This window comes from Robinsoniella peoriensis (genome assembly GCF_000797495.1).
Lineage (GTDB): Bacteria > Bacillota > Clostridia > Lachnospirales > Lachnospiraceae > Robinsoniella > Robinsoniella peoriensis.
The window spans coordinates 1-57,671 of record NZ_JTGN01000014.1 but is presented as its reverse complement, the minus strand read 5'-3'; the positions used below and the strand labels follow the sequence as shown (position 1 = coordinate 57,671).

At 40.6% G+C, this 57,671-nt stretch carries 52 protein-coding genes, 1 tRNA gene and 1 other annotated feature (1 of these 54 running past the window's edge); of the genes, 50 read left to right on the top strand and 3 right to left on the bottom strand.

Annotation, left to right across the window (positions count from 1 at the left end):
- The 15 genes from QR40_RS23675 to xerD all read left to right on the top strand — a co-directional run.
- Nucleotides 1-288, top strand: partial view of an ABC transporter permease gene (locus QR40_RS23675; protein ID WP_044297051.1) — the final stretch only. Its footprint begins 438 nt before the window's first position; the window shows 288 of its 726 coding nt (coding positions 439-726); the start codon falls outside the window, past its left edge; the stop codon is at nt 286-288.
- Between the two features lie 20 nt (nt 289-308).
- The gene (locus QR40_RS23670; protein ID WP_044289457.1) at nt 309-2,324 is read left to right on the top strand and encodes a DNA topoisomerase; all 2,016 of its coding nucleotides are present in this window, start codon (nt 309-311) and stop codon (nt 2,322-2,324) included.
- Nucleotides 2,324-2,989, top strand: coding sequence for an LbetaH domain-containing protein (locus QR40_RS23665; protein WP_044297050.1), 666 nt, complete (start codon nt 2,324-2,326; stop codon nt 2,987-2,989). Before QR40_RS23670 ends, QR40_RS23665 begins: the two co-directional genes overlap by 1 nt.
- Nucleotides 2,990-3,195: 206 nt before the next feature.
- Nucleotides 3,196-3,894: a VanR-ABDEGLN family response regulator transcription factor gene (gene vanR, locus QR40_RS23660; protein ID WP_027294708.1), complete on the top strand. Its 699-nt coding sequence runs from the start codon at nt 3,196-3,198 to the stop codon at nt 3,892-3,894.
- Nucleotides 3,872-5,014 carry a sensor histidine kinase gene (locus QR40_RS23655; RefSeq protein ID WP_063837591.1) on the top strand — a complete coding sequence of 381 codons (1,143 nt, stop codon included), beginning with the start codon at nt 3,872-3,874 and terminating at the stop codon, nt 5,012-5,014. The genes vanR and QR40_RS23655 overlap by 23 nt, the downstream gene beginning before the upstream one ends.
- 272 nt (nt 5,015-5,286) lie before the next feature.
- Entirely contained in the window at nt 5,287-6,267 is a 981-nt protein-coding gene (locus tag QR40_RS23650; RefSeq protein ID WP_044297048.1) for a D-alanyl-D-alanine carboxypeptidase family protein, read from the top strand.
- 316 nt (nt 6,268-6,583) lie between these two features.
- Nucleotides 6,584-7,630, top strand: coding sequence for a recombinase RecA (gene recA / locus QR40_RS23645; protein WP_044297046.1), 1,047 nt, complete (start codon nt 6,584-6,586; stop codon nt 7,628-7,630).
- A gap of 2 nt (nt 7,631-7,632) precedes the next feature.
- Entirely contained in the window at nt 7,633-8,241 is a 609-nt protein-coding gene (locus QR40_RS23640) for a regulatory protein RecX (RefSeq protein WP_044297044.1), read from the top strand.
- 109 nt (nt 8,242-8,350) lie between these two features.
- Nucleotides 8,351-8,421: transfer RNA gene (locus tag QR40_RS23635), tRNA-Gly, on the top strand.
- 232 nt (nt 8,422-8,653) lie between these two features.
- A complete protein-coding gene (gene rny, locus QR40_RS23630) occupies nt 8,654-10,195 on the top strand; it encodes a ribonuclease Y (RefSeq protein ID WP_027294704.1) in 1,542 nt (513 codons plus the stop codon).
- Between the two features lie 271 nt (nt 10,196-10,466).
- Nucleotides 10,467-12,203 (top strand): sensor histidine kinase, encoded by a 1,737-nt coding sequence (locus tag QR40_RS30270; protein ID WP_160295864.1) that lies wholly within the window; start codon nt 10,467-10,469, stop codon nt 12,201-12,203.
- Nucleotides 12,204-12,283: 80 nt separating this feature from the next.
- Complete coding sequence (locus QR40_RS23620; RefSeq protein ID WP_027294703.1) at nt 12,284-12,517, top strand: hypothetical protein; 234 nt, start codon at nt 12,284-12,286, stop codon at nt 12,515-12,517.
- 937 nt (nt 12,518-13,454) lie between these two features.
- Complete coding sequence (locus QR40_RS23615; RefSeq protein WP_027294702.1) at nt 13,455-13,931, top strand: hypothetical protein; 477 nt, start codon at nt 13,455-13,457, stop codon at nt 13,929-13,931.
- Nucleotides 13,932-14,002: 71 nt separating this feature from the next.
- Entirely contained in the window at nt 14,003-14,596 is a 594-nt protein-coding gene (locus QR40_RS23610) for a stage II sporulation protein M (protein ID WP_027294701.1), read from the top strand.
- A gap of 246 nt (nt 14,597-14,842) precedes the next feature.
- Complete coding sequence (gene xerD / locus QR40_RS23605; RefSeq protein ID WP_044297042.1) at nt 14,843-15,727, top strand: site-specific tyrosine recombinase XerD; 885 nt, start codon at nt 14,843-14,845, stop codon at nt 15,725-15,727.
- Between the two features lie 123 nt (nt 15,728-15,850).
- On the opposite strand, the gene QR40_RS23600 is transcribed toward xerD, so the two are convergent.
- The gene (locus QR40_RS23600; protein WP_044297040.1) at nt 15,851-16,885 is read right to left on the bottom strand and encodes a 3-deoxy-7-phosphoheptulonate synthase; all 1,035 of its coding nucleotides are present in this window, start codon (nt 16,883-16,885) and stop codon (nt 15,851-15,853) included.
- Between the two features lie 221 nt (nt 16,886-17,106).
- Here QR40_RS23600 and QR40_RS23595 point away from each other — a divergent pair, with 221 nt between their 5' ends.
- The 27 genes from QR40_RS23595 to rpsA all read left to right on the top strand — a co-directional run bounded on the left by QR40_RS23595 (nt 17,107) and on the right by rpsA (nt 48,160).
- Nucleotides 17,107-17,565, top strand: a complete 459-nt coding sequence (locus tag QR40_RS23595) for a precorrin-2 dehydrogenase/sirohydrochlorin ferrochelatase family protein (protein ID WP_027294698.1) — start codon at nt 17,107-17,109, stop codon at nt 17,563-17,565.
- A gap of 15 nt (nt 17,566-17,580) precedes the next feature.
- Nucleotides 17,581-19,272, top strand: a complete 1,692-nt coding sequence (locus QR40_RS23590) for a MutS-related protein (protein ID WP_044297038.1) — start codon at nt 17,581-17,583, stop codon at nt 19,270-19,272.
- Between the two features lie 35 nt (nt 19,273-19,307).
- Nucleotides 19,308-19,787: a ribonuclease HI gene (rnhA, locus tag QR40_RS23585; protein WP_027294696.1), complete on the top strand. Its 480-nt coding sequence runs from the start codon at nt 19,308-19,310 to the stop codon at nt 19,785-19,787.
- A gap of 28 nt (nt 19,788-19,815) precedes the next feature.
- Nucleotides 19,816-22,158 carry a DUF5722 domain-containing protein gene (locus QR40_RS23580; RefSeq protein WP_044297037.1) on the top strand — a complete coding sequence of 781 codons (2,343 nt, stop codon included), beginning with the start codon at nt 19,816-19,818 and terminating at the stop codon, nt 22,156-22,158.
- A gap of 48 nt (nt 22,159-22,206) precedes the next feature.
- Nucleotides 22,207-22,470 (top strand) — a binding site (T-box leader).
- A 107-nt stretch (nt 22,471-22,577) separates the two neighbouring features.
- A complete protein-coding gene (gene tyrS, locus QR40_RS23575) occupies nt 22,578-23,810 on the top strand; it encodes a tyrosine--tRNA ligase (protein ID WP_027294694.1) in 1,233 nt (410 codons plus the stop codon).
- A gap of 110 nt (nt 23,811-23,920) precedes the next feature.
- Entirely contained in the window at nt 23,921-24,073 is a 153-nt protein-coding gene (locus QR40_RS32115; RefSeq protein ID WP_176731112.1) for a hypothetical protein, read from the top strand.
- Nucleotides 24,074-24,150: 77 nt separating this feature from the next.
- Complete coding sequence (alaS, locus tag QR40_RS23570; RefSeq protein ID WP_044297036.1) at nt 24,151-26,790, top strand: alanine--tRNA ligase; 2,640 nt, start codon at nt 24,151-24,153, stop codon at nt 26,788-26,790.
- A gap of 124 nt (nt 26,791-26,914) precedes the next feature.
- Nucleotides 26,915-27,091, top strand: a complete 177-nt coding sequence (gene rpsU, locus QR40_RS23565) for a 30S ribosomal protein S21 (protein ID WP_006864570.1) — start codon at nt 26,915-26,917, stop codon at nt 27,089-27,091.
- Nucleotides 27,092-27,229: 138 nt separating this feature from the next.
- On the top strand, nt 27,230-28,765 hold the full coding sequence (gene cls / locus QR40_RS23560) for a cardiolipin synthase (RefSeq protein ID WP_044297034.1): 1,536 nt from the start codon (nt 27,230-27,232) through the stop codon (nt 28,763-28,765).
- 145 nt (nt 28,766-28,910) lie between these two features.
- The gene (locus QR40_RS23555; RefSeq protein WP_027294687.1) at nt 28,911-29,501 is read left to right on the top strand and encodes a putative ABC transporter permease; all 591 of its coding nucleotides are present in this window, start codon (nt 28,911-28,913) and stop codon (nt 29,499-29,501) included.
- Nucleotides 29,502-29,587: 86 nt separating this feature from the next.
- Nucleotides 29,588-30,763 (top strand): D-alanyl-D-alanine carboxypeptidase family protein, encoded by a 1,176-nt coding sequence (locus QR40_RS23550; protein ID WP_044289447.1) that lies wholly within the window; start codon nt 29,588-29,590, stop codon nt 30,761-30,763.
- A gap of 111 nt (nt 30,764-30,874) precedes the next feature.
- Complete coding sequence (locus tag QR40_RS23545) at nt 30,875-31,678, top strand: metallophosphoesterase (RefSeq protein ID WP_044297033.1); 804 nt, start codon at nt 30,875-30,877, stop codon at nt 31,676-31,678.
- A gap of 102 nt (nt 31,679-31,780) precedes the next feature.
- Nucleotides 31,781-32,521, top strand: coding sequence for a segregation and condensation protein A (locus QR40_RS23540; protein ID WP_027294685.1), 741 nt, complete (start codon nt 31,781-31,783; stop codon nt 32,519-32,521).
- A gap of 108 nt (nt 32,522-32,629) precedes the next feature.
- Entirely contained in the window at nt 32,630-33,199 is a 570-nt protein-coding gene (gene scpB / locus QR40_RS23535) for an SMC-Scp complex subunit ScpB (protein ID WP_027294684.1), read from the top strand.
- A gap of 40 nt (nt 33,200-33,239) precedes the next feature.
- A complete protein-coding gene (locus QR40_RS23530) occupies nt 33,240-34,028 on the top strand; it encodes a zinc dependent phospholipase C family protein (RefSeq protein WP_044297031.1) in 789 nt (262 codons plus the stop codon).
- Between the two features lie 80 nt (nt 34,029-34,108).
- Nucleotides 34,109-35,347, top strand: a complete 1,239-nt coding sequence (locus QR40_RS23525) for a D-alanyl-D-alanine carboxypeptidase family protein (protein WP_027294682.1) — start codon at nt 34,109-34,111, stop codon at nt 35,345-35,347.
- A gap of 120 nt (nt 35,348-35,467) precedes the next feature.
- Nucleotides 35,468-37,660, top strand: coding sequence for a DNA topoisomerase III (locus tag QR40_RS23520; protein ID WP_044297029.1), 2,193 nt, complete (start codon nt 35,468-35,470; stop codon nt 37,658-37,660).
- Between the two features lie 156 nt (nt 37,661-37,816).
- Entirely contained in the window at nt 37,817-39,253 is a 1,437-nt protein-coding gene (locus tag QR40_RS23515) for an acyl-CoA carboxylase subunit beta (protein WP_027294680.1), read from the top strand.
- A gap of 14 nt (nt 39,254-39,267) precedes the next feature.
- Nucleotides 39,268-40,038 (top strand): OadG family transporter subunit, encoded by a 771-nt coding sequence (locus tag QR40_RS23510; protein WP_052431029.1) that lies wholly within the window; start codon nt 39,268-39,270, stop codon nt 40,036-40,038.
- Nucleotides 40,039-40,056: 18 nt separating this feature from the next.
- Nucleotides 40,057-40,428: a biotin/lipoyl-containing protein gene (locus QR40_RS23505; protein ID WP_027294678.1), complete on the top strand. Its 372-nt coding sequence runs from the start codon at nt 40,057-40,059 to the stop codon at nt 40,426-40,428.
- Between the two features lie 71 nt (nt 40,429-40,499).
- Nucleotides 40,500-41,648 (top strand): sodium ion-translocating decarboxylase subunit beta, encoded by a 1,149-nt coding sequence (locus QR40_RS23500; RefSeq protein ID WP_027294677.1) that lies wholly within the window; start codon nt 40,500-40,502, stop codon nt 41,646-41,648.
- Between the two features lie 103 nt (nt 41,649-41,751).
- The gene (locus QR40_RS23495) at nt 41,752-43,164 is read left to right on the top strand and encodes an oxaloacetate decarboxylase subunit alpha (protein ID WP_027294676.1); all 1,413 of its coding nucleotides are present in this window, start codon (nt 41,752-41,754) and stop codon (nt 43,162-43,164) included.
- 234 nt (nt 43,165-43,398) lie between these two features.
- Nucleotides 43,399-44,160 carry a MurR/RpiR family transcriptional regulator gene (locus QR40_RS23490; protein WP_052377847.1) on the top strand — a complete coding sequence of 254 codons (762 nt, stop codon included), beginning with the start codon at nt 43,399-43,401 and terminating at the stop codon, nt 44,158-44,160.
- 27 nt (nt 44,161-44,187) lie between these two features.
- The gene (locus tag QR40_RS23485) at nt 44,188-45,417 is read left to right on the top strand and encodes a BaiN/RdsA family NAD(P)/FAD-dependent oxidoreductase (RefSeq protein WP_027294675.1); all 1,230 of its coding nucleotides are present in this window, start codon (nt 44,188-44,190) and stop codon (nt 45,415-45,417) included.
- Nucleotides 45,418-45,516: 99 nt separating this feature from the next.
- Nucleotides 45,517-46,188, top strand: coding sequence for a (d)CMP kinase (gene cmk / locus QR40_RS23480; RefSeq protein ID WP_044297025.1), 672 nt, complete (start codon nt 45,517-45,519; stop codon nt 46,186-46,188).
- A 3-nt stretch (nt 46,189-46,191) separates the two neighbouring features.
- Complete coding sequence (gene ispH / locus QR40_RS23475; protein WP_027294673.1) at nt 46,192-47,043, top strand: 4-hydroxy-3-methylbut-2-enyl diphosphate reductase; 852 nt, start codon at nt 46,192-46,194, stop codon at nt 47,041-47,043.
- Complete coding sequence (rpsA, locus tag QR40_RS23470; RefSeq protein ID WP_027294672.1) at nt 47,024-48,160, top strand: 30S ribosomal protein S1; 1,137 nt, start codon at nt 47,024-47,026, stop codon at nt 48,158-48,160. The genes ispH and rpsA overlap by 20 nt, the downstream gene beginning before the upstream one ends.
- Nucleotides 48,161-48,353: 193 nt before the next feature.
- On the opposite strand, the gene QR40_RS23465 is transcribed toward rpsA, so the two are convergent.
- Complete coding sequence (locus tag QR40_RS23465; RefSeq protein WP_044297023.1) at nt 48,354-49,421, bottom strand: ribonuclease H-like domain-containing protein; 1,068 nt, start codon at nt 49,419-49,421, stop codon at nt 48,354-48,356.
- A 105-nt stretch (nt 49,422-49,526) separates the two neighbouring features.
- Here QR40_RS23465 and QR40_RS30265 point away from each other — a divergent pair, with 105 nt between their 5' ends.
- The 7 genes from QR40_RS30265 (at nt 49,527) to QR40_RS23430 (ending at nt 55,620) form a co-directional block, all read left to right on the top strand.
- Nucleotides 49,527-50,486, top strand: a complete 960-nt coding sequence (locus QR40_RS30265; protein ID WP_052431028.1) for a putative ABC transporter permease — start codon at nt 49,527-49,529, stop codon at nt 50,484-50,486.
- A gap of 179 nt (nt 50,487-50,665) precedes the next feature.
- Nucleotides 50,666-51,985 carry an electron transport complex subunit RsxC gene (gene rsxC, locus QR40_RS23455; RefSeq protein WP_044297022.1) on the top strand — a complete coding sequence of 440 codons (1,320 nt, stop codon included), beginning with the start codon at nt 50,666-50,668 and terminating at the stop codon, nt 51,983-51,985.
- 18 nt (nt 51,986-52,003) lie between these two features.
- Nucleotides 52,004-52,936: an RnfABCDGE type electron transport complex subunit D gene (locus QR40_RS23450; RefSeq protein ID WP_027294670.1), complete on the top strand. Its 933-nt coding sequence runs from the start codon at nt 52,004-52,006 to the stop codon at nt 52,934-52,936.
- A complete protein-coding gene (locus QR40_RS23445) occupies nt 52,933-53,556 on the top strand; it encodes an RnfABCDGE type electron transport complex subunit G (RefSeq protein ID WP_044297021.1) in 624 nt (207 codons plus the stop codon). Before QR40_RS23450 ends, QR40_RS23445 begins: the two co-directional genes overlap by 4 nt.
- On the top strand, nt 53,549-54,229 hold the full coding sequence (gene rsxE / locus QR40_RS23440; RefSeq protein WP_027294668.1) for an electron transport complex subunit RsxE: 681 nt from the start codon (nt 53,549-53,551) through the stop codon (nt 54,227-54,229). The genes QR40_RS23445 and rsxE overlap by 8 nt, the downstream gene beginning before the upstream one ends.
- On the top strand, nt 54,229-54,804 hold the full coding sequence (rsxA, locus tag QR40_RS23435; protein ID WP_044297020.1) for an electron transport complex subunit RsxA: 576 nt from the start codon (nt 54,229-54,231) through the stop codon (nt 54,802-54,804). Before rsxE ends, rsxA begins: the two co-directional genes overlap by 1 nt.
- 15 nt (nt 54,805-54,819) lie before the next feature.
- Nucleotides 54,820-55,620, top strand: coding sequence for an RnfABCDGE type electron transport complex subunit B (locus QR40_RS23430; RefSeq protein ID WP_044297019.1), 801 nt, complete (start codon nt 54,820-54,822; stop codon nt 55,618-55,620).
- A gap of 200 nt (nt 55,621-55,820) precedes the next feature.
- On the opposite strand, the gene QR40_RS23425 is transcribed toward QR40_RS23430, so the two are convergent.
- A complete protein-coding gene (locus QR40_RS23425) occupies nt 55,821-57,035 on the bottom strand; it encodes an IS110 family RNA-guided transposase (RefSeq protein ID WP_200889769.1) in 1,215 nt (404 codons plus the stop codon).
- 303 nt (nt 57,036-57,338) lie between these two features.
- On the opposite strand from QR40_RS23425, the gene QR40_RS23420 reads away from it, so the two are divergent.
- A partial coding sequence (locus tag QR40_RS23420; protein ID WP_160295863.1) for a hypothetical protein occupies nt 57,339-57,671 on the top strand: 333 nt, incomplete at its 3' end.

The window sequence follows — 57,671 nt, the reverse complement described above, 5'->3', positions numbered from 1 at the left end:
GTCAGTGGAATTTGTTTTTTAGTGTCCTGTACGTGTCGGTCAGCCGGGAGAGCATGGCTTTTTTCCGGTATTATCATAGCGTTTTTTTATATAGTTCATATCGTATCAGATATGGATGATCGTATGGAGGTTCTGAAATACGGTACCTTTTTTTCACTATTCCATACCGAATATATTCTGAGGATCAATGTCAATATCCTATGGATGCTTCCGGCCTTAATTGTTGGCGGCTGGGCTATGTATTTTATAGGAATAAAAATATTTGAAAAGAGAGATTTGCCCCTGTAATGGGGAATGAGGATTTATAGATGTCAAAAGCTTTATATATTGCAGAAAAACCCAGTGTAGCTCAGGAGTTTGCCAGGGCACTGAAGATAAAAACATCCAGGCATGATGGATATCTGGAGGCTGACACGGCGGTGGTGACCTGGTGTGTTGGCCATTTGGTGACTATGAGTTATCCGGAAGTATATGATGTAAAATTTAAAAGGTGGAGTCTGGACACTCTGCCATTTCTCCCGGATGAATTCCTGTACGAGGTCATTCCTTCTGTAACAAAACAATTTAAAATTGTAAGCGGTCTGTTAAACCGGGAAGATATCGATACCATTTATGTCTGTACTGACTCCGGGCGGGAAGGAGAATATATCTATCGTCTGGTAGAGCAGATGGCAAATGTAAAAGGGAAAGCCAGAAAAAGGGTCTGGATCGATTCCCAGACAGAAGAAGAAATACTGCGGGGTATTGAAACAGCAAAAGACTTATCTGCATATGATAATTTGTCAGAGGCTGCCTATCTGAGGGCAAAAGAAGACTATTTGATGGGAATTAATTTTTCCAGGCTGCTTTCCTTAAAATATGGGAATGCCATTTCAAATTATTTACATACAAAATATACGGTTGTATCGGTGGGCAGGGTAATGACCTGTGTACTTGGAATGATTGTAAGGCGGGAACGGGAAATCAGGGAATTTGTGAAAACGCCGTTCTACCGTGTTCTTAATACCATAAATTATAATGGAAAAGTATTTGACGGCGAATTCCGTGCAGTAGAAGGCTCTAAATATTATCTGTCCCCTAAATTATATAAAGAAAATGGATTTAAAGAAAAAAAAGAGGCCCAGGTATTAATTGACGAACTTAGTGTGGAACAGCCATTAACCGCAGTGGCAGATGCCGTTGAGAAGAAAAAGGAAAATAAAAATCCACCGCTGTTATTCAACCTGGCGGAACTACAGAATGAATGTTCGAAACTATTTAAAATAAGTCCGGATGAAACGCTGCGTGTTGTTCAGGAATTATATGAAAAAAAGCTGGTAACTTATCCGAGAACGGATGCCAGAGTATTGTCAACGGCAGTTGCCAAAGAAATTCATAAAAATATCGGAGGACTGCGTAACATACCTATGGTGAAAGAGTTTGCCGAAGAGATTCTAGGCGGTAGCAGTTATAAAAATATCGCAAAGACAAGATATGTAAATGATAAGCAGATTACAGACCATTATGCAATCGTTCCAACGGGGCAGGGGATCAGTGCACTTCGGTCCCTGAATAGTAATGCGGTAAATGTTTACGAGACAATCGTCAGAAGATTTTTAAGTATTTTTTATCCCCCTGCAGTCTATCAGAAAATCAATCTGACTACAAAGATGCAGGGAGAAAAGTTCTTTTCCAGTTTTAAAGTACTGATTTCAGAGGGATATCTGAAAGTAATTGAGAATTCCTTCAGCAAGAAAAAGCCCGAGGAGAACTCAGGAGGGCAGGAGGATGACACAAAATGTGATACAGCCATGCTGGAAGCATTAAAGGATCTGAAAAAAGGCGCCCAGTTAAATGTAGATAAGCTGCAGATTAAAGAAGGAGAAACCTCACCGCCAAAACGATACAACTCCGGTTCCATCATTCTGGCAATGGAAAATGCAGGGCAGCTGATCGAAGATGAAGAACTCCGCTCCCAGATCAAGGGCAGTGGAATCGGAACCAGTGCTACCAGGGCAGAGATACTGAAAAAACTCATAGGGAATAAATATATAGCATTAAATAAAAAAACGCAGATACTGACGCCCTCATTACTGGGTGAGATGATATTTGATGTAGTAAATGCGTCAATCCGTTCACTGCTGAATCCGGAATTAACCGCCAGTTGGGAAAAGGGTCTGAATTATGTGGCGGATGGGGAGATCACACCGGATGAATATATGACAAAACTGGATAACTTCATACGATCCAGAACAGAAGGGGTATTAAAAACCAACTATCAATATGCACTGCGTCAGTATTTTGATGCGGCAGCACAATATTATAAGAAAGGAAGTCAAAAATAATGGAAACATGTAAGATTAAAAACCTTTACAACCTAGAGGAAACAATTGCAAAAGAATTATTTAAGGGAGCAGAATATCCATGGGAAGTTCTTCCTAAGATCAGCAGCTTTATCCTGGAACTGGGAAATTCCCTGAGTGAAGAAGAGTATGATAAACGTGGAGAAAATGTCTGGATTGCAAAATCAGCAAAAGTTGCTCCTACAGCGTTCATTAACGGACCGGCAATCATCGGTAAAGATGCTGAAGTGCGCCACTGCGCATTTATCAGAGGCAATGCTATCGTTGGCGAAGGTGCCGTTGTAGGGAACTCTACCGAACTGAAAAATGTTGTATTATTCAACAAAGTTCAGGTGCCTCACTACAATTACGTGGGTGATTCCATCCTGGGTTACAAATCTCACATGGGCGCAGGTTCCATTACCTCAAATGTAAAATCAGATAAAACACTGGTTGTTGTAAAAGATGGAGAGCAAAAGATTTCCACCGGCCTGAAAAAATTCGGAGCAATGCTGGGTGATAATGTAGAGGTTGGATGCGGCTCTATTTTAAATCCTGGTACGGTAGTGGGAAGCAATACTAATATTTATCCCCTGTCTTCTGTGCGCGGGGTTGTGCATGGAGGAAGTATTTATAAGAAACGTGGGGAAGTTGCAGAGAAGTTTTAATGTATTTTAGCGGGATACTCAGAATGAGTCAGTAAAAATTGCCCGTTATGTGATGAACCTCGGATAAACCGGGGTTTTTCTTAATTTATTTTAAGAATTATCGTGTGGGAATATTAAGACATTCCAACGGATTCTTTGCTAAAATAATGATAGCCTAGACTTAATTGTCCAGGCTATTCGATTCTAAGCAGAAGGATGATGGGGATATGTCAGAGAATATTTTAGTTGTAGATGATGAAAAAGAAATAGCGGATCTGGTCGAGGTCTACTTAAAAAATGAAAATTTCAATGTTTACAAATTTTACTCAGCGAAAGAGGCACTTGAATGTATTGGATCAGGAGATATTGATCTGGCAATACTGGATGTGATGCTGCCTGATGGAGATGGTTTTGAAATTTGCAGAAAGATCAGGGAAAAGCATAACTATCCGGTAATCATGTTAACTGCAAAAGAAGATGAGATTGACAAAATTACGGGTCTGACTCTAGGGGCAGATGATTATATGACAAAACCCTTCCGGCCATTGGAACTGGTAGCCAGGGTAAAAGCCCAGCTGCGCAGGTTTACACGCTATAATCAGGGGAGCTATGAAAGTCAGGATAATGTGCTTATTGTTTCGGGTCTGGAGCTTAATAAGAGCACCAGGGAATGTATTTTGAATGAAAAACCAATATCACTGACCCCTACTGAATTTTCAATCCTCTGGATTCTATGCGAAAATAAGGGGAAGGTAGTCAGCGCAGATAAACTGTTCCAGGAGGTCTGGGGCGATAAATATTTTTCCAACAGTAACAATACAATAATGGTGCATATCAGGCATTTAAGGGAAAAGATGCAAGATTCCGCCGAAAATCCAAGATATATTAAAACGGTGTGGGGAGTTGGATATCGAATTGAAAAATGAGTTTGCAAGGCTGAAACGAAAGATTGTAAAGCAGGTTTTTATTGTTGCATTATTTGCAATCTTAATAGGTGCCTGCCTGCAGTATATGGTGATCGACGGCATCTTACAGGAACCTTTTGCGGAAGGCTTTGTTGCCTGGTGCCAGAATAAATTTGATCTGGATTATATGGAGGCTGTGAATGTCTATCAGAAAGTGTTTCGCAATATCAAAGATTATCTGATGATGGCTGGATTTATTATATTAATTCTGATTTTATTTTATATCGCACTGCTGAAGTTCACACGCTATTTTGATGAAATCCGCCAGGGCATGAAAAAACTGCTGCAGGAATCCGAAGAACCAATCCGGTTGTCACCCGAGTTGGATTTCATGGAAGCAGAAATGAATCAGGTCAAAGGAACTTTAAAAAAACGCGCAGCAGATGTATTTGAGGCAGAGCAGCGGAAAAACTCCCTTGTGGTATATTTGGCGCATGATATCAAAACGCCGCTTACTTCAGTAATTGGTTATATGAACCTGATGCTGGAATTACCGGATATGCCGCCGGAACAGCGCGCCAAGTATATGGAGATAACGCTGGAAAAGGCATACCGGCTGGAACAGCTGATTAATGAATTGTTTGATGTAACCCGCTTTAACATGCAGTCCATTGAACTGGAAAAAGAAGAGATCCATCTTGCCTATATGCTGATGCAGATGGCAGAGGAGTTTTATCCGGTCTTGATGGAACAGAATAAGCGTGCCCGGGTGGACGCAGATGAATCCCTGTTGATACAAGGGGATCCAAATAAACTGGCAAGGGTATTTAATAATATCCTTAAAAATGCAATTGCCTACAGTTATGAAAATACAATTATTGAAATTAAAGCAGAAAAAATAGAAAACCATGTACTGATCACGTTTCGCAACCGGGGTGACCAGATCCCTTATGACATGCTCATGAAAATATTTGAACAGTTTTACCGTATGGATTCGGCTAGATCCAGCAATACGGGAGGAGCCGGACTGGGGCTTGCCATTGCAAAAGAAATTGTATTGGCACACGGAGGTAAAATTTATGGACAGAGCGATGAAATTTTTACCACTTTTTCGGTAGAACTGCCATTAATGGTAATATAGTACGGGAATATTAAAAATGAGAACATTTAAACGAAGTAACCGGAGTAACCGGGAAACAGCTTTGGTGAAATGTTCTTGTTTTTATGTAAGCGGTCAGATGGAGAAGTAAACCCTTAATTTTTTATTATGATACTATTTAGGATTCCTGAAGTACTGATAAAGATGCAAAGGAAGTATCAGGAAAATGTTAATGGAGTCCTAAGTCTGGTTTTACACACTTTTCTATGCTTGCTGTTACTATAAAAGCAAGAAGAAAACGGAGGTGTGTATTCATGAGAAGACGAAAGAGAAGAAGGCATTATGGTCTGCAGATCATTTGTATAGCAATACTTTTAATGGTAAGTGCATTTGGAATTAAAAAATTGGCAGACAGCTATTTGGGGGAGGAGGCAGACAGCAGTAAAACAGTGGATTCAGATGAGACGATGCAGTTAATAAGCAACCAAGAAGATAGCGGATTAGATATTGACGGAGACAGGCTTTATAGTGCCTCAGCGCTTCTGATTGACTTGCAGAGCAGGAAAATATTATTTGAAAAAGAAAGTGATAAGAAAATCTATCCTGCGTCCCTGACAAAGATTATGACAGCAATTGCGGCAATAGAAACCATAGGAGATCTGCAGCAGACAGTTACACTTCAGCCAGACAAATTTGATTCATTATATGAAGAAGGGGCATCTATGGCAGGATTTTCACCGGGGGAAGAAGTTTCTGCCATAGACCTGATCTACGGGGCACTGCTGCCCTCCGGTGCAGAATGCTGTATCGGACTGGCTGACTACGCTGCAGGGAGTGAATCATCTTTTATTGAAATCATGAATCAGAAAGCATCTGATTACGGGATGACAGGAACCCATTTCAGCAATACAACCGGACTCCATGACGTCAATCACTATACCACTGTGAAAGATATGGCTATTTTACTGGAACACGCATTGCAAAATGAAAATTTTCGCACGATATTTACTTCTTTTATGCATTCTGTACCGGCAACGAATCTGCATCCGGAAGGAATTACCTTCTACAGCACATTGTCACCATATGTGGATTCCGGAGAAATCAGCGGAGGAGAGATAGAGGGAGGAAAGACGGGTTTTACAGATGAGGCAGGTCTATGCCTTGCAAGTCTGGCTAAAGTAAATGGGAGAGAATATGTTCTCGTTACCGCGGGAGCCGAAGGCAGCCATGAGACAGATCCCTTTCATGTGGAAGATGCCCGCTTTGTCTATAATCAGCTGGGACAGATAAACTGAGTAGAAAGCTTCCCAAAACCGATAACATTTAATTAAAATTGCAAAAAAAACAATTGACAATATGCGCAGATTAATATATGATATGAGAATATTCATTTCGTGATGCATATAGCTATCACAAATTCTTATTATCAATGGCACTTTCGCCGATTTTCACAATGCAGAAAAATAAAAGTAAATGGGGTGGCGCTTATGGTTTGAATTGTTTTGAAAATGGCTTAGATTGTTTCAAATAATGGTTGACATTTTGACCGAAATATAATAGTATGGGTATAGAAAACGAACATAAGTTTGCAAATTAAAGGAGATAAATGTTATGGGACAGCAGGAAGATAGATTAAAAGCCCTGGATGCGGCAATTGGTAAGATTGAGAAAGATTTTGGTAAAGGGGCTATTATGAAGCTGGGAGAGTCCGGCGTAAATATGAATGTAGAGACGATTCCAACCGGTTCTCTAAGCCTGGATATTGCTCTTGGCTTAGGCGGTATTCCCAAGGGAAGAATCGTAGAGGTATATGGACCTGAGTCCAGTGGTAAAACCACAGTTGCTTTACATATGGTTGCAGAAGTTCAGAAAATAGGCGGAATTGCAGGTTTTATTGATGCAGAACATGCGTTAGACCCTGCTTATGCTAAAAATATAGGTGTAGATATTGACAATTTATATATATCACAGCCGGATAATGGAGAACAGGCTTTGGAAATCACTGAGACCATGGTACGTTCCGGTGCAGTTGACATTATTATTGTGGATTCCGTAGCTGCATTAGTACCTAAGGCAGAAATTGATGGAGACATGGGAGACAGCCACGTAGGTCTGCAGGCTCGTCTGATGTCACAGGCGCTGCGAAAATTGACTGCGGTAATCAGCAAATCAAATTGTATTGTAATCTTCATCAATCAGCTCCGTGAAAAAGTCGGTGTTATGTTTGGAAGTCCTGAGACAACTACCGGTGGACGAGCATTAAAGTTTTATTCTTCCATTCGTTTAGATGTAAGAAGAATTGAAGCATTAAAGCAAAGCGGCGAAGTAGTGGGAAATAGAACACGTATTAAAGTTGTAAAGAATAAGATTGCACCTCCTTTCAAGGAAGCAGAGTTTGATATCATGTTTGGACAGGGTATTTCAAAAGAAGGAGATGTTCTTGATTTAGCAGCAAATCTGGGAATTGTCAATAAGAGCGGTGCATGGTATGCATATAATGATGCCAAAATTGGACAGGGCCGTGAGAATGCCAAGACATATTTGAAGGAAAATCAGGAGATTCTTGCAGAGATTGAAGAAAAAGTAAGAGTGAATTACGGATTGACAGAAGGCGCTGAGCCGGAAGCTCCTGTGAAGGAAGAAGTTACTGAGGATTAAGGATGATTATTACGAATATAGAAGCGGTTACGAAAGCGAAAAGCCGTGTATATATCGATGAACAGCTTGCATTTGTGTTATACAAAGGCGAGCTGTATCGTTATAAGATAAAAAAAGATGAAGAAATCAGCGATGAAACCTATCGTGAAATTATAGATGAAGTGCTGACAAAAAGAGCGAAGATCAGGTGTATTTATTTGCTGAAATCCATGGACCGGACTGAATATCAGCTTCGAACAAAATTAAAGCAGGGCGGTTATCCGGAAGAAGCAATTAATAGGGCAATCGATTATGTAAAGAATCTTCATTATATTGATGACAACCGTTACGCACAATATTATATTGATGGAAGAACAGGAAGCAAGAGTAAACAGCAAATCGTTCAGGACTTGCTGCGAAGAGGGATATCCAAAGAACAGATCCAGAGTATTTATGAACAAAAGGAACCGGAAGACGAGACAGAACAGATCCGTAAATGGGTGGCTAAGAAGAGAGTGGATTTAGAAACGGCAGACCCCAAAGAGATCAACAGGCTTTATGGATTCTTAATGAGAAAAGGATTTCAGGCCAGTGATATCAGCAAAGTTATCTGTGGAAGAGAATATGATTAGGGACCGCCAGCCAGCGGTCTCCAATTGAGACTTTATAGTCATTTTAATGGAGTGCTTTTTATTGAAATTTTTCTTGATTTTTAAATAATTCGTGCTATACTAATAATATGCAGATATGGTTCATCGGTAGAACGTTGGCTTCCCAAGCCGAAGAGGGGGGTTCGACTCCCCTTATCTGCTTGTAAAAGTGCCTGATTTACAGGCGCTTTTTTTGTTTTGTGCCGCACTTTACCGGAAAAAATTGCTAAGAATTCTTGTCAAAATGTTTGTTTTTAAATCAAAAAAGGAAATTTGGTCAATGTTATAAGGTTTCTATGTTTTATGTTGACTTCTTTGTGAAAATAGTATAAAATTAGTATGTTGTATTTGTACAATGAAAATTTAATAAGGAGGTGCTCCTGTGCCGAGTGCAATGTGGTTTGTCATTGCTGTTGTAATCATTGTGATTATAACTATTATTACTTGGTTTGCTGCTATTTCATATAGAAAGAAAATTGTCGAAGAAAAGATCGGCAGTGCAGAAGACAAAGCAAGAAGAATAATAGATGATGCATTAAAAGTTGCGGAGACGAAGAAACGGGAAGCTTTACTTGAGGCCAAAGAAGAGTCATTAAAGACGAAAAATGAACTCGACAAAGAAACAAAAGAGCGAAGAGCAGAGTTACAGCGTTATGAGAAAAGAGTACTGTCAAAGGAAGAATCCATTGACAAGAAAGCGGATGCAATTGAACGCAGAGAATCAGGATTAACAGCAAAAGAAGAAGAGTTAAAGAAAAAGAGTGTTGAAATTGAAAAGATTAGTGAAAAGAGAGTACAGGAACTGGAGAGAATTTCAGGCCTAACCTCCGAACAAGCAAAAGATTATCTTTTAAAAACTGTTGAAGATGAAGTAAAAAGCGATACAGCCCGTATGATTAAAGAAATGGAATGTAGAGCAAAAGAAGAAGCGAACAAAAAAGCAAAAGAGTACATTGTCACAGCCATTCAAAAATGCGCTGCAGACCACGTAGCAGAGACAACAATCTCTGTGGTACAGCTTCCGAATGATGAAATGAAAGGAAGAATCATTGGTAGAGAAGGTAGAAATATTCGTACCTTAGAAACTTTGACCGGTGTAGATTTGATTATCGATGATACACCAGAAGCAGTAATTTTATCAGGCTTTGATCCAATTAGAAGAGAAGTTGCAAGAATAGCACTTGAAAAGTTAATTGTAGACGGAAGAATTCATCCGGCTAGAATTGAAGAAATGGTAGAAAAAGCACAAAAAGAAGTAGAAGCGATGATTCGCGAAGAAGGTGAATCGGCAACTCTGGAAGTTGGTGTACATGGCATCCATCCTGAGTTAGTACGTTTACTTGGAAGAATGAAATTTAGAACCAGCTATGGCCAGAATGCTTTGAAGCACTCCATAGAAGTGGCACAATTGTCAGGTCTATTAGCAGGAGAAATCGGCGTAGATGTCAGAATGGCAAAACGCGCAGGTTTATTGCATGACATTGGTAAATCCATTGACCATGAAATTGAAGGCTCACACATTCAGATTGGTGCAGACTTATGTAAGAAATATAAAGAGTCCGCTACAGTCATCAATGCAGTAGAATCACATCATGGCGATGTAGAACCAGAATCCTTAATTGCATGTATTGTACAAGCAGCAGATACTATTTCTGCAGCGCGTCCGGGTGCAAGAAGAGAGACTCTGGAAACATATACAAACAGATTAAAACAGTTAGAGGATATTACAAATACCTTCAAAGGGGTAGACAAGTCTTTTGCAATTCAGGCGGGTAGAGAGATTCGCGTAATGGTAGTTCCGGATGTAATCAGTGATAACGACATGGTGCTGTTGGCAAGAGATATTTCAAAGCAGATAGAAGCTGAACTGGAATATCCTGGACAGATTAAAGTCAGCGTTATACGTGAAAGTCGTGTAGTTGATTATGCGAAATAGGAATCCTGTGCAGCTGCAATAGCAGCTTAAAATACAGCGTATTCCAGATATAAAAGAAGTACGATTACTTATTAATCTATGTAGTTATTATATAAAGTGTGTCACGATAATTTTATTATCGATGATGCACTTTTTTATCTTTAAAGATAAAAATGGTCGTTAAGAATGTTATGTTATATGAAATGCTTTCTGAACAGAGGGAGGGATATACTTGGAAACTCGGACAAAAAAGTCATTGGCAATCCTAATAGGTATTTTGCTGATTTGCGCAATGTGTTTTTTAACATATACCTTACATGAAGAAAAGCAATTTAAACATCTTGAGAATGACCTGAAACGGGTTTACTTTACCGGTACTTATCAAAGTAATTCTGATCTGACGCCGAAAGAATTCAGAGAAGGTACTGTTATAGATGCGAATCAGAGCAGTAAAGTTACATTGACAGGACGTTTTGACCAGGAGATTAAAGAAAGTCAAAGCCTGCTGTTTCGGATTCCTAATATCAAAGTGAAAATATTTAAAGATGAAAATCAAATCTATTCTTTTGGTGAACCGGGAACTTATCCTGGATTTTCGAAATCTCCTGGAAATACATGGGATATATTCAATTCTCCTGGTATCAAAACGAGTGATGAGATAAGAATTGTGCTTGAAAATATTTATCCAAACAATGTGAAGACTGTATATAACCTTTTCATAGAACAAATATTGTCCGGAGATTCCGGAGTTTTATTTCATGCGATTTTTCCCAGAGTAGGATTATCGGTATTCCTGGGTGGGGGCATTTTCCTTTTAGGGTGTCTTTTGCTGATTATCTTAATTTTCCTCCGGGTTATGAAAACGCCTTTTTCCAGAAGACCTTTTTATTTTGCATTTTTAGCTATCATAAGCGGCTTATGGTTTTTCTTCGACTTTAAAATTATATCGCTGATCATTCCTTACAATATTTTTAATAATATATTAAGTATGATTTGCCTGTCTATGGTCATGCCACTTTTTTGTATGTATATTCTGGAATTTTTGAGTGGTAAGACGAGAATTCCATTGATAATCAGTGTCTATATACAAATCGGTTTTGCGGTTTGTTATCTGATTTGTCAGGGATTGGGGATATATGATGGATATGATTTGCTTAGTCCACTGTTAGTAATAATGGGAATCAGCATTGTGATTGTTTTTGGATGCCTTGTATATGAAACCGTTTTTTATAAAAATTCAGAGGCTAAATTTTTGCTGCTGGTAAGCAGTGTATTACTATTATGTGGTTTTGATGTGGTAAATTACTTCACCAATTATACACCAACTTATTTTATGACAAAAATTTCGTATGGTTTGTTTATGCTGATTCAATTTTTTTATATGCTGCGCTGCATACAGATAAATATAAATGATATTAAAAATGCCAGAATACTGGAAGTGGAGCTTGCACAAAATCGTATTGCTATTGCTATCAGTCAGATCCAGCCTCATTTCCTCTATAATTCCTTAACGGCTATCAAACAACTGTGTGTGATTGATCCGGTCAGGGCAGAGCAGGCGGTGGGAGAGTTTGCCGGATTTCTAAGGGAGAATCTGGATTCGCTGACCAGTTCCTCTCTCATTTCATTTCGTAAGGAGCTGAATCACATTAAAAACTATCTGGCATTGGAACAGCTGCGGTTCGGCAGTCGTCTAAAGGTTCATTACAATATTCAAACATATGATTTTGAATTACCTTCTTTGACGATACAGCCGATAGTAGAAAATGCAGTTCGTTACGGTGTGACAAAAAAGGCAGAGGGTGGAACGATTACGATTTCAACAAAGAATGGGGAAGATACAATAATCATTACCGTGTCTGATGACGGGGCAGGATTCGATATGTATCATAGAAAAGAAGATGGACGTTCCCACATTGGAATTGAAAATGTGAAAAACAGGCTGCAGGCACAGTGTAACGGTGATCTTACCATTAAAAGTGAATTGGGTAAGGGGACTGTGGTTACGATTCTGATCCATAAAAGATGATGTCATCAGTTGGAATTTTACGCATAAAATGAATATGGCGGGCATATAATAATACCATAAATAACCATAGGAGGCGTAAAATGGCAAGAGGACCCAGAAGAAAGTTGGATGAACAGATCAGAAATGTAGACGAGCAGGTAGCAAAGGCCAGTAGAAAACTGGACGAGTTGTTGGCATTAAAAGAGACATTGGAACAGCAAAAGCGAGAAGAAGAAGTTGGCAGACTATATAATCTTATGGTAGAAAACGGGAAAACCCTGGAAGAGATAGAACAGATTATCTTAGCTTCAACAGAATCTCAGGAAATTGCATAAAGTATAGAAAATAAAAAGACAGCTAAATCAGCTGTCTTTGTTTCTCTTATGTAGATCATCTTGTGTATTTAATCAATCATTAGTAAGTCATCTGGTGTATCTTAACCAATCATTAGTAAGTCATCTGGTGTATCTTAACCAATCATTAGTAAGTCATCTGGTGTATCTCAATCAATCATTAGCAAGTTATCTTATGTATCTTAATCAATCATTAGTAAGTTGTCTGGTGTATCTCAATCAATCATTAGTAAGTTATCTTGTGTATTTAATCAATCATTAGTAAGTTATCTTGTGTATTTAATCAATCATTAGTAAGTTATCTTGTGTATCTTAATCAATCATTAGTAAGTTATCTGGTGTATTTAATCAATCATTAGCAAAGTTATCTTGTGTATGTTAATCAATCATTAGCAAGTTATCTTATGTATCTTAATCAATCATTAGTAAGTTGTCTTATGTATCTTAATCAATCATTAGTAAGTTGTCTGGTGTAATTCAATCAATCATTAGTAAGTTATCCGGTGTACCTCAATAAATCATCTGTAGGTTTTCCTATGTATTTCTCAATCTTTTGTAAGTTATCCTGTATAATTTATCAGATATTCTGATGTTATCTTCTGTAATTTTTTAAAATCTTTTGTATTTTACTGAATCTTTTCATCTTTTGTGTTTTTATCATTTGTACTTTGCATATCTATTAAGATAAGCGGTCTTTTGTGTTTTATAAATTTATCATTCGTGACATGTATGCCTCGTATGTTTTGTACATCTTTATAATAAAACAAAAAGAGAAAAGAATCAAGAGGAAATTACGGGAATTTTGCAGAAAATTGAAATTTATAGTGGGGAAAAGGAGATATGTTTGCCGAATTTTGTTCTTCACAGGTTATTTTCCACGGCATATAATAAATGAAAGCAGAAAGTGAGGTTGTTTTAGATGGAAAATTCTAATTACGTTGCTGTATACGGAGTAATCCAGGATATACGGATGTTTGGAAATGAATGCTGTCAGCAGATCGTGTCGATTTTGACAGACAACGGGGTGGTTAATTTTATAATTTCGCCAAATACCTATGTGGTGAATGAAAAGAGACTGCGCAGGGGCATGAATGTGGCTGCTTTTTATGATGCGAACCTTCCGGTTCCGTTAATTTACCCTCCACAGTATCAGGCTGTGATAATTACGGAGAAAAGACCCCAGGAAAATGTAATGGTAGATTATTTTAACAATCGCCTGGAAGCAGTGAACAATTCCTTAAAACTGAACGTTGGACGTGGAACAGATGTAGTGACTCCAAATGGACAGCGGTTTACATGTAATTTACGAAATCGTTTGCTTATTGTATTTTATGGCGCTACGACCAGGAGTATTCCGCCCCAGACAACACCGGATAAGATTATCGTAATGTGTTGATTTGGCTTTTCTTGTTATGATATGGACATTCCCGGCATAGAATAATAGTAAAGGGCCGGGAGTGTTTAAAGATGAAAAAAATAGATTGGATAGGGAAACATTTTTGGATATTTGCCGGAGTTTTCTTTCTGGGTTTTCTGGGGGGGATCCTCTGGACAAATTTTGCGGGGGATGTTTATATTAATCAGACAGGAATACTAAGCAATTATTTTATCAGACAGTATAAGTATATGGAGCTGGATTTGAACAGTTTCTTCTTCTTTGTGCTTGAAAGAAGGTTAAAGTGGATTCTTCTGCTATGGTTATTGGGGTATACTGTAGCCGGACTGCCATGTATATTTATTTTTCTGGTATGGCTAGGATATTCTGCAGGAGTAGTAATTACATTATCCGTATTGAAAATCGGCATGTTTGGGATTTTGTTTTTCATTGCGTCAATCCTGCCACACTGTTTGTTTTATATTCCTGCACTTTTAGTATTTTTGAAATCGGTTTATGAAAAAGCAATCAAAAGGTTTCAAAATAAGAACCATAATCGAAATGTAACCTTCGAATGGAACTATGTTCTGCTTTTAGTGGGAACATTAGGGGTTATGTTATTGGGCATATTCACGGAAAGTTATATCAATCCCTGGATCGTAAGACAGATTTTGAAGATTTATTGAAAATAAAAGGAAATATAATGGCGAATTTTTACCATATGTGGTACATAGCAATAGAGGCGAGGCGATATCTGGTATCTTCAGGTCTATTGCTGTAAATTTAGGTATTTTTGTGTAAAAAAACTATTTGATTTTATGCAGGAATATTATTATAATGTTAACATAATATTAGCTGCGGGGAGATCAAGGGACACGCGTAACCTTGATTTTTCTTATCTTTTTAGAATAATTCCGTTAGGAGCTGTTGACATGACACAAGATATACCACAATTTCTTACTTATTTAATACAAATTAAAAATGCATCGAACAGTACTGTAATGTCTTATCAAAGGGACTTAAAAAAGCTTTTTGCTTTTTTGGATGAAAAGGGAGTAAATGAACCGGAGCAGGTTACGTCTACCAATTTAAATTCTTACGTACTGCATTTGGAGAAGCAGGGACTATCCACTGCAACAGTGTCCAGGAATATTGCATCGATGAAAGCATTTTTTCATTACATGTTCGGATTACATAAGGTCGAAAAAGATCCTACGGATGTGATAAAGGCTCCCCATATAGACAAAAAAGCGCCGGAAGTACTTACCATGGAAGAGGTGGTTCTTCTTTTAGAACAGCCAGGCAGGACAACGCCAAAAGAAATCAGGGACAAGGCTATGCTGGAACTGCTGTATGCAACCGGTATGCGAGTATCCGAATTGATATCTCTGCGGGTTCAGGATATTAATCTGAATATGGACTATGTGCTTTGCAAAGAAGGAGATAAGGAGCGTTTTATTCCTTTTGGAAAGGCAGCTGAGACTGCACTTAAAAAATATTTGTCCGAAAGCAGGGCTGTATTATTAAAAGACAGTGAAAATGAATGTTTATTTGTGAATTGCTCCGGAAAACCCATGAGCAGACAGGGATTTTGGAAATTGATTAAGCAGTATACCACCAAAGCGAACATTACAAAGGACATTACTCCTCATACACTGCGCCATTCATTCGCACTTCATCTGGTACAAAATGGTGCAGATTTAAGGGCGGTACAGGAAATGCTTGGACACTCGGATATTTCTACAACACAGATGTATGTGAATATGAATGCAAACAGGGTGAAAGAAGTATATGCAAAAGCGCATCCGAGAGGATAAACAAAAATGATGTCACTATTTAAGATATAAACAATAATGAAATTACTATTTAAGATAAAAAAATCCGGATACTCAGAAAAATATCTCTGTGTATCCGGATTTATTATGTCAGAATTATTTCTTTTAACACATTTCATGAATCTGGTAAATCAGATCTTCTGATTCCGGCCAGCCAAGACAAGGATCAGTGATAGATTTTCCGTAAACATGATTAGCCGTACCGATCTTCTGGCATCCCGGTTCTATATAACTTTCTACCATTACACCTTTGATCATTTCGTTGATACGTGGATTTACACTGCGGCTGTGCAATACTTCTTTTACAATACGCACCTGCTCTGCATATTGTTTCCCTGAATTGGAATGGTTTGCATCAATGATTGCTGCCGGATTTTTTAAATCCCTTGCGTCATACATTTCTAACAGAAGATTCAAATCCTCATAGTGATAATTTGGCAGGTTGTTGCCATGCTTATTTACGGCACCGCGAAGAATGACGTGAGCCAGGTCATTGCCGGTAGTTTTTACTTCCCAGCCGCGATAGCTGAAGCTGTGTGAACACTGGGCAGCAACTACAGAATTTAGCATTACGGAAAAATCGCCGCTGGTAGGGTTTTTCATACCTGCAGGCACATCCATGCCGCTTACGGTCAGACGATGCTGCTGATCCTCTACGGAACGTGCACCAATAGCAACGTAGGAGAGTAAATCGGAGAGATACCGGTAGTTTTCCGGATACAGCATTTCATCAGCGGCTGTCAGTCCGGTTTCTTCAATAGCGCGGATATGTAATTTACGAATAGCGATTAGTCCTGCTAATAAATCCGGTTTTTTTTCAGGATCCGGCTGATGTACCATTCCTTTATAGCCTTCTCCCGTTGTTCTTGGCTTATTTGTATAGATACGGGGTATTAAAATAATCTTGTCGGATACTTTCTCCTGAACCTTTGCCAGGCGGTTAATATAGTCGCAGACAGCATCTTCATTATCAGCAGAACAGGGTCCGATGATTACGAGAAATTTGTCGGATGCACCTGTAAATACGTCTCGGATCATGGCGTCTCTTTTCTGTTTCACATTGGCAACATAATCAGATACTGGATATTCTGTACGGATTTCTTCCGGTGTCGGAAGTTTTTTGATAAAATCAAAGCTCATAATTTCCTCCTCTTTCCCAGGCTCCAAAACAGTCTGGATATGTAAAATTGGGCGGATTTGAATGCTCCGCCGGCCCAGAACGGTCTAAAACAGTTCCATTATAATACATCTATAATAAAAATTCTAGATATTTCTTGTAAAATCAGGTTTAACTTTATTTTCGCATGTGATATGATGGTAAGCGTAAGAAAATAGGAATACATGGCAAGGGAGTGAGGAAGATGGCAGAAAAGAAAAAACCCTATTTTCCAATGTTTGTGGATTTGTCCGAAAAAAAGGTGGTAGTTGTAGGTGCAGGTACCATAGCCAAAAGGAGAATCCGTTCCCTTATTGAATTCACAAACCATTTGGTAGTAATCGCACCGGAAGTAAATCCGGAACTGCAGGAGCTGGAAAGCAGCGGCGTGATTGGAATCCTCAGGAAAAATTATGAGCGTGAAGATATTTATGGGGCAGATATTGTGATCGCTGCCACAAATGATCACAAAACAAATGATGATATCTACAGTGTCTGTAAATGCATGGGGATTACAGTAAATGTATGCAGCGACAAAAATAAGTGCGATTTTTACTTTCCGGGTATAGCCAGGAAAGAGCAGATTGTAGTAGGAGTTACAGCAACAGGAACAGACCACAGGAAAGCAAAAGATGTGGTGGAAAAAGTGAGGCAGATCTTATAGCTGGAGAGGAGCAAGATGGAACAGGGACTAGTTGTGTTAGCCGTGGTAATACTCGTGCTGGTATGCTTTGGCGCATATTGCGTGTTTGATAATAACAGACGGAAGAAGAGCATATTGCGAAAGGCACGTCTGGCATGGGGGCAAAGGCCGGACAGGGAATATGAATATGCGGAATTTGAGGCTATCAGCCATTATTTTGAGTTAAACGGAAAAAAAGGATATGCAATTGATGATATTACCTGGAATGATTTGGACATGGATACAATTTTCATGCTTTTAAATAATACAGGTTCCAGTATTGGAGAAAGCTGTCTGTATGATGTGCTGCGCAGACCATCATTTTCGAAAGAGGAGTTAGAAGAGAGGAACCGTTTAGTTGAGTATTTTATGACTCATAAGGAGGAACGGGAAAAGCTGCAGGTGAGTTTTGGGGAAATGGGAAAATCAGGACGCCGTTCCATGTTTGATTATGTCTATAATCTGGCAGATCTGGAACCCCAGACCAATGCGAAGCATTACATTACGATTCTGATAACAATAGCTATGGCAGCGTTGATTTTTGTCAACCCGCCGTCGGGTGTCGTGGGAATGATCTGCGTACTTGCTTATAGCTGGACATCCTATTTTACAGAGGCAAGGAAGGTATCTCCCTATACGCTTTCCTGTAAAGTAATGGTGCAGCTGATAAAAATGGCCGATCACATAACAAGCACTGACAGTGTGGAAGTGAAAAAATATGTGGAGCAGGCAATTGAGGCAAGGAAGAAGTTCAATAAGTTTAAACGTAATACATTCTTTTTACTGGCGGGAAGTGCCAGCAGTGACCGTGGCGGCGGTGTAGGGAATATTATAGTGGATTATGTAAATTACACATTTCATATCGATATGATTCAGTTTCGTACCGTAATTAAAGAACTAAAAGATAACCTGGAAAGCTTTAAAGTCATGGTGGACAATATGGGAATGCTGGAAGTTGCAATTGCCATCGCATCTTTTCGAACCATGATGGAGGATTATGCCATTCCCGAACTTTCAGATTCAAAGGATGCATTTCTGGAAGCACATGACCTTTATCACCCTATGATTGATAACCCTGTGAAAAATTCCATCACTGCGAATAAAGGTGTACTATTGACCGGATCCAATGCTTCGGGTAAATCTACATTTTTGAAAACCGTAGCCATTAATGGAATTCTGGCACAGACCATTTATACCTGTATGGCTACAACTTTTAAATCAAATTTTTACGAAGTGTATTCTTCCATGGCATTAAGAGATGACCTGATGAGCCAGGAGAGTTATTACATTGTAGAGATTAAATCCTTAAAACGTATTCTGGATAAGATGGAAGAGGGAAAACCGATTATGTGCTTTGTGGATGAGGTACTCAGGGGAACGAATACTGTAGAACGTATTGCGGCTTCTTCCCAGATACTGAAAAGTATGGCACAAAGTTATATTTTAAGCTTTGCGGCAACCCATGATATCGAGTTGACACATATTCTGGAACAGGATTATGACAATTACCATTTCCAGGAAGAAGTCTATAAAAATGATATTTTATTTGATTATAAGCTGTATTCAGGAAGGGCAACATCCAGAAATGCGATCAAGCTGCTGAGCATTATCGGATATGAAAAAGAGATTATTAATAATGCCGAAAATACAGCGAAGAGGTTTATTGAGACCGGAGAATGGTCTCTGTAATTGAAAAGATTCAAAGGATTTAAAGGAGGAGTAAAATGCTGGTAAAAATTTATACCGACGGTGCGGCAAGAGGAAATCCCGACGGACCAGGGGGCTATGGAACGATTCTGATCTGTGTGGATGCTCAGGGGCAGGAACATAAAAGGGAATACAGCCAGGGATATGTGAAGACTACCAATAACCGTATGGAGCTGATGGCTGCAATTGTGGGGCTGGAAGCCCTGAACCGTCCCTGCCAGGTAGAGCTGTATTCTGACTCTAAATATGTGGTAGATGCATTTAACCAAAAATGGATTGACGGCTGGCTTAAGAAGAACTGGAAACGGGGAAAAAATGAACCGGTTAAGAATATAGATCTGTGGAAAAGGCTTCTTGCTGCAAAAGAGCCGCATGAAGTGAAATTCATCTGGGTGAAGGGGCATGATGGCCATGCACAAAACGAGAGATGTGATGAATTAGCTACTACAGCAGCAGATGGCAGAAATCTGATCGTAGACGAAGGATTAATGCAGTAAAAGTTACCTGGGTTAAGGAGAAAGATATATGTGTGTTATGAAAAAGTTATTTAAGGGAGGGATCTTTCTATTTGCACTAGTATTACTATTTGTTCCGGTATCGGTGCAGGCGGCGAAAAAAGGGATGGAGATCCAAAGCTGTATGATTAATACGGCAAACAGGAATCAGGTGGTGATTCGTGCGAAAGGCTCTGTGTCTGCATCGGGTACGGATGGAAAGTATTACTTGTTTGCATTAAGGCCTTATGCCTCCAGAATAAAGGGAAGCACCAAGCCATTGGCATCCTGTAGGCGTAGTAAATCCATTGGGCTTAAGGCTGCATTGAACAAGGATAAGCCCGACAGTGTACTTTACAATAAGTTTGTCATTGCAGTGAAGAGAAAGTCCGGAGCATATGAGATTGTCAGCGATCCGTCTTATATTACCAATCCGGATGCGGCAGCAAAATACCGTTATGCTTTTCCAAAAGCAACATCTAAAAAAGGGCTGCAGGTTAGTCCGCAAATGCTGGCAGATGCAGAAGATCTGGGGATTAAGCACGCAGCAGTTAACATTCTGATGGATGAATTTATGGTAGATGAATGGCAGAAAAATGACAGTAATGCATATCGTTATAATTTTGAAGGAAAGACTTACTGGTTTTCCAAGTCGGGCTGCAGTGGTGTGGATTCACAGGTGAGAAGCCTGACACAAAGCAATGTGGTTGTCTCGGGAATCCTGCTTCTGCGTGGTGAGCCACAGGCATCTGTGCTGGTTCCGCCGGGTGCTCAGGGTGGAGCAGAAGCTTATTATGGGCTGAATACCATGAATGAAGAAGGGGTTAAGAATCTGTCGGCGCTGGTTTCATTCCTGGGAGAGCGTTATATGGGCTCGTCCAAAGCAAATGGCAGGATATCTAACTGGATAGTAGGCAATGAAGTAGATTATTATATCCGGTACAATTATATGGGCGGAATGTCAAGGTCCAAATATACGAAAAGCTATGCCAGAAGTTTCCGGGTGATATCCACAGCTCTGAGAAGTATCTACAGCAATGCACGGGTATATATTCCGTTGACAAACTGCTGGAACCAATTACAGCCAAACGGAGGATCCTATACAGCAAAAAGTACCCTGGACGGCTTTGTAAGTGCTTTGAAAAAAGAGGGGAATATACCATGGAATGTGGCATATCATGCTTACCCGCAGCCGCTGACTGACCCTGTTTTCTGGGATGATATCGGCTGGGGCAGCAGCAGCTCCCAATATATTACCATGAATAATATCAAAGTATTGACTGATTATGTAAAAAAGAAGAATAAAAATTGCAGAGTAATTTTGTCAGAACAGGGATTTTCCTCTTATACAGGCGGTCGTGGAAAAGATGAAAAATTGCAGGCGGCAGCTTATGCCTATGCTTATTACATCACGGAGTTCAACAGCCAGATTGATTCCCTGATTATTACCAGGCATGTTGATCATGTGGAAGAAGAAAATCAGGGGATTTTTGCCGGAATCTGGAGTAATCGTCCGGGTCAGACTGAAAACGCATATATGCAAAAAAGAATCTGGGATGTATTTAAATACATTGATACAACGGCATCAGAAACTATTAGTAAATTTGCATTAAAAGAAATCGGTATTTCAAGCTGGAGCAGCAAGATTTCAGGGTTTAACTGGAGCAGATTTAAAAAGATGACCACCTATAATAACGGGAACCTTTATCTGGTTAAGAAGAGTAAGGGGCAGAAGAACCTTGCTAATCTCTGGAACTATACATATAACGGAGGTACGGATTCCTCCGGAAATGAAACTACACTTAATGTGGACAGTAATGCAAATAATAATTTATACCGCGGTGTGGGACAAAAATTTAAAAAGCCGCTGAGCTTTAAGTCGAGAAGCCGTTTTATCTTCGATATCATGGTCAGTGGAACCAGGGCAAAGGAAGCAGATGTAAGGGTCCGCTTTTTCAACGGAAAGCATATATTTGAAGCTGCCTCATCCATTTTAACCGGCAGAAAGCAACAGTTCTCAGCAGACTTATCAAAGTGGAAATACAGACAGAAGGTATCGAAGATTCAAGTCTGGGTGAAACCGGCAAGAGGAGTTTCCTGGAAGACGAATGGTAAAATTACAATTGCAAATCTGAAACAGGCATCCAGGATCAGCTCTGTTTATATATCCGGATTTAAATCCAGCCTTCAAGTTGGTAAAAAGATGCAGTTGAAAGTAAAAGGAGTTTCTCAAAAAGTAACATGGGTAAGCAGTAAGCCATCTATTGCCACAATTAATAAAAAAGGCTTGGTAAAAGCAAAGAAAAAGGGCATGGTGACCATCAAAGCGATGATCGGGCAAGATATGATTACCAGGTCATTGCAGGTAAAATAAAAATACCCGTTGACAAAACCGAAAACGGCTCTTATAATGAATGCATTAGATAAGGCGATGATAAGAATAAGTAGCAATAAGAGGTATCATACAGAAAGCAGCCGGTTGATGAGAGGCGCATGAGAGACTTGTTGTGAATACCTCTTTGAGCTGCGTACCGAACTTTTAATATATATTGAAAAAGTAGGCTGCGACGGATTGTGCACACGTTATAGTGACAAAGTATAGAATTTCTGTACTTAGAGAGGCAGACAGTGCGAGCTGGCTGTGAAAAAAGGTGGTAACACGTGAGTTTTTACTCTCGTCCTTTTCAATTTAAAGGGCGGGAGTTTTTTTGTGGGTAAAAACAGATGCTCGTCCTACTTGAAATACACAAACCCATATGTTATATTAAAAACAGTGAATTAGGAGGAATGATGATGGCAGCAAATGTATTCGATATTTTAAAAGAAAGAGGATTTATCGAACAAACAACACACGAGGAAGAAATACGCGAATTATTAGGTAAGGAGTCCGTAACATTTTATATTGGTTTTGATGCGACGGCAGACAGCCTTACCGCAGGACATTTCCTCACCGTTATGGCTATGATGCATATGCAGCAGGCCGGACACAGGCCAATTGCTCTTTTAGGCGGCGGTACCACTATGATCGGAGACCCATCCGGAAAATCTGACATGCGTTCCATGATGACAATGGAAACAATTCAACACAATGCTAAGAGATTCCAAGAGCAGTTATCCAGATTTATTGATTTTGACAATGATAAAGCAATCATTGCCAATAATGCAGACTGGCTTTTGGATTTAAATTATGTAGAATTCTTAAGAGAGGTCGGCGTTCATTTTTCTGTAAATAAAATGCTCACTGCGGACTGCTACAAGCAGAGAATGGAGAAAGGACTTACTTTCTTTGAATTTAACTACATGTTAATGCAGTCCTACGATTTCTGGAAATTAAACAAAATGTATGATTGTAAAATGGAATTAGGCGGCAATGATCAGTGGTCCAACATTATCGGAGGTGTGGAACTGATCCGTAGAAAAGAACAGAAGCCGGCATTTGGACTTACCTTCAAACTTCTGACAACCAGTGAGGGGATTAAAATGGGTAAAACCATGAAGGGAGCCGTATGGCTTGATCCGGAAAAGACTTCTCCTTACGAATTCTACCAGTACTGGAGAAACATTGAGGATGTAAAAGTAGAAGAATGTCTTGGACTGTTAACCTTCCTTCCGATGGATGAAGTCCGCAGGCTGGGAGCGCTGGAAGGTGCAGAAATCAACCATGCGAAAGATGTCCTGGCATTTGAAATAACCAAGATTGTCCACGGGGAAGAAGAAGCGAAAAAAGCACAGGATGCAGCACGTGCATTATTTGCAGACGGAGGCAAATCAAAGGACATGCCCACCACGGTTTACAGCAAAGCAGAACTGGATGAAGGAAAAGACCTGATTACACTTCTGGTTGAGACCAAACTGGCAGCATCACGTTCCGAAGGACGAAGAATTATACTCCAGGGCGGTGTCAGCGTAAATGATGTAAAAGTAACGGAAATTGACCGTAAGTTTACTTCTGCTGACTTGGATGCAGACGGTGTTTTAATGATTAAAAAAGGGAAAAAGGGGTATCATCAAATTAAGGTGGACTAATATCACATCAGCCGGCAGGCAGCGTTAAACGTTGCTGCCGGCCAGAGCGTGTTTGAATAATCATTGTACCAGTCTGCACGCTCTTAACCACAATTTATGGAGGTAGCTAAATGGAATTTTGGGTAGTGTTTATACAAACAGTAGTGAAGATGATTCTGGTAGCAGCAGTGGCATTCGGGGGAATAAGATTTGGCAAGTTTCTGCGTGACCGCAAGGATGCAAAAGTTGCTGCAGAGCAGGTGAGTACGTCTGTGCAGAAATAAAGCGTGTACCTATACAGGTAAGACACGATCCAGCGGTCTAAATATAAACAACGAAGGATAATCAGGAGGATAGATTTGTGAAGAAATACGGTGTAAATGAACTGCGTAAAATGTTCTTGGAATATTTTGAAAGTAAGGGACATTTAGCAATGAAGAGCTTTTCTCTGGTTCCGCATAATGATAAAAGCTTATTATTGATCAATTCGGGAATGGCTCCATTAAAGCCATATTTTACAGGTGCGGAGATTCCGCCGAGAAAGAGAGTAACTACCTGTCAGAAATGTATCCGTACAGGCGATATTGAAAATGTAGGCAAAACAGCAAGGCATGGTACATTTTTTGAAATGCTTGGTAATTTCTCTTTTGGGGATTATTTTAAAAGTGAAGCTATTGCATGGTCTTGGGAGTTTTTGACAAAAGTAGTCGGTCTGGATGAGAACAGATTATATCCGTCAATTTATCAGGATGACGAAGAAGCATTTGAGATCTGGAATAAAGAAATCGGTATTGCACCCGAACGTATTTTCCGCTTTGGAAAGGCTGATAACTATTGGGAGCACGGTGCCGGACCTTGTGGTCCATGTTCCGAGATTTATTATGACCGCGGTGAAGAGTACGGCTGCGGAAGCCCTGATTGTACCGTTGGATGTGAATGCGACCGCTATATGGAAGTATGGAACAACGTATTCACACAGTTTGAAAGCGATGGAGAAGGTAACTATGCAGAACTGCAGCAGAAGAATATCGATACCGGTATGGGATTGGAAAGACTGGCTGTTGTAGTTCAGGGAGTAGATTCTATTTTTGATGTAGACACCATAGCAACTCTGCGTAACAAAGTCTGTGAACTTGCAAATGTTAAATACAAAGAAAATGATGAATCAGATGTATCGATCCGTTTGATTACAGATCATATCCGTTCTGCAACATTCATGATTTCCGACGGAATTATGCCGACAAATGAAGGCAGAGGATATGTTCTTCGCCGTCTGATCCGCCGTGGGGCCCGTCATGGACGTTTACTTGGAATCAAAGGTAAATTCCTGGCTGATTTAAGTGCTACAGTTATTGCAGAATCCAAAGACGGATATCCGGAACTGGATGAAAAGAAAGACTTTATCTTCAAAGTACTGACACAGGAAGAAGATAAATTTAATAAAACAATTGATCAGGGTCTCACGATTCTTGCAGGAATGCAGGAAGATATGGAAAAAGCAGGAGAGAAGACATTGTCTGGTGTAAATGCATTTACCCTGTATGACACATATGGCTTCCCGCTGGATCTGACAAAAGAGATTCTGGAAGAAAAGGGCTATACCATCGATGAAGAGGGATTTAAAGCAGAGATGGAAGAACAGAGGAAGAAAGCCCGCGCTGCCCGTGAAGTGACAAACTATATGGGTGCGGATGCTACGGTTTATGATGAAATTGATCCATCTGTGACTACGGAATTTGTAGGATATGACAGCTTGAGCGTGTCTTCTAAGATTACAGTTCTCACAACAGATAAAGAAATTGTGGAAGCAATTGCGGATGGGGAAGTAGGAACGATTTTCGTAGAGCAGACTCCTTTCTATGCTACCATGGGTGGTCAGGAAGGCGATAAAGGTATTATTAAGACTGCTGATGCAGAATTTGCAGTGGAAGATACTATTAAGCTGCTGGGAGGCAAAGTAGGTCATGTAGGTAAAGTAATAAAAGGTATGTTCAAAGTAAATGATACCGTTACGCTGGAAGTGAGTGCAAAGAACAGAACAAATACCTGCAAAAACCATAGTGCGACCCACTTACTGCAAAAAGCATTAAAGACAGTATTAGGTGCTCATGTTGAACAGAAAGGTTCTCTTGTAACTCCGGACCGTCTTCGTTTTGATTTTGCGCATTTTGCCGCTATGACAGAAGAAGAGATTGCAAAGACAGAAGCTCTTGTAAATGAAGAAATTCAGGCAGCGCTTCCGGTCGTGACACAAGTAATGAATGTGGAAGAAGCCAAAAAGAGCGGTGCGATGGCACTGTTTGGTGAAAAATATGCCGATGATGTGCGCGTGGTTTCCATGGGTGATTTCTCAAAAGAATTATGTGGTGGTACCCATGTTGCAAATACCGGTGTTATTACAACGTTCAAGATTGTTTCGGAAGCAGGGATTGCAGCAGGTGTCCGCCGTATCGAGGCACTGACTGGCGATGGTGTATTTGCATATTATAAAGAGATGGAAGAAGAGCTGCTGGAAGCTGCCAAACTGGTAAAAGCAACTCCCGCAACTTTGTTAGACAAACTGAACCACATGACTGCGGAAGCAAAAGCGATGCAGAGTGAAATTGATTCTCTGAAGAGCAAGCTTGCAAAAGATGCACTTGGAGATGTTATGGATCAGGTAGTAGAAGTAAAGGGTATTAAACTATTGGCAGCAAAACTTGCAGATGTAGATATGAACGGACTTCGCGATCTTGGAGACCAGTTGAAAGAAAAACTGGGAGAAGGCGTAATCGTTCTGACATCCGTTACCGATGGAAAAGTAAGCCTTCTTGCAATGGCAACCGATCAAGCTTGCAAACAGGGCGCACATGCAGGTAATCTGATTAAAGGAATTGCAGCTCTTGTTGGCGGTGGCGGCGGCGGCCGTCCGAACATGGCTCAGGCAGGCGGAAAGAACCCTGCGGGTGTGGATGATGCAATTGCTAAGGTAAGAGAAGTACTGGAAAGTCAGCTTCAGTAAAAAAAATTGCAAAATTAGTTGACGTATGTAAAAAATATGATATAATAACTATTAGTGCAATAAAAATACCCGTACAGTTGTATTATGCACAATCTACAACTGGAGGGAGGTTAGGTGTGAGACTATGTCGAATGTAATCGTAAAAGAGAATGAGACTTTAGATAGCGCTTTACGTCGTTTTAAAAGAAACTGCGCTAAAGCTGGTATCCAGCAGGAAATTCGTAAAAGAGAACATTACGAAAAACCAAGCGTAAGACGTAAGAAAAAATCTGAAGCTGCTCGTAAACGTAAATTTAATTAATTTGTGCAGTTAAAATCCTTGGCCATAGTTTAGATTATGGTCAAGGATTTTTTAAAGGAAAAATTTGAAAGAAAATTGCTTTCAAACTACTAATTAAGGAATAGCATAAGCCAGCTTGCGCTGTTCAGGGGTAAAATTATGAAAAAAATACTAAAGCTTGTTTTCAGCAGGCTGTTTTATGTTGGAGTTGCTATTTGTTTTCAAGTCTTCTGGATTGTACTTATGGCATATCGATTGGAACGAATGTTTCCGGTGTTATCTGTATTTATAACGGTAGCTTGTATAGCTGCAGTTCTATGGATTGTCAATAAACGTATGAATCCGTCTTATAAGCTGGCATGGACCATGCTGATTTTGTCGGTTCCTGTTTTTGGAGCAGTGATTTACCTGATATTTGGAAAATCCAGACTGGCAAGCGAAACCCAGAAAAAATTTGATAATGAAGTAAAAAAAACAGATGTTGTTCTGAAAGAAAAGAAAGATGTCAGGGAGAATTTAAATGAACTGGATTATCATATGGATAACCAGTCTAAATATATCCGTGATTATGCCGGATTTCCGGTATATCAAAATACAGAGACGGAATACTTCAGAATTGGGGAAGAGCTGTATAAAAGCCTGATACAGGAGTTGGAGAAGGCAGAACATTTTATCTTTATGGAATACTTCATCATAGATAAGGGGATGATGTGGGAGTCTGTATTGGAGATTTTGGTGAGAAAAGTAGCCGAAGGTGTAGATGTCCGGCTGATTTATGATGATATGGGATGCGTTAATACCCTGCCTGCGCAGTTTTACAAACAGCTTCAGGCAAAAGGAATCAAATGCGCAGCTTTTAATCCCTTCCGCCCCATTGTATCCGTAATCATGAATAATCGTGACCACAGGAAGATAACTGTTATTGACGGGCACACCAGCTTCACCGGGGGAATTAACCTCGCCGACGAGTATATAAACCGTAAGAAGCGTTTTGGCCACTGGAAAGATACCGGGGTTATGTTAAAAGGAGAAGCGGTACGGAATTTTACGGTTATGTTCATTCAGATGTGGAATGTAATTACCGGTATGGAAGATAAATTAGAAAATTATATGCCTCACGTATATCATAAAGAACCATTTAGAGGGGAAGGCTTTGTTCAGCCTTACGCAGATACCCCATTGGATGATGAAATCGTGGGAGAAAATGTTTACATAAATGCAATTACAAAGGCTAAGCGGTATGTCTATATTTTCACTCCTTATCTGATTATCGACAATGAGATGATGACAGCGCTGTGCCTGGCTGCAAAAAATGGAGTGGATGTAAGAATTGTTACACCAGGGATACCGGATAAGAAGATGGTCTTCTTACTGACCCAGTCTTACTATGCACAGCTCCTGGAAGCAGGAGTGAAGATCTATGAATATCAGCCTGGATTTATACATGCCAAATCCTTTGTCTGTGATGATGAACTGGCAATTGTAGGCACTATTAATATGGATTATAGAAGCCTGTATCTGCATTTTGAATGTGCCGTCTGGATGTACAGAACGAAAGCGGTGATGCAGCTTAAGAAAGATGTTTTTGAAACCATAGAAGTAAGTACCAGAATAACGGAGGAATTCTGCAGAGAGCGTAATATTGTAATCCGCGGCCTGCAAAATTTACTACGCTTATTTGCTCCTTTATTATAAAAATTTTATATTATTAATTTTTTTTTAAGTTTCTCTAAGTTTTCCTAAAGTGTATAGTATATTTAGAAAAAGTATGATAAGATAATTGCAAATCAGGACAAGTTACTGAAATATTTGAAAAAGATGAGCAAAGGGGAGTGAATATATGCCTTGGAATTATCCGGTTATAGGAACGGACATTTATCATATCGTACAGTGGTTTTTTATATATAGTATTTTAGGCTGGGTTGTAGAATCCATTTATATGTCATTTTGTGAAAAGAGATGGGTAAACCGCGGATTTATCTTTGGACCGATCTGCCCGATCTATGGTTTTGGAGCTGTGGCTGCTTATTTTATATTAGAGCCGTTAGCAGGAAATTATGTGGTACTGTTTATTGCGGGAAGCCTTCTGGCCACTGGCTGGGAATGGTTCGTAGCAAAAGTAATGTTACATATTTTTGGTGAAGTATGGTGGGATTACTCTAACAAACCTTTTAACTATAAAGGAATTTTATGTCTGGAAAGTTCGATTGCATGGGGTTTTTACACCATTATATTATTTACTTTCCTGCAAAAGGGAGTCATGATGATGGCCGACAGCTACAGTTATAAAGTAGGCTGTGTGGCAGCCGGTATCTTAATGGTTTATTACATGATCGATTTTACCATTCACCTTTGTAAAGCCAAATTCCCGTCTGTGCCAAAACGTGCCAGAAAGTTTCGGGACAGCCTTGTGAACTTTTATCGGGGATGATTTTCAGAAAACTGAATAAAAGAAGCATAAACCGCTCTCAAATCGCTTATATTTAGGTATAGAATGATTTGGGAGCGGTTATTTTTATGAAGAGATGGTTAGCATTATTTATGGCTGTCATTCTGCTTTTTCAAAATGTTGCAATTGTAAAAGCAGAAGAAGAGACAGCATCGGATGCTGCGGTGACGATTGAAGCGCCATCCGCAGTGTTAATGGAAGCTTCAACGGGAACAATACTTTATGAAAAAGATGCACATCAGAAATTAAACCCTGCCAGTGTCACAAAGATTATGACACTGCTGCTGATATTTGAGGCATTAGATGCAGGTAAGATTAAAATGGACGAGGAAGTGGTTACCAGTGCTCATGCAAAGTCTATGGGCGGATCACAGGTTTACCTGGAAGAAGGAGAGAAACAGACAGTTGAGACCTTGATAAAATGTATCGTTATTGCTTCCGGAAATGATGCTGCGGTAACAATGGCAGAAAGAATTTCAGGCAGTGAAGAGGAATTTGTCCGTCAAATGAACCAAAGAGCAAAACAACTGGGAATGAATGATACTAATTTTATTGACTGCTGCGGTCTTACCGATTCACCGGATCATTATACATCGGCATACGATGTTGCAGTGATGTCCAGAGAACTGGTTACAAATTACCCTAAGATCTATGAATACTCTACTATATGGATGGAAAATATCACCCATGTAACGAATAAAGGTTCTTCAGAATTTGGACTGACTAATACGAACAAACTTCTGCGCAGCTATGATGGATGCATGGGACTTAAAACCGGAAGTACCAGTACGGCAAAGTATTGTCTTTCGGCTACGGCGATCCGTAACGATATTGAGTTAATCAGCGTGATTTTAAAGGCTCCGGATACGAAAACCCGGTTTAACAATGCTGCAACACTTTTAAACTATGGATTCGGAAAGTGTGCCCTGTACATAGACAAGAATGATGATAAACTGCCGATGCTCACAGTGAAAAAGGGGGTAGAAGATCAGGCAGGCTGTAACTACGAAGGCGAATTCCGATATCTGGATACAAAAGGACAGGATTTATCACAGATAAAAAAAGAGATTAAAATGAGTGAAGAGATTACAGCACCGGTAAAAAAAGGTGATGTAGCAGGAAAAGCAGTATATCTCATTAATGGAAAAGAGATCGGAAGTGTAAATATTCTGTTTGACCGGGATATTGAAGAAGCAGGATTTTTGGATTGTCTGAAAGAAGCCTGGGAAGAATATTGTTTCTAAAGGGTATTGGAATGAGGGCCTCGAAAGGGGCTCTTTTCATTTTTGTAAAACTATGATATACTTTTGAAAACCCAAACGGGTTTTTTAAAGATGAAATTATATGGAGAATAAATGAGAAAATTTAAAATAGCAACATATAAAATAAAGACAATGCAAAAAAATAATTCCCCCAGCCGTCCGGTGAGAATAGTGGTACTTGCGGATTTGCACTGCACGGTTTACGGGGAAAATAATATCCGGCTGATACAGGCAGTATATAAAATTAATCCCGATATAGTTATGGTAGTAGGTGATATGCTGGTATCCAAACCGGATAAGCCTACGGATATGGATTCCACAGTGTTTCTGCTAAAAGCCCTGGTAAAGAAGTATCCGGTCTATTACAGCAATGGGAACCATGAATACCGGATGAAAATATATCCGCAGATTTACGGAGATGTCTATGAACGGTTTCAAAAGGAGATCCGTTCCATAGGCGTTGTCCTGTTGGAAAATGAAAGATGTCTCTGCAAGGCGGCAGGAATGAAAATGATTATTCACGGATATGAACTGGATAAGCGGTTTTTTAAACGTTTTTCCAGGGAAAAGCTGGGCGTGGAGGAAATGAACCAGGCTCTTGGAAGACCGGATGAAAAAGGATATCATATTCTGCTGGCTCATAATCCGGTATTTTTTAAAACTTATGCCGGCTGGGGGGCAGATTTAACCTTATCGGGGCATTTGCATGGAGGAATGATACGCCTTCCGCTGCTGGGCGGTGTTATCAGTCCACAGGTACAAATATTTCCAAAGTATGATAAGGGGCTCTTTCATATAGGAAGACATCAATTAGTAGTAAGCGCAGGGCTGGGCAGCCATTCCATCAAACTGCGGTTTCATAACCCTACCGAGCTGGTTGTTGTGGAATTGCAGTAATTTGCTTGCAAATCTTAAGAAAACTTAGTACAATAAAGAATATGCGTTTTCCACATAAAGTGGAGAAGAGACTTAGATTAGTAAAAGAAGGCAGGAAATATTATGGGAATTCCCGTCAAGCTAGAGGCATTTGAAGGTCCGCTGGATCTGCTCTTGCATTTGATTGATAAAAATAAAGTTAGTATCTATGATATTCCCATTGTGGAAATCACCAGACAGTATCTGGAATATATACAGGAAATGGAACGGCAGGACTTAGGCGTAATGAGTGAGTTTTTGGTTATGGCGGCTACCTTAATCGATATCAAGTCCCGGATGCTCCTTCCCAAAGAAGTAAATGAAGAGGGGGAAGAAGAAGATCCCCGGCAGGAGCTGGTAGAACAGCTGCTGCAGTATAAATTGTTTAAATACATGTCTTATGAATTGCGTGACCGCCAGGAAGATGCCCAATTATTTTTATATAAGCCTCCAACCGTACCGGATGAGGTAGAAGAGTACCGCGAGCCGATCCATTTAGAAGAACTGCTTTCGGGAGTGACGCTGGCAAAACTGAATGCGATATTTAAAGCGGTAATGAAACGGCAGGAGAACAGAATTGACCCGATTCGAAGCACCTTTGGAAATCTGGAAAAAGAAGAAGTCAGTCTGGATGATAAAATGGAGTTCGTGGAACAGTATGTACTGACCCGGAAATCCTGCAGATTTCGTGATCTGTTGGTATTACAGACCAGTAAAATACATGTAATTGTTGCTTTTTTAGCCATTCTGGAACTAATGAAAGTGGGTAAAATCAATATCATGCAGCAGGATATCTTTGATGATATCTACATAACGGCCAATTAAGTGTAAATTGTAAGACAGAAAATTATTTCTGATACGTATTTGGGGGATGTTATAAGCAGGCTTATGATATGCATACGATGAAGTGTAAAGGAAAAGCGAGGAATACGAGTGGATTTAAAGAAGACAGAAGCTGCAATTGAGGCGATTCTCTTTACTATGGGAGAATCCGTGGAAGTGGATAAAATTGCAAAAGCAGTAGAACAGGATTCAGAAACAACTAAAAAAATAATACATAATATGATGGACCGTTATCAGACGGAAGAGCGTGGCATTCAGATCATAGAATTGGAAAATGCCTTTCAAATGTGTACAAAGAAGGATATGTATGAGTATCTGATTCGAATTGCAAAGCAGCCGAAAAAAATGGTTTTAACGGATGTTGCACTGGAGACTCTTTCCATTATAGCATATAAACAGCCAATCACAAAAATGGAGATTGAAAAAATCCGTGGTGTTAAGAGCGACCATGCAGTGAATAAGCTGATTGAATATAATCTTGTAAAAGAACTGGGGCGGCTGGATGCACCGGGACGTCCGCTTTTATTTGGAACAACAGAAGAATTCTTAAGGAATTTCGGGGTACACTCTTTAGAGGATCTGCCAACTGTAAATCCCGTGCAATTAGAGGATTTTAAGGCAGAGGCTGAAGAAGAAATTCAATTAAAACTGAATATCTAGAGTGGTTTACAGGCTCTGGAGTACAGATGGGAGAGTTTTTATGCCTACAACTTATGCACATGATGCTTTTGGAAAAATTGTTTATCAAAAGCTTCCGGAAGAAATGAAACAGATAATAGGAAATGAAAGAACCGCGTATTTGATCGGACTGCATGGACCTGATATACTTTTCTATAACAGACCCTTTTGTAATAACCCAATCAGCCAGAAGGGACACGAGATGCATGACGAGATTGCATCTGTCTTCTTTGCGGAATGCAAGAGAAAATATATGCAGGAAGAAAGTGAGATACTCCTTGCGTATATGTTTGGATTTGTATGTCATTATATGCTGGACAGTACCTGTCATCCATATATAAATGAATATATCGAGAAGACAGGGGTATCCCACGACGAAATCGAAACAGAGTTCGACCGTGAATTGATGGAACGCAATAACCGCAATCCTTTCCGTTTCCATCCCTCCGATTCAATTCACCTGGAAAAAGAAACAATCAGGGAAATTGCCAATGCGCTGTCAGATATCAGCGAATGCCAGGTGCGCCATTGCTTAAAAGCGATGAAGTTCTATACGAATATAACGGTCTGCTCCAACTGTTTTAAGAGAAATCTTTTTCTTAATCTGGCTCATTTTACGAAAGCATCTGATGCAATTCAGGGTAGAATTATAAAAAAGAAGAAAAGCAAACGCTGTGAGGAAAGTAACCAGATGCTTTTGCATTTGTTTAGGCTGGCGGTACCGGAGACGGTTACGGTAATGGAAGATTTTTATAATACCATTACGGATATGGACTACCTCAATTATCGTTTTGAAAGAAACTACAAATAAATAGAGATACTCTGAAATACTTTATAATATTCTTTCACATCCAACATATACTAGTAGAAAAGCCATAGGATGTGAAGTGGATGAAGAAAATAACAGCAATTCTTTTAATACTGCTGCTCAGTATTTCCGGAAATCGCCTGGCTGCTCTGGCGGCAGAGGATCAGACGCCGGAAGAGCTGAATAATTTATACGCCCGTAGTGCCGTTTTAATGGATGGTGATACAGGGCGTATTCTTTATGGAAAGAATGAAAATGATGTAATGCCAATGGCAAGTACTACAAAGATCATGACCTGTATACTCACACTGGAAAAAGGAGATCTGGATTCTGTAGTTACCGCATCTTCCCTTGCTGCGTCTCAGCCAAAGGTTAGGCTGGGTATGAATACAGGAGAACGGTTTTATCTCAAAGACCTGCTCTATGCACTTATGCTGGAGTCTTTTAATGATGCCGCTGTTGCCATAGCCGAGCATCTGGGTGGAAGCGTGCAGGGATTTGCAGATATGATGAATGCAAAAGCAAAAGAGATAGGATGCACGGATACATATTTTATATCACCCAACGGATTAGACGCAACCGATGAAAAAGGAACCCATTCGACTACTGCAGCGAATCTGGCACGTATTATGAAGTACTGTATCACAGAATCACCACAAAAAGATATGTTCTTAAAAATTACAAGAGCTGCGAACCATAGTTTTGCTAATGCGGATCAGACGAGAAATTTTTCCTGTGTAAACCACAATGCATTTTTAAGCATGATGGAAGGGGCACTTTCCGGAAAGACAGGGTTCACCAACAATGCAGGGTACTGTTATGTAGGGGCACTTAAAAAAGACGGCAAGACCTTCATTGTCGCTTTGCTGGCATGCGGTTGGCCAAATAATAAGAGCTATAAGTGGAGTGATACCAGAAAGCTGATGAATTATGGGCTTCGGCATTATGATTTCAAGGAAATACATATTGGAAATGAACCTGGCGTATTTGTAGCATCCGATGTTATAAAACCCCTGAAAGTAGAATCCGGAATTCCGGAAAGCCAGAACCTGCAGGATACTGCTTTCGTAAATACCAGCCTGAAGTGTTCCAAAGATGATACTATCAAAATGCTCTTATCTGAAAATGAGAAAATAACAGCCGATTACCAGATGAAAGAACAACTTACGGCACCGGTAAAAAGTAATACTGAGATTGGGAAGGTTACTTATTACCTGAATGGAAAGCCACTGAGAGAATATCCGATTATTACCACCCAGAATATTGAAAAACTGGATTTTTCCTGGTGCCTGGATAAGATATGGGGATGGTTTGCTGCCTAAGTTGTAATGTGAGCCTGAAGTATAAAATTTCTACTTTGAAAAACCTCTGTGCAATGCTATAATAACAGGAAGCGGATTTTTCGCAAATACGACATAGAAAAGCAGAGGATGAATTAATATATGAAATCACTAGTAATCGCAGAGAAACCATCTGTTGCAAGGGATATCGCAAGGGTTTTGAAATGCCAGAAAAAGCTTCCGGGTGCTATGGAAGGCGGGCAATATGTTGTGACCTGGGCGCTGGGGCACCTGGTTACGCTGGCTGATCCGGAAGGATATGATGTTAAATATAAGGAATGGAAAATGGAAAGTCTTCCTATGATTCCTGAAAAAATGCAGCTGGTTGTAATTAAACAGAGCGCGAAACAGTATGCAGCTGTAAAAACGCAGATACACCGCAAAGATGTGGGAGAGATCATTATCGCCACAGATGCAGGAAGGGAAGGCGAGCTGGTAGCCAGATGGATTTTGGAAAAAGCCGGCAGTCACAAGCCGGTAAAGCGTCTGTGGATTTCTTCGGTAACGGATAAAGCAATCCGGGAAGGTTTTGGTCACTTAAAGGATGGAAGAGAATATATTCCGCTGTATGATGCGGCAGTGGCAAGGGCGGAAGCAGACTGGCTGGTGGGAATCAATGCTACCAGGGCATTGACCTGTAAATATAATGCCCAGTTGTCTTGCGGCAGGGTACAGACTCCAACCCTGGCAATGATTGCAGCAAGGGAGGAGGAAATAAGGAAATTTAAGCCTGAGGCTTACTATGGACTTACCCTTCGTACGAAAGGCATGGTCTGGAACTGGCAGGATGAAAAAAGTGGAAGCAGCCGGACATTCCAGAAAGAAAAGACAGATAAGATAGCAGAGAAACTTAAAAATGCAAAATTAACGGTAGTATCCGTTGAAAAGAAAGCGAAGCAGTCACAGGCTCCGGGCCTGTACGATCTGACGGAGCTTCAGCGTGAGGCAAATAAAAGGTTCGGATTTTCAGCAAAAGATACATTAAATACGATACAGCGTTTATATGAGAATCACAAAGTACTGACCTATCCCCGAACGGATTCCAGATATATCAGTACAGATGTGGTAGATACATTAAAGGAAAGGCTGAAAGCATGTGCAGTCGGTCCCTACAAAAAGCTGGCTGGAACCCTGATTATGAAACCCATACGGGCAAACAAGTCATTTGTGGATAATGCGAAAGTCAGTGACCATCATGCGATTATTCCAACGGAGCAGTTTGTTCAGATGGATCATATGTCCGTGGATGAACGTAAGATCTATGATTTGGTAGTAAGGCGTTTTCTGGCTGTTTTATATCCGGCTTTTGAATATGAGCAGACGACAATGAAAGCAAAAGCAGGAGAGGAATTATTCACTGCAAAAGGGAAAGTTGTCAAAAGCCTGGGATGGAAAGCTGTGTATGAAGACATGGCTATGGATGATGAGGAAGACGATGAAAAGGATTCCGCAGGAAGCCTTCCGGTATTAAATAAAGGACAGGTTCTGGAGATTGAGAAAGTCACCATGACGGAAGGAAAGACGAAGCCTCCTGCACCCTTTAACGAGGCTACACTTTTATCCGCTATGGAGAATCCCGTGAAATATATGGAGAGCAAAGATGCCCAGGCAGCCAAAACACTTGGAGAGACCGGAGGACTTGGTACTGTGGCAACCCGAGCAGATATTATAGAAAAGCTGTTTAATACCTTCCTGATGGAAAAACGTGGAAAGGATATCTTCGTTACTTCCAAAGCAAAACAGCTTCTGGAACTGGTGCCGGAAGATCTGAAAAAGCCGGAACTGACAGCGGACTGGGAGATGAAGCTGTCTAAAATTGCAAAGGGGAAGTTAAAAAAAGTATCTTTTTTAAATGACATCCGCAGTTATACCCATGAAATTATAACAGAAATCAAACAGGGTGAAGGAAATTTCAGGCATGATAATCTGACTAATTCAAAATGCCCCGTCTGCGGAAAACGTATGCTTGCGGTTAATGGAAAGAACAGCCGTATGCTGGTATGCCAGGACAGGGAATGCGGACATCGTGAAACAATTGCAAGAGTGACAAATGCCAGATGTCCAAACTGCCATAAGAAAATGGAAATGGTGATGAAAGGGAGCGAAGAAACTTTTGTCTGCGTCTGCGGACATAAGGAAAAATTGTCAGCTTTTCAGGCGAGAAGGCAGAAGGAAGGTGCGGGTGTCAGCAAGAAAGATGTCCAGAACTACCTGAGCAAACAGAAGCAGGAAGCCAAAGAACCAATCAATAATGCATTTGCTGCAGCATTTGCTAAATTGGATATAAAAGAATAAATAAAATAAATGCATTATCAGACATGAGCTGGCGTCTATGGTAAAAAATTGTTAAAATATAGACAAAACACTTGCGTTTTTTATGTAAACAAGATAAAATATAATTGGCAGAAATTTGGTTTTACTTTAATAATATAGAAAATGGAGGGCTGAAAAATGAGTAATACAGCACAAAGCTTGGCAAGTACTAGAATCGCTTCTTTACTTGATGAGAACAGTTTTGTTGAAATCGGCGGATATGTAACTGCCAGAAATACTGATTTCAACATGCAGCAAAAGGAAACCCCTGCAGACGGCGTCATTACCGGTTATGGTGTGATCGACGGCAACCTGGTATATGTATATAGCCAGGATGCATCCGTACTTGGAGGTACCATTGGAGAAATGCATGCAAAGAAAATTGCTGGTCTTTATGATCTGGCGCTTAAAATGGGTGCACCAGTGATCGGTTTAGTTGACTGCGCAGGTATGAGACTTCAGGAAGCAACCGATGCTTTAAACGGATTTGGTGAAATCTACATGAAGCAGTCAGTGGCAAGCGGTATAATTCCCCAGATCACAGCCGTATTTGGTAATTGCGGCGGAGGACTTGCAATCGCTTCCGAACTTACCGACTTTACATTTATGGAAGAAAAGAAAGCAAAATTATTTGTGAATTCTCCAAATGCACTGGATGGAAATGATGTATCTAAATGTGATACAGCTTCCGCAAAATTCCAGAGTGAAGAAGCAGGAACGGTAGACTATACAGGCAGCGAAGCTGACGTACTGTCCCAGATCAGATCTCTTGTATGTATGCTCCCGGCTAACAACGAAGACGATATGTCTTATGAAGAGTGTACAGATGATTTGAACCGCGTATGTAAAGATCTTGCAAATGCAGCAGGTGACACATCCATTCTTTTATCTGATATTTCTGATGACAATCTTTTCTTTGAAACGAAAGCAGCTTATGCAAAAGAAATGGTAACCGGTTTTATTAAATTAAACGGAATTACCGTAGGTGCAGTTGCCAACCGTACAGAAGTTTGTGATGAAGAAGGCAACGTTGCAGAAACATATGAAGCAGTATTAACTAACAGAGGTGCAAAAAAAGCAGCTGAATTTATTCAGTTCTGTGATGCTTTTAATATTCCGGTATTATCCTTGACAAATGTCAAAGGATTTAAAGCAGATACTCATTCTGAAAGATGTATCGCAAAAGCTGTTGCACAACTTACTTATGCGTTTGCAAACGCTACTGTTCCTAAAGTTAACGTTATTATCGGTGCAGCTTACGGAACAGCTTATGTAGCAATGAACAGTAAATCAATCGGTGCAGACATGACATTTGCATGGACAGATGCCCAGATCGGTATGATGGATGCAAAATCGGCTGCCAGGATTATGTATGCGGATGCTGATGCGGCGACAATCAGTGAAAAGGCAGCAGAATATGCAGCTTTACAGTCAAGCGCTATGTCAGCAGCTAGAAGAGGGTATGTTGATACGTTGATTGAAGCAGAAGATACCAGAAAATATGTTATCGGAGCTTTTGAAATGTTATTCACAAAAAGAGAAGATCGTCCGAACAAAAAACATGGCACGGTTTAAGCGGGGTGAATGATATGAAACGAAAACTTAAAGGAATCTTATTGGCAATGTGCATGGCGGTAATCACCCTTGCAATGCCAATGTGTGTTTATGCAGAAGAAGCGGCTGTTTCTGATTCAGACCGTGCGACTATTGAAAGTTTTGCGCAGCAGACAGTAGAGCAGATTACTTCCATGACAGATGAGCAGATGGATGAAATTATGAAACCGTCTTCCATATTAACAGCACCAAACAAATTTTTTGTTGAAGCTGTTCAGGCGTGGCAGGATGTCAGAGATGAGCTTGGAGCATTTAAAGCGACTACCGGACATGATATCGAAGTATCCGAGGATAATATTGTAGTTACAACCAACGTAACCTTCGAAAAAGCGGATGGTGCAGTTGTACTGACAATAGGACGGGAAGATCTTGCGCCGTCAAGCATGACTTTTGATACAGGCGCGGATTCATCCATGGCTGCAAAGATGGAAAAAGCGGCATTAAATACCCTTATGGGACTTGTAATTGTATTTGTAATGCTGATTTTCTTAAGCTTTTTAATTTCTCAGTTCAAGCATTTTGGCAAACTGGAAAACCGTGGCAAAAAGAATGAAAAAGAATTAGATGTTGCAGCAAAAGCAATTCCGGTTCCAGTGGCTCCGGTCCAGGAAGAGGAATTAGCAGATGATGGTGAATTAGTTGCAGTAATAGCAGCTGCAATTGCAGCAAGTGAAAATACATCTACAGATAGTTTTGTAGTTCGTTCAATCAGAAAAGCAAATAAAAGAAAATGGCAGAACGCTTAAGTATAGGAGGAAATCGTAATGAAAAATTATACAATTACCGTTAACGGAACAGCATATGATGTAACTGTTGAAGAGGGTACCACAGGTGCAGCACAGGCTGCAGCTCCAAAAGCAGCACCGAAGGCAGCACCAAAAGCAGCTCCAAAGGCTGCAGCACCGGCAGGTGGATCCGCAGGAGCTGTAAAAGTAGCTGCATCCGTACCTGGAAAAGTATGTAAGATTGAAGCCAGTGTTGGACAGGCTGTGAAAACCGGTGATAATATCATGATCCTGGAAGCAATGAAAATGGAAATTCCAGTTGTTGCACCTCAGGATGGAACCATTGCAAGTATTGATGTAGCTGTTGGTGATACCGTTGAAAACGGAGATGCTTTAGCATCTATGAATTAGAATTTGCATAAATAATGTAAATTCCCACCAGTAGAAAAATCTGCTGAAATACTAAAATGGGAGGTAAAAACATGTCTTATATTCTTGATACTTTGTCGAACTTACTTCACCAGACAGCGTTCTTTAATCTGACAGTAGGTAACTATGTTATGATTGCAGTTGCATGTATATTCTTGTACCTGGCTATTAAACATGGGTTTGAGCCTCTGTTGCTGGTACCGATTGCGTTTGGTATGCTTTTGGTAAATATCTATCCGGATATCATGATGAGACCGGAAGATTCTGCCAATGGAGTAGGTGGACTTCTTCACTACTTCTATATTCTGGATGAGTGGAGTATTTTACCATCACTTATTTTTATGGGTGTTGGTGCTATGACTGACTTCGGTCCGCTGATTGCGAATCCGCGAAGCTTCCTGCTTGGCGCTGCAGCTCAGCTTGGTATTTATGTTGCATATTTCCTGGCAATCCTCTTAGGATTTAATGGAAAAGCGGCAGCAGCAATCTCCATCATTGGTGGTGCTGATGGTCCTACCTCAATCTTCCTTGCCGGTAAACTGGGGCAGGCAACCCTAATGGGGCCAATTGCGGTGGCGGCATATTCATATATGTCTCTCGTACCGATTATTCAGCCGCCGATTATGAAGCTGTTAACAACAGAAAAAGAAAGAAAGATCAAAATGGAGCAGTTAAGACCTGTTTCCAAATTAGAGAAAATCTTATTCCCCATCATTATCAGTATCGTTGTATGCTTAATCCTGCCTACAACCGCGCCACTTGTTGGTATGTTAATGCTTGGTAACTTATTCAGAGAATCAGGTGTTGTAAAACAGCTCACGGAAACTGCATCAAATGCGCTTATGTACATCGTAGTTATTTTACTTGGAACCTCTGTAGGTGCATCTACCAGTGCAGAAGCATTCCTGAATCTGAATACTATTAAAATCGTTGTTTTAGGTCTTGTAGCCTTCGCATTCGGTACTGCCGGCGGTGTTCTGCTTGGCAAGCTGATGTGTAAACTGACACATGGCAAGATTAATCCGTTAATCGGTTCAGCAGGAGTATCTGCAGTTCCTATGGCGGCTCGTGTATCACAGAAGGTAGGTGCGGAAGCAGATCCTACAAACTTCCTTCTGATGCATGCGATGGGACCAAACGTAGCGGGCGTTATCGGTACGGCAGTTGCCGCCGGTACCTTCATGGCTATATTTGGGATTTAGCCTGAAATAAGAGACAGGTTATAAAGTAGAAACCGGACGGATTATGACAATCCGTCTGAGCGCCTAAGCACGCTCTAGTGACAAAATATAAGGAGGTCAGAAAATGTCAGAAGTAGTAAAAAAACCAATTAAAATTACCGAGACAATACTGCGTGATGCACATCAGTCCCTGATTGCAACCAGAATGACAACAGAACAGATGCTGCCAATCGTAGAGAAACTGGATAAAGTGGGATATCATTCCGTAGAGTGCTGGGGTGGAGCAACCTTTGATGCATCTCTTCGTTTCTTGAAAGAAGATCCATGGGAAAGACTTCGTAAATTCCGTGACGGATTTAAAAATACAAAGTTACAGATGTTATTCCGTGGACAGAATATCCTTGGATACCGTCCATACGCAGATGATGTGGTAGAATATTTTGTTCAGAAATCCCTTTCAAATGGTATTGATATTATTCGTATATTTGACTGTATGAATGATTTACGTAACTTAAAAGCAGCTGTTGATGCTGCAAATAAGGAAAAAGGCCATGCACAGGTAGCGCTCTCTTACACTTTGGGAGATGCATACACACATGATTACTGGATCAAAATGGCTAAAAATGTAGAAGAAATGGGTGCAAACTCAATCTGTCTGAAGGATATGGCAGGCCTTTTACTTCCTTATGAAGCTACAGAACTGATCGGCAAACTGAAAAAAGCAGTTAAAATACCGATTCAGCTGCATACCCATTATACATCAGGTGTTGCTTCTATGACTTACTTAAAAGCAGTAGAAGCTGGAGTTGACGTAATTGATACGGCAATGTCACCATTCGCTCTTGGAACATCCCAGCCGGCAACAGAAGTTATGGTTGAGACTTTCAAAGGAACACAGTATGATACTGGATTCGATCAGAAATTATTAGCAGAAATCGCTGATTACTTCAGACCAATCAGAGATGAAGCTTTAAGTTCCGGTTTATTAAATCCGAAAAACCTTGGTGTTGATATTAAGACATTGTTATATCAGGTACCTGGCGGTATGCTTTCTAACCTGACTTCTCAGCTGAAAGAACAGCACGCAGAAGACAAATATTACGATGTGCTTGCAGAAGTTCCAAGAGTGCGTAAAGATCTTGGTGAGCCGCCGCTTGTAACACCTTCTTCACAGATCGTTGGTACACAGGCTGTATTTAACGTAATCATGGGAGAGCGTTACAAAATGGTTACCAAAGAAACAAAGGCAGTTCTGTCCGGAGAATACGGCGCAACTGTTAAACCATTCAACAAGGAAATCCAGAAGAAATGTATTGGTGACAAGACACCGATTACCTGCCGTCCGGCTGACTTGCTGAAACCAGAATTAAAGACAATCGAAGCTGAAATGTCACAGTGGAAAGAACAGGATGAAGATGTCCTGACCTACGCACTGTTCCCACAGGTTGCTACCGATTTCTTTAAATACAGAGAAGCTCAGAAAACGAAAGTAGATCCGAAAACGGCTGATACGAAGAATGGGGCTTATCCGGTTTAGAAATTTATAATAAGAGGTTTGGGGAATTAAAATTCCTCAGACCTCTTTTTGCTTGTTTTTACACAATGCTGAAAAAACCAGATAAAAATTGAAATTTCCCTGGTTTCATGTTAATATTAATATTTGAAAGAAAATCGCTTTCAAATTACTAATTGAGGAATAGTACAAGCCTGCTTGCGCTATTCAGGGGAATTAGAATGAAAATTATAGAGAATACGAAGGAATATAAATGTTATGCCAACGACCAATGAATTGTTAAGTCAGAGAAACCGAAAAGGAAAAAAGATAAATATAAACCCCAATGGTCCCAACCGTGTGCACCGGGCTATGAAAATGGATGCGGTATTCAGTGATATGCCTCAGGAAGATATTCTGAAGACGATTCTGAAGTCTGATATTCGAAATCTTCAAATGACACTTGATGAAGCTGATGAGACTTCTTTCGAAGTGGCAGTGGAAATGATTTTAAATGCCAGGGATATATATGTGATTGGTGTCAGAAGCTGTGAACCACTGGCTAATTTCCTGGGATTTTATTTAAATCTGATGTTTAAAAATGTAAAGGTAATCAGTACCAACAGTGCCAGTGAGTTGTTTGAACAGCTGTTTCGGATTGGTGCCGAGGATGTGATTATCGGTATCAGTTTTCCACGCTATTCCATGCGTACCTTAAAGGCGATGGAGCTGGCGAACAACCGGAGTGCGAAAGTGATATCCATTACGGACAGCATCTATTCGCCCATGAAACTGTATGCGACCTGTAATTTGACGGCTAAAAGCGACATGGCTTCGATTGCAGACTCTCTGACAGCGCCTATGAGCCTCATTAACGCCCTTGTAGTGTCTCTTTGCATGAGACGCCAGGCTGAGATGGCAGAGTCCTTAAAAACGCTGGAACAGGTCTGGGAGGAGTATCAGGTATATAACAATGATGAGATTAATTATATTGATAATCATATAGAAGTGAAATTTCCCGGCAGAACCGATGAAAATTAAGAAGGAAGAACAGGTGTGGATATAAAAATGAGCAAGGTTTTAATTATTGGCGGTGGAGCAGCCGGAATGTTTGCAGCATGTGCAGCAGCTTCGAATGGCCATGAAGTACATGTGTTTGAAAAAAACGAAAAGCTTGGCAAGAAGCTGTTTATCACCGGTAAGGGAAGATGTAATCTGACCAATGCCTGCGATATGGAAGAATTATTTGATAGTGTCTGCACAAATAAGAAGTTTTTATACAGTGCTTTTTATGGATATACCAATCAGGACGTAATTGATTTCTTTGAAGAAGCTGGCATGAAAACGAAAATTGAGAGAGGCAGCCGGGTATTTCCGGTTTCAGATCATTCCTCTGATGTGATTGCCGCCCTGACCAGGAAAATGAAATCTCTTGGAGTAAAGACGTATTTTAATACAACGGTAAAAGGAATTATTATTGAAGAAGAGTCATGTAAAGGAATTATTCTGGAAGATAAAACTAAGCTGTACGGAGATGCTGTGATAGTTACTACAGGAGGTTTTTCTTATCAAAGTACAGGATCTACCGGGGATGGATACCGCTTTGCAAAAGATGCGGGACATAAAGTAACAGATTTGCTTCCTTCCCTTGTCCCTATGAATACCAAAGAAGAATTTGTGAAGCGCTTACAGGGACTTTCCCTGCGTAATGTAAGAATTACCCTGTGTGATGGAAAAAAATGCCTGTATGAGGATTTTGGAGAAATGATGTTCACTCATTTTGGCATCACCGGACCATTAATTCTTACGGCCAGTACTACGGTGACGAAAAAATATCGCGGAAAGGATCTGCAGCTTTATATAGATCTGAAACCGGCACTTTCCGAAGAGCAGCTGGATCATCGTATACTCCGTGAATTTGAAGAGGGAAAGAACAGGCAATTTAAAAATGTCATAAACACCCTGTTTCCGGCTAAGCTGATTCCTGTTATGATAGATCTGTCGGAAATTTCTCCGGAAAAGAAAGTGAATGAAATTTCCAGGGAAGAACGGCAGAATTTAGTATCTCTGATTAAGCATCTGCCCCTTACGGTAACGGGACTGCGGGATTATAATGAAGCCATTATTACCAGAGGCGGTGTGGCGGTGAAAGAGGTCAATCCGTCTACAATGGAGTCAAAACTGGTATCCCGCCTGTATTTTGCAGGGGAGGTTTTGGATCTGGATGCAGTGACAGGTGGATTTAACCTGCAGATTGCCTGGTCAACCGCCTATGCTGCAGGACAGGCTATTGAATAGCTGAGGGTTCAAAATCTATGGACTACCCGGCATTTTAGGGAGGAAATGATGTGACAAATGCGGCAGATGCCGCAATTAAATAAATAATGGAGGTTTTCAATGAGTTTTAATATTGCAATTGACGGACCTGCAGGAGCAGGAAAAAGTACTATAGCAAAAAGAGTGGCAAAAGAGCTTTCTTTTATTTATGTGGATACCGGAGCGATGTATCGGGCGATTGCACTTTATCTGATTCGCAGTAAGGTGTCTCCTTCAGACCAGGAGGCGCTGAAGAAAGCCTGTGAGAATATAGAAATTACGATTTCCTATGAAAATGGAGAACAGCAGGTCATCCTGAATGGAGAGAATGTGACGGGATTAATCAGGACCGAAGAAGTGGGGAATATGGCTTCAGCCGCATCCGCTAATCAGCCGGTCAGGGAAAAGCTGTTAGATCTTCAGAGAAATCTTGCCCGGAATTCGGATGTTCTGATGGATGGCAGGGATATAGGGACAAATGTACTTCCAAATGCCCAGCTTAAGATTTACCTGACGGCTAGTTCAGCTACCAGGGCAGAGCGGCGTTATCTGGAATTGCAGGAAAAGGGGGAGAACTGTCAATTGGAAGAAATCGAACGGGATATCATCGAACGCGACCAGCGTGACATGAACCGTGATATTGCGCCTTTGAAACAGGCAGAAGATGCAGTTCTTGTAGACTCCTCCAACATGGGAATAGACCAGGTGGTTGAGTGTATATTGTCCCTCTATGAAGAAAGAAAAGGCAGGTAGGACATGGAAGTAATTGTGGCAAAGACGGCTGGATTTTGCTTTGGAGTAAAACGTGCTGTTGATAAGGTATATGAGCAGGTAGAAAAAGGAACAGAACCTATCTGCACTTATGGGCCGATTATTCATAACGAAGAAGTAGTAAAAGATCTGGAGCGTAAAGGTGTTTCCGTGATTAACTCTGTCTCTGAATTAAAAGCGCTTAAGGAAGGCACGGTTGTAATCCGTTCTCATGGCGTAGCAAAAGAAATTTACGATATAATAGAATCAAAAGGGCTTCATCTGGTTGACGCAACCTGTCCTTTTGTTTTAAAAATACACAATATTGTAAAAAAGGAAAGCGCCAGTGGATCAGAAATTATCATAATCGGAAATGATCAGCATCCGGAAGTAGAAGGAATCAAAGGTTGGTGTTCGGGACCTGTTACGGTGATAGAATCGGCTGCTGAAGCGGAGAATTTCGTACAGGAAAGTGGAAAAAGGCTCTGCATTGTGTCCCAAACGACATTTAATTACAATAAATTTAATAAATTAGTTGAAATTCTTTCTAAAAAGGGTTATGATATAATTGTTTTAAATACGATTTGCAACGCGACTGAAGAGAGGCAGACCGAAGCGAGGGCGATTGCAAAGCGCGTAGATGGCATGATTGTCATCGGGGGCAGGCATAGTTCCAATACGCAGAAGCTATTTGAAATATGCAAAAATGAATGTGAAAATACTTACTATATACAGACACTCGTTGATTTGGATGTACATTCTTTACCATCCATGGGTTGCGTAGGTATTACCGCAGGGGCATCGACCCCAAATAATATTATTGAGGAGGTTCAAAAGAATGTCAGAAATGAGTTTTGAACAAATGCTGGAAGAATCATTTAAAACAATTCATAATGGAGAGGTAGTCGAAGGTACAATCATCGACGTCAAAGAAGATGAGATCATCTTAAATATAGGCTATAAAGCTGACGGTATCATCACAAGAAGTGAATATACAAACGAACCGAACGTAGACCTTCGTACACTTGTTAATGTCAATGACAAAATGGAAGCAAAAGTATTAAAAGTGAATGATGGCGAAGGTCAGGTATTACTTACTTATAAGAGATTAGCAGCAGAAAAAGGCAACAAGAAACTGGAAGAAGCTTTCAATAACCATGAAGTATTAAAAGCACAGGTAGCTCAGGTACTTGGCGGCGGATTAAGCGTTGTAGTAGATGAGTCCAGAGTATTCATTCCTGCAAGCCTGGTTTCTGATACCTATGAGAAAAATCTGGGTAAATATGAAGGACAGGAAATTGAATTCGTAATCAGCGAATTTAATCCACGCAGAAGAAGAATCATTGGTGACCGTAAGCAGTTATTAGTTGCTAAAAAAGAAGTAATGCAAAAAGAACTCTTTGAAAGAATCCATGAAGGTGACGTTGTAGAAGGCGTTATTAAGAATGTTACAGACTTTGGAGCATTTATTGATCTTGGCGGAGCTGACGGTTTACTTCATATTTCCGAAATGTCCTGGGGCAGAGTAGAGAATCCAAAGAAAGTATTCAAAGTTGGTGAAACAATTTCCGTATTAATTAAAGAAATCAGCGGAACAAAGATCGCATTAAGCTTAAAATTTGAAAACCAGAATCCATGGCTTACAGCAGCTGAAAAGTATGCAGTAGGAAATGTAGTGGATGGAAAAGTTGCAAGAATGACTGACTTTGGTGCATTTGTAGAATTAGAGCCAGGAGTTGATGCTTTACTTCATGTATCTCAGATCTCTCATGATCACGTAGAGAAACCATCTGATGTATTATCCGTTGGACAGGAAATTACAGCAAAGGTAGTGGATTTCAATGAAGATGATAAGAAAATCAGCCTGAGCATGAAAGCTTTGGAAAATGCAGAAGATGCGGTATCCCAGGAAATGTATGAAGATGTAGCAGAAGATGCTGCAGAGGATATGGTTGAAGAGTCAATTACAGAATAATTGATACAGGCATTTCCAGTTATCTGGAAATGCCGTTTTTGTTGGATTTAGAGGACAGAGGCCCACATCGAAAATTGTTAAATAAACAACTAGCCTGTTAATTATACAACTAGCTCGTTAAATAAACAACTTTCCGAAATTGGGCTTTTTTTCTGTTTTTTTTCTGAAATATGTGCTATACTGTCTCTGGAGTTTAAAACAAATTTTGAATATAAGTCAGGAGATTTTCCGTGTTTTCCAGGAACTCCGGAGTACATTCAAAGTACGTGACAGGGTCAGAATAATTTTCTTTAAAGGCAGGGACATAAAGTTCCGCGGCCTGCGGAAGAAAGCTGCCGGATTTTTTTTGAAAGCAGGTAGCAGCTTTTGCGGGAACCCGGTAGGCTTTATCTATGAAAGATGCCACGCTTTTGTGCATGGCGGTATCTTCAGCCGGTAAATAGTAGTAATTTTTATAATCACGGAAAAAATACTTTAAGGTACCAGTGAATCCCGGTATTTGGATTTTACAGGTTTTGCCATGGGCTGTCATATACCCGAAATCCAGTTTGCAGGAGATGGGTTTTGGCAGATTACAGGGAAGAGAAGCTGTAATCAAAAGGGAAAAGGCATGATCAGATTCTTCTGATATTTCTGTGTGGGTAATCGCAAATCTCCCATTTATAAGGTCCAGATAGGATAACAGTGGGAATAATCCGGCTAATCCCCTTAAATCATCGTGATTATGCCAGAGCAGTTGTTCACAAAGCCGCGGATCATGGTTTTTCTGGTATTCCCGGCAAATTGGAATCAGTTCCCCGCCATTGGCTGTGTCTGTGCGGTCTGTTTCCAAATATTCCTCTAACGATCGCTGGTTTAAATGAGTAAGCTTTAAGTATTTCTTCAGTGGTTTTACTTTCAGATATATGTCAATGCTGTTAAGCTGTTCTGGCAGAAAGGTCTGGTTATGGGTTTCACATTTTGCTTTCACATAAGGAAGGTCAAAGCGATCCCCATTAAAATGGATCAGGTATACATAGTTGGCGGCAAACTGGATGAAGCTGTGGAGCAGCAGCGGTTCGTCTGACTCTGTTTCAGCCAGCCATTGACGAAGTTTCCAGGAATCATGTTCATAATACATTACTCCAATGAGGTACAGGCTGGAGCTGCGAGGTGAAAAGCCGGTGGTTTCGATATCAAAAAACAGTACATCTGCAGGATTGTAATGTCTGGCTATCAGATGAACGTTAGGAATAGATATATCAGATGTTTTAGTAATCATAGGATCGCCTCCAAATTTTTCATAAGTAACTGTTCAGCAGAATTATATCACATTTCAAGCAATTGTCATAGGTGATTTATTGCAGGAAAGAGGAGATCAGGTAATATGTGGGATTTTCAGATTTTGGGTGTCGACTTGTATCATATATTGAGTTGGCTGTACTTATATAGTTTTTTGGGATGGCTCTGGGAGAGCTGTTATGTCTCTGTAAAGGAGAAAAAGATTATTAACAGAGGATTCGTTACCGGACCATTGTGTACGATTTACGGAGTGGGGGCTGTGGGTGTCTACCTGATTCTAAGGCCTCTTGAAGACAGACTCATCATCCTGTATCTGGGCGGAGTTCTTGTCGCTACGGTTTTGGAATATGTTACCGCGCTGCTGATGGAAACTCTTTTTCATACAAGCTGGTGGGACTACAGCAGTAAACCATATAATTTTCAAGGCAGAATATGTCTGGGCAGTTCTATTGCCTGGGGATTTTTTACCGTTATCATGTTTAAAGTGTTCCAGCCTTTTGCAGAATGGGTAGTGAATCTCTTTTCTGTACCAACGGGGCATGCCATGATTATCATTATTACTGTTTTGTATGTGGTTGATTTTTCATTTTCTACACTTACTGCTATGAAACTGGGACAGAAGCTTGGTGGATTGGAACGGGCTATGGGAGAATTGGTAGAGTATGTTCAGAATACCAGGATCTATAGTTCGGCGGGAGAGCTGGTAGAACGGCTTGAACCTTATCGTCAGTCCTTTAACAAACAAAATGTGAAAGAAAAAATGGATCAGTACCAGGCAGGTATCTTAAAATTCCTGAATCTGGAAGGGAAAGAAGAGAGTCTGGGTGAAATCAAAAATAAACTGTCTGCAGTCAGGGATCAGTATGTTAAAATGGCTTCCGGTATTAACTGGAATGACAGGCGTCTGTTCCGCGCATATCCGAATCTGAGTAAAGCAACCGGAACAAAGAGATGGATGAAAAAGAAAAGTAAAAAAAGGAATGCAAAAAAATGTGTAAATGATAAATCAAAAAAGAAGGATAGATCAAAAAAGAATGATAGATAAAAAAACAATAGATAAAAATAACGATGGATAAAAAACGATAGATCAAAAACGACAGATAAAAAAACGATAGATCAAAATTAGATTTTTAATGAGGATGAAATAATTTACGCTATAAAATTATCCGTGGGTAACTGCTGATAATCTTTATGATATATTTAAAAAGAAGGAAGGTAAAAAAAATGGCACGATTCACGTTTAAGGGCGGGATCCATCCAAACGATGGAAAAGACCTGTCTAAAGACAAACCGATTCGGACTGTGTTGCCAAAAGGCGATCTGGTGTATCCGCTTTCTCAGCATATCGGTGCGCCAGCCAAACCGATTGTAGCAAAGGGTGACCATGTAGTAATCGGACAGAAAATTGCTGAAGCCGGTGGATTTGTATCCGCTCCGATTCATGCTTCCGTATCTGGTACGGTTAAGACAATTGAGCCAAGGCTGACAGTTACAGGAGTAATGGCAGATGCCATCGTCATCGAAAATGACGGTAAGTATGAAGAACTGCAGTGGCCAAAAAGAAAGCCATTGAAAGACCTCACAGGGCCTGAAATTCTGGAGATGGTAAAGGAGGCCGGCATTGTCGGTATGGGTGGAGCTGGTTTTCCAACTCATGTAAAATTATCTCCGAAGGAACCCGATAAGATTGACTACATTATTGCAAACTGTGCAGAATGTGAGCCATATCTGACAAGCGATTACAGGAGGATGTTAGAATCCCCGGAAAAAATCGTTGGCGGAGTACGGGCAATTCTTAGGATATTCCCAAAAGCAAAAGGTATTATTGCGGTGGAAGACAATAAGAAAGATGCAATTGCCATTTTAAAAGAAGCAGCAAAGGATGATTCCAATATTGAAGTCATGGAATTGAAAACAAAATATCCCCAGGGTGCAGAGCGTCAGCTTATATATGCAACTACAGGGAGAGCGATTAATTCATCTATGCTTCCGGCAGACGTTGGATGCATTGTAAATAACTGTGATACGGTTACTGCCGTTTACCGGGCTGTTTATGAAGGAAGACCGCTGATGCACCGTATTGTTACGGTAACGGGAGATGCAATTGCTAATCCCCAGAACTTCAGTGTGTGTACCGGAACAAATTATCATGAACTGATTGAAGAAGCAGGGGGATTTAAGACACAGCCGGAGAAAATTGTATCCGGAGGTCCGATGATGGGATTTGGGTTATATAATCTGGATGTTCCTACAACGAAGACATCTTCTGCTCTTTTATGCCTGACAAAGGATGAAGTTTCCCAGTATGAGCCTACTGCATGTATCAACTGCGGCCGCTGTGTGAGTGTCTGTCCGGGACGTATTATACCGTCCAAACTGGCGGATTATTCCATGCGCCATGACGAGGAGTCCTTTGTTAAATATGAAGGTATGGAATGCTGCGAATGCGGCTGCTGCAGCTTTATTTGTCCTGCAAAGCGCCCGTTAACCCAGTATATTAAATCTATGCGTAAAATTGTTCTTGCAAATAGAAAAAAGAAGTAGAAGGGAGAGTGAACAAAAATGAGCGATTTATTAAAAGTATCCTCAAATCCTCATATCCGCTCGCCATATAAGAGCAGCCAGATTATGCTTATGGTACTGGCGGCACTGCTTCCGGCAAGTGCGTTTGGCGTTTGGAATTTTGGATTAAATGCTTTTATTATTATTATCATATCTGTTGCATCCAGTGTAGCTACTGAGTATATCTACGAAAGGCTGATGCATAAAAAAATCACGATTAACGATTACAGTGCTGCTGTAACAGGTCTTTTACTGGCATTGAACCTGCCAGCGACGGTGCCCTGGTGGCTGCCCATTATTGGAAGTGTATTCGCAGTCTTGATTGTAAAACAATTATTTGGAGGCCTGGGACAAAATTTTATGAACCCGGCTTTAGGAGCAAGATGCTTCCTGTTAATTTCTTTTACCGGAAGAATGACAGACTTTACATATGACGGTATTTCCGGAGCAACACCTCTGGCTGCATTGAAAGCAGGAGAGGCAGTGAGCCTGAAGGATATGTTTTTTGGAACAACTGCAGGAACCATCGGTGAGACATCCGTAATTGCTATCCTTATTGGAGCAATTTTTCTCCTTGCAACGGGGATTATCAATCTTCGTATCCCTGCAACATATATTATCACCTTTGCGTTATTTATCGTAATTTTTGGGGGACATGGTCTGGATGGAAGCTATCTGGCAGCGCAGCTTTGCGGCGGTGGTCTGATGCTGGGGGCATTTTTCATGGCAACGGATTATGTGACTTCACCGATCACGAAGAATGGACAGCTAATTTTTGGTATTGTCCTGGGTATATTTACCGGACTGTTCCGTATGTTTGGAAATTCTGCGGAAGGTGTTTCTTATGCAATTATTATCTCAAACATGTTAGTACCGCTGATTGAGAAAGTAACCTATCCGAAGCCTTTTGGAAAAGGAGGCGAAAAGTTTTGAATAATATAATAAAAAATGCATTGATTCTCATGGCGATTACACTTGTGGCAGGTATATTGCTTGGCGGCGTATATGAGATTACAAAAAATCCGATTAAACAGCAGCAGGAAACTGCGAAAGCAGAAGCCTACAAAGCGGTATTCCCCGATGTGGACAAACTGGAAGCAATTGAAGATCAAAAAGCTTCTCTTGATTCTGCCGCAGCGGTATTAAGTGAAAATGGTTTTTCAGCTGAAAAAATTAATGAAGTGCTGCGAGTTCTGGATGCTTCCGGCAAATCACTGGGTGTTGTTATGAACGTGACAACTGGTGAAGGTTACGGCGGTGATATTATATTTACCATGGGAGTCCGAAATGACGGAACCTTAAACGGTATAGAAATATTAACCATCAATGAAACAGCAGGTCTTGGAATGAAAGCAGATGAAGATGCTTTTAAGTCCCAGTTTAAAGATAAGAATGTGGATAAGTTTTCTTATACAAAAGGAGGGGCTCAGTCCGATGACCAGATTGATGCCTTGAGCGGGGCAACGATTACAACAAATGCTATGACAAATGGTGTGAATGCCGGTCTTGCTTTCTTCAAGTCTTTAAGTGAAGGAGGTCTTTTAGATGAATAAAATGACAGAACGTCTTTATAATGGTTTGATTAAAGAAAATCCTACCTTTGTGCTGATGCTTGGTATGTGTCCCACGCTGGCGGTAACCACTTCTGCCATTAACGGCGTAGGTATGGGGCTGACAACGTTGGTTATTCTGGCAATGTCAAATCTGATCATTTCAGCACTCCGTAAAGTAATACCGGGTGGTGTGCGTGTGCCGGCTTTTATTGTAATTGTAGCTTCCTTTGTAACGATTGTTCAGTTTTTACTGGAGGCGTATATTCCATCCCTGTATGACAGCCTTGGAATCTATATTCCGCTTATCGTTGTAAACTGTATTATCCTTGGTCGTGCGGAGTCTTATGCTTCTAAAAATCCGGTTATGCCGTCCTTATTCGACGGAATCGGTATGGGACTTGGATTTACCGTAGGTTTGACCTGTATTGGCGCTGTAAGGGAATTAATCGGCGCAGGACAGCTGTTTGGATTTCAGATCATGCCGTCCGCCTATGAGCCGGTTACGATCTTTATCCTGGCACCTGGAGCATTCCTGGTACTGGCTATGCTGACTGCAATACAGAACAAAGTGAAAATCAATGCAGAAAAGAAGGGCAAAGCAACAAAGATTGGTTCCGGATGTACCGGTTCCTGTGATTCTTGCGGGAGCAGCTGTAAAGGAGGAGAAGCATAATGAAAGAATTAATCATGATTGGCATAGGCTCCGCTTTTATCAATAACGTAGTATTAAGCCAGTTCCTGGGATTATGTCCGTTCCTGGGCGTATCTAAAAAGATCGGGACGGCAGCCGGAATGGGTGCAGCGGTTATATTTGTTATCACCATATCATCCTTTATAACGGGACTGGTATACCAGTTTATACTGACGCCACTGAATTTGACGTATTTGCAGACCATCGTATTCATTCTGGTAATTGCTGCGCTGGTACAGTTTGTGGAAATGTTTTTGAAAAAGTCAAGCCCCGCTCTCTACAATGCACTGGGTGTTTACCTGCCTTTAATTACAACAAACTGTGCAGTACTTGGTGTAGCATTACTGAATGTACAGAAATCATATAACCTGTTAGAAGGTGTTGTAAACGGATTTGCTACGGCAGTGGGATTCTTCGTAGCGATCGTGCTTATGGCCGGTATTCGGGAAAAGACAGAGCATAATGACGTTTCACCTGCATTTCAGGGTTCCCCGATTGTATTGCTCACAGCGTGCCTGATGGCGATAGCCTTCTTTGGTTTCGCAGGATTGAAATAAGGGGGGATGATAAGTATGTTAACAGGAATATTACTAGCGGCAGCGATTGTAGGAGGTACCGGTTTATTATTGGGACTTTTCCTGGGATTTGCCGGCAAGAAATTTAATGTAGAAGTAGATGAAAGAGAACTTATGATCCGTGATGAACTGCCGGGAAATAACTGTGGCGGCTGCGGATACGCAGGCTGTGATGCTTTGGCAAAAGCAATCGCTTTAGGTGAAGCAGAAGTAGGGGCTTGTCCCGTTGGCGGAGCGCCGGTAGCAGCAAAAATCGGTGAAATCATGGGTAAAGCAGCCGGTGACAGTAAACGTATGACGGCTTTTGTAAAATGCGCTGGAACCTGTGAAAAGGTTTCTAATGATTATGATTACAGCGGCGCACAGGACTGCGAAATGCTGGCATTTGTACCAGGCGGCGGTCCAAAGAGCTGTAACCACGGATGCCTGGGATTTGGAACCTGCGTTAAGGTTTGTCCTTTTGATGCCATTCATATCATTGACGGGATTGCAGTAGTGGATAAAGAGAGCTGTAAAGCCTGCGGCAAATGTATTGCCCACTGTCCGAAACATCTGATTGAAATGGTTCCTTACGAGGCAAAACATCTTGTAAAGTGTTCTTCCAGGGATAAAGGCAAGATTACGATGCAGTCCTGTAAAGCAGGATGTATCGGATGTAAAAAATGTGAAAAAGAATGTCCTGCCGGAGCGATTTCCGTAACAGACAATGTAGCCCATATTGATTATGAGAAATGTACCGGCTGCGGAATCTGTGCTGAAAAATGTCCGGTTAAGATAATAACAGGAAAACCAGCTTAATGGCATGGAGACTGCCGTGAGGGTCAAAAATCCCGCCGTTTGAGGCGGGGTTTTTGATTTATAAAAAGTAGTGAACAAAAGCCTGCAAATAAAAAGTCAAGCTAAAATTTAAAGAACATTGAAAATTTTATACAGGTTGAAAAGTAGGTATCAAAATAAGACCGCCAGAAAATGCCGGTCTGAGGAAAAGTATAGGTTGATTACTCTGATACAGGCCGGGATGAAAGATATTCTTTCACCCGACCATAGTAAATGCGCAGAAACTTATTGGCACCAGCTGTCATATAGACATAGTACGGCTTGCCTTGTGCACGTTTCTTGTCCATGAACAGATATACAGGGTCATCAGGTTTGGTTTTAATTAAAACATCCATGATCTGAAACAGAGTCTTTCGCAAAACTGGAGAGCCGTGCTTGGAAGCATGAACACTTTTTTGGGAATAGTCTCCGGAATTATTAACACCGGGATCTACTCCGGCAAATGCAGTGATGGCTCCTTTGTGTGTGAACCGGGTTACATCTCCGATTTCAGCCATAAGCTGTGGACCAAGAGATGAACCAACACCTTTCATTGCCATTACAACCGGATACTCGGGTAACTGGGCGGCTGTTTCATTCATAAGTGAGCGCAACTGCTCCACAGTCTGGGAAGCAGTATTTAGCTGTTCTATCGCCTGTTTGATGATGCGTTTGGTAAAATTATCTTTTGGAAGTACAGGAATCAGTTCCTTGGCAGTTCCATAGATTTCTTCAGCTTTTGTTTGGCTGAAGTTGTACTTCTTACGGCTGCACCACTTTTGATAGTGGTGAGTAAAAGCTTTTAAGGACATTTTACGAACACAATCGACATGCCAGTAGGTGCCAAGGAAATCTACCCATTTCTGACTGCCGTCCTCACGGGCGGGACTGTCAAAGTAGGTGTTGGCACCCGGATAAGTCTGGTCGATGAGACCAATCAGGTTGTTTTTCATTGCCGTTTTGTGTTTCATATAGAAATCAAACTGGCGGTTCATTGTTTTAAGCTGAGTGCGTATTTCATCCATAAGACTATATTGTTTCAGCTTTGCCCAACTGTCAAGTGCATATCGAGCGATTTTAACGGAATCAGCTTTATCTGTTTTTACTCTGCGRAGAGGATTATCCTGTCCCTGAAAGTTACAGATAATCTGGGGATTCACAGCACTTACAAAGAATCCTGCCTGTGACAGTGTCCGGGCAATTGGTTCATAGTAGTGTCCGGTACATTCCATGACGATACGGGTTTCACCATCAAGGGAATGTAGAAGATTAATTAGTGATTGAAATGCATCATCCAAATGTGGAATATCAAAGGGCTTTACAACGACATCACCACCTGGACGGAGAACTGCCACTGTGCTTTTTCTCTTGGAAACATCAATACCTACTGCGTTCATGTTCATAAATTGTCACTCCTTAGAAAGAATAATTGCAATGGATAAGTACCAGTTTTACTCATTGCCTATTCAATCTACTGTGGTGTGACACGAACGCACCCTGAAGGTGGATCAACCTGCATAAAACGAACGCTGCGAATGAGGAGCTGGTTAACAGACTTTTGTACGGGCGCGAAGCCCAAGGAGGAATCCGTTATACCGATTGCTCCATCATTATACAGCTTAAGCAACAAGATGGATAATTCCTTACTGGCTGTAAGGGATATTAACCATAAATATATTGTAGTAGGAGGAAATAAGAGAATGAAAAGAAGGTTTATGGCAAGAGGATTATCTGCTTTGCTGATTACATCGGTGTTTATGAATATGATGCCGGTCAGTGCAGCTGCAAATGAAGGAAGTTCCGTTGGCAACGACGCTCAATGGGAAACGCTGCGTGAGACATTGAAGAATTATACTCCTGTGTGGAATGATGCCACCTATAAAGGTGCTGTGGCGCAGAGAATGATAGAGACTGCATTGATGGGAAATGGAGATGTCGGTGTTAACTCTTCCGGTAATTCAAAAGAAAAGTCCTATTTAATATCAAAACAAGATTTTTGGAACTGTGGAAATATGAACACGGATAACATAGGC

Coding starts and splice junctions, on each gene's coding strand:
- QR40_RS23670 (WP_044289457.1), top strand. CDS start 309: ATGTCAAAAGCTTTATATATTGCAGAAAAACCCAGTGTAGCTCAGGAG.
- QR40_RS23665 (WP_044297050.1), top strand. CDS start 2,324: ATGGAAACATGTAAGATTAAAAACCTTTACAACCTAGAGGAAACAATT.
- vanR (WP_027294708.1), top strand. CDS start 3,196: ATGTCAGAGAATATTTTAGTTGTAGATGATGAAAAAGAAATAGCGGAT.
- QR40_RS23650 (WP_044297048.1), top strand. CDS start 5,287: ATGAGAAGACGAAAGAGAAGAAGGCATTATGGTCTGCAGATCATTTGT.
- recA (WP_044297046.1), top strand. CDS start 6,584: ATGGGACAGCAGGAAGATAGATTAAAAGCCCTGGATGCGGCAATTGGT.
- QR40_RS23640 (WP_044297044.1), top strand. CDS start 7,633: ATGATTATTACGAATATAGAAGCGGTTACGAAAGCGAAAAGCCGTGTA.
- rny (WP_027294704.1), top strand. CDS start 8,654: ATGTGGTTTGTCATTGCTGTTGTAATCATTGTGATTATAACTATTATT.
- QR40_RS30270 (WP_160295864.1), top strand. CDS start 10,467: ATGTGTTTTTTAACATATACCTTACATGAAGAAAAGCAATTTAAACAT.
- QR40_RS23620 (WP_027294703.1), top strand. CDS start 12,284: ATGGCAAGAGGACCCAGAAGAAAGTTGGATGAACAGATCAGAAATGTA.
- QR40_RS23615 (WP_027294702.1), top strand. CDS start 13,455: ATGGAAAATTCTAATTACGTTGCTGTATACGGAGTAATCCAGGATATA.
- QR40_RS23610 (WP_027294701.1), top strand. CDS start 14,003: ATGAAAAAAATAGATTGGATAGGGAAACATTTTTGGATATTTGCCGGA.
- xerD (WP_044297042.1), top strand. CDS start 14,843: ATGACACAAGATATACCACAATTTCTTACTTATTTAATACAAATTAAA.
- QR40_RS23600 (WP_044297040.1), bottom strand. CDS start 16,885: ATGAGCTTTGATTTTATCAAAAAACTTCCGACACCGGAAGAAATCCGT.
- QR40_RS23595 (WP_027294698.1), top strand. CDS start 17,107: ATGGCAGAAAAGAAAAAACCCTATTTTCCAATGTTTGTGGATTTGTCC.
- QR40_RS23590 (WP_044297038.1), top strand. CDS start 17,581: ATGGAACAGGGACTAGTTGTGTTAGCCGTGGTAATACTCGTGCTGGTA.
- rnhA (WP_027294696.1), top strand. CDS start 19,308: ATGCTGGTAAAAATTTATACCGACGGTGCGGCAAGAGGAAATCCCGAC.
- QR40_RS23580 (WP_044297037.1), top strand. CDS start 19,816: ATGTGTGTTATGAAAAAGTTATTTAAGGGAGGGATCTTTCTATTTGCA.
- tyrS (WP_027294694.1), top strand. CDS start 22,578: ATGGCAGCAAATGTATTCGATATTTTAAAAGAAAGAGGATTTATCGAA.
- QR40_RS32115 (WP_176731112.1), top strand. CDS start 23,921: ATGGAATTTTGGGTAGTGTTTATACAAACAGTAGTGAAGATGATTCTG.
- rpsU (WP_006864570.1), top strand. CDS start 26,915: ATGTCGAATGTAATCGTAAAAGAGAATGAGACTTTAGATAGCGCTTTA.
- cls (WP_044297034.1), top strand. CDS start 27,230: ATGAAAAAAATACTAAAGCTTGTTTTCAGCAGGCTGTTTTATGTTGGA.
- QR40_RS23555 (WP_027294687.1), top strand. CDS start 28,911: ATGCCTTGGAATTATCCGGTTATAGGAACGGACATTTATCATATCGTA.
- QR40_RS23550 (WP_044289447.1), top strand. CDS start 29,588: ATGAAGAGATGGTTAGCATTATTTATGGCTGTCATTCTGCTTTTTCAA.
- QR40_RS23545 (WP_044297033.1), top strand. CDS start 30,875: ATGAGAAAATTTAAAATAGCAACATATAAAATAAAGACAATGCAAAAA.
- QR40_RS23540 (WP_027294685.1), top strand. CDS start 31,781: ATGGGAATTCCCGTCAAGCTAGAGGCATTTGAAGGTCCGCTGGATCTG.
- QR40_RS23530 (WP_044297031.1), top strand. CDS start 33,240: ATGCCTACAACTTATGCACATGATGCTTTTGGAAAAATTGTTTATCAA.
- QR40_RS23525 (WP_027294682.1), top strand. CDS start 34,109: ATGAAGAAAATAACAGCAATTCTTTTAATACTGCTGCTCAGTATTTCC.
- QR40_RS23520 (WP_044297029.1), top strand. CDS start 35,468: ATGAAATCACTAGTAATCGCAGAGAAACCATCTGTTGCAAGGGATATC.
- QR40_RS23515 (WP_027294680.1), top strand. CDS start 37,817: ATGAGTAATACAGCACAAAGCTTGGCAAGTACTAGAATCGCTTCTTTA.
- QR40_RS23510 (WP_052431029.1), top strand. CDS start 39,268: ATGAAACGAAAACTTAAAGGAATCTTATTGGCAATGTGCATGGCGGTA.
- QR40_RS23505 (WP_027294678.1), top strand. CDS start 40,057: ATGAAAAATTATACAATTACCGTTAACGGAACAGCATATGATGTAACT.
- QR40_RS23500 (WP_027294677.1), top strand. CDS start 40,500: ATGTCTTATATTCTTGATACTTTGTCGAACTTACTTCACCAGACAGCG.
- QR40_RS23495 (WP_027294676.1), top strand. CDS start 41,752: ATGTCAGAAGTAGTAAAAAAACCAATTAAAATTACCGAGACAATACTG.
- QR40_RS23490 (WP_052377847.1), top strand. CDS start 43,399: ATGCCAACGACCAATGAATTGTTAAGTCAGAGAAACCGAAAAGGAAAA.
- QR40_RS23485 (WP_027294675.1), top strand. CDS start 44,188: ATGAGCAAGGTTTTAATTATTGGCGGTGGAGCAGCCGGAATGTTTGCA.
- cmk (WP_044297025.1), top strand. CDS start 45,517: ATGAGTTTTAATATTGCAATTGACGGACCTGCAGGAGCAGGAAAAAGT.
- ispH (WP_027294673.1), top strand. CDS start 46,192: ATGGAAGTAATTGTGGCAAAGACGGCTGGATTTTGCTTTGGAGTAAAA.
- rpsA (WP_027294672.1), top strand. CDS start 47,024: ATGTCAGAAATGAGTTTTGAACAAATGCTGGAAGAATCATTTAAAACA.
- QR40_RS23465 (WP_044297023.1), bottom strand. CDS start 49,421: ATGATTACTAAAACATCTGATATATCTATTCCTAACGTTCATCTGATA.
- QR40_RS30265 (WP_052431028.1), top strand. CDS start 49,527: ATGTGGGATTTTCAGATTTTGGGTGTCGACTTGTATCATATATTGAGT.
- rsxC (WP_044297022.1), top strand. CDS start 50,666: ATGGCACGATTCACGTTTAAGGGCGGGATCCATCCAAACGATGGAAAA.
- QR40_RS23450 (WP_027294670.1), top strand. CDS start 52,004: ATGAGCGATTTATTAAAAGTATCCTCAAATCCTCATATCCGCTCGCCA.
- rsxE (WP_027294668.1), top strand. CDS start 53,549: ATGAATAAAATGACAGAACGTCTTTATAATGGTTTGATTAAAGAAAAT.
- rsxA (WP_044297020.1), top strand. CDS start 54,229: ATGAAAGAATTAATCATGATTGGCATAGGCTCCGCTTTTATCAATAAC.
- QR40_RS23430 (WP_044297019.1), top strand. CDS start 54,820: ATGTTAACAGGAATATTACTAGCGGCAGCGATTGTAGGAGGTACCGGT.